This window comes from Cedecea sp. Ae19-4, from assembly GCF_059801165.1.
Genome location: NZ_JBCHWG010000003.1, coordinates 514993 through 570854, shown reverse-complemented (window position 1 = coordinate 570854; position 55862 = coordinate 514993). Strand labels below are relative to the sequence as shown.

General features: G+C 54.3%; 56 protein-coding genes and 1 riboswitch (1 of these 57 running past the window's edge). Of the genes, 30 read left to right on the top strand and 26 right to left on the bottom strand.

Annotated elements, in window-relative coordinates; genetic code table 11:
- The 3 genes from tauD to AAIE02_RS20595 all read left to right on the top strand — a co-directional run.
- On the top strand, positions 1-330 hold the final stretch of the coding sequence (tauD, locus tag AAIE02_RS20605; RefSeq protein ID WP_166995164.1) for a taurine dioxygenase. Its footprint begins 519 nt before the window's first position; the window shows 330 of its 849 coding nt (coding positions 520-849); its start codon lies off the left edge, out of view; it ends in the stop codon at positions 328-330.
- A 64-nt stretch (positions 331-394) separates the two neighbouring features.
- Positions 395-589 (top strand): type II toxin-antitoxin system HicA family toxin, encoded by a 195-nt coding sequence (locus AAIE02_RS20600; protein WP_336989463.1) that lies wholly within the window; start codon positions 395-397, stop codon positions 587-589.
- A 45-nt stretch (positions 590-634) separates the two neighbouring features.
- Positions 635-1042: a type II toxin-antitoxin system HicB family antitoxin gene (locus tag AAIE02_RS20595; protein WP_008460879.1), complete on the top strand. Its 408-nt coding sequence runs from the start codon at positions 635-637 to the stop codon at positions 1040-1042.
- A gap of 52 nt (positions 1043-1094) precedes the next feature.
- Here the strand turns inward: AAIE02_RS20595 and nepI are convergent, their stop codons facing one another.
- Positions 1095-2276, bottom strand: coding sequence for a purine ribonucleoside efflux pump NepI (gene nepI, locus AAIE02_RS20590; protein WP_498533153.1), 1182 nt, complete (start codon positions 2274-2276; stop codon positions 1095-1097).
- A gap of 588 nt (positions 2277-2864) precedes the next feature.
- Here nepI and fimA point away from each other — a divergent pair.
- The 6 genes from fimA to sfmF all read left to right on the top strand — a co-directional run bounded on the left by fimA (position 2865) and on the right by sfmF (position 8972).
- Positions 2865-3419, top strand: coding sequence for a type 1 fimbrial major subunit FimA (gene fimA, locus AAIE02_RS20585; RefSeq protein WP_008460883.1), 555 nt, complete (start codon positions 2865-2867; stop codon positions 3417-3419).
- Between the two features lie 78 nt (positions 3420-3497).
- On the top strand, positions 3498-4043 hold the full coding sequence (fimI, locus tag AAIE02_RS20580) for a type 1 fimbrial protein subunit FimI (protein WP_008460884.1): 546 nt from the start codon (positions 3498-3500) through the stop codon (positions 4041-4043).
- A gap of 44 nt (positions 4044-4087) precedes the next feature.
- On the top strand, positions 4088-4783 hold the full coding sequence (gene fimC / locus AAIE02_RS20575; RefSeq protein ID WP_008460886.1) for a type 1 fimbria chaperone FimC: 696 nt from the start codon (positions 4088-4090) through the stop codon (positions 4781-4783).
- Positions 4784-4814: 31 nt separating this feature from the next.
- Complete coding sequence (locus tag AAIE02_RS20570; protein ID WP_336982972.1) at positions 4815-7409, top strand: fimbrial biogenesis usher protein; 2595 nt, start codon at positions 4815-4817, stop codon at positions 7407-7409.
- A 27-nt stretch (positions 7410-7436) separates the two neighbouring features.
- Entirely contained in the window at positions 7437-8441 is a 1005-nt protein-coding gene (gene fimH / locus AAIE02_RS20565) for a type 1 fimbria D-mannose specific adhesin FimH (protein ID WP_166995169.1), read from the top strand.
- Between the two features lie 9 nt (positions 8442-8450).
- Positions 8451-8972 carry a fimbria assembly protein gene (gene sfmF, locus AAIE02_RS20560; protein WP_008460892.1) on the top strand — a complete coding sequence of 174 codons (522 nt, stop codon included), beginning with the start codon at positions 8451-8453 and terminating at the stop codon, positions 8970-8972.
- A 75-nt stretch (positions 8973-9047) separates the two neighbouring features.
- On the opposite strand, the gene fimZ is transcribed toward sfmF, so the two are convergent.
- The 4 genes from fimZ to fimW all read right to left on the bottom strand — a co-directional run bounded on the left by fimZ (position 9048) and on the right by fimW (position 12559).
- Positions 9048-9680, bottom strand: a complete 633-nt coding sequence (gene fimZ / locus AAIE02_RS20555) for a fimbria biosynthesis transcriptional regulator FimZ (protein ID WP_008460895.1) — start codon at positions 9678-9680, stop codon at positions 9048-9050.
- A 564-nt stretch (positions 9681-10244) separates the two neighbouring features.
- Positions 10245-10973, bottom strand: a complete 729-nt coding sequence (locus AAIE02_RS20550) for a DNA-binding response regulator (protein ID WP_157141443.1) — start codon at positions 10971-10973, stop codon at positions 10245-10247.
- 20 nt (positions 10974-10993) lie between these two features.
- Positions 10994-11704, bottom strand: a complete 711-nt coding sequence (locus AAIE02_RS20545; RefSeq protein ID WP_166878006.1) for an EAL domain-containing protein — start codon at positions 11702-11704, stop codon at positions 10994-10996.
- A gap of 252 nt (positions 11705-11956) precedes the next feature.
- Entirely contained in the window at positions 11957-12559 is a 603-nt protein-coding gene (gene fimW, locus AAIE02_RS20540; RefSeq protein WP_008460898.1) for a fimbria biosynthesis transcriptional regulator FimW, read from the bottom strand.
- 213 nt (positions 12560-12772) lie between these two features.
- Between fimW and tsr the strand changes: the two genes are divergently transcribed.
- The gene (gene tsr, locus AAIE02_RS20535; protein ID WP_166878008.1) at positions 12773-14437 is read left to right on the top strand and encodes a methyl-accepting chemotaxis protein; all 1665 of its coding nucleotides are present in this window, start codon (positions 12773-12775) and stop codon (positions 14435-14437) included.
- A 52-nt stretch (positions 14438-14489) separates the two neighbouring features.
- Here the strand turns inward: tsr and AAIE02_RS20530 are convergent, their stop codons facing one another.
- The gene (locus AAIE02_RS20530) at positions 14490-15425 is read right to left on the bottom strand and encodes a LysR family transcriptional regulator (RefSeq protein ID WP_498533152.1); all 936 of its coding nucleotides are present in this window, start codon (positions 15423-15425) and stop codon (positions 14490-14492) included.
- 178 nt (positions 15426-15603) lie between these two features.
- On the opposite strand from AAIE02_RS20530, the gene AAIE02_RS20525 reads away from it, so the two are divergent.
- Together AAIE02_RS20525 and AAIE02_RS20520 are read left to right on the top strand one after the other, a co-directional pair.
- Positions 15604-16938 (top strand): MFS transporter, encoded by a 1335-nt coding sequence (locus AAIE02_RS20525; protein WP_336818875.1) that lies wholly within the window; start codon positions 15604-15606, stop codon positions 16936-16938.
- A 15-nt stretch (positions 16939-16953) separates the two neighbouring features.
- Entirely contained in the window at positions 16954-18120 is a 1167-nt protein-coding gene (locus AAIE02_RS20520) for a M20 aminoacylase family protein (RefSeq protein WP_008460903.1), read from the top strand.
- A gap of 49 nt (positions 18121-18169) precedes the next feature.
- Here AAIE02_RS20520 and ubiK read toward each other — a convergent pair whose 3' ends face one another.
- Positions 18170-18430: a ubiquinone biosynthesis accessory factor UbiK gene (gene ubiK, locus AAIE02_RS20515; protein WP_008460905.1), complete on the bottom strand. Its 261-nt coding sequence runs from the start codon at positions 18428-18430 to the stop codon at positions 18170-18172.
- Positions 18431-18552: 122 nt separating this feature from the next.
- A riboswitch (FMN riboswitch) is annotated at positions 18553-18701 on the top strand.
- 94 nt (positions 18702-18795) lie between these two features.
- Between ubiK and ribB the strand changes: the two genes are divergently transcribed.
- Both ribB and ygiD read left to right on the top strand, forming a co-directional pair.
- A complete protein-coding gene (gene ribB / locus AAIE02_RS20510) occupies positions 18796-19449 on the top strand; it encodes a 3,4-dihydroxy-2-butanone-4-phosphate synthase (RefSeq protein WP_008460907.1) in 654 nt (217 codons plus the stop codon).
- 178 nt (positions 19450-19627) lie between these two features.
- Positions 19628-20416 (top strand): 4,5-DOPA-extradiol-dioxygenase, encoded by a 789-nt coding sequence (gene ygiD / locus AAIE02_RS20505; protein WP_008460909.1) that lies wholly within the window; start codon positions 19628-19630, stop codon positions 20414-20416.
- A gap of 35 nt (positions 20417-20451) precedes the next feature.
- Here ygiD and AAIE02_RS20500 read toward each other — a convergent pair whose 3' ends face one another.
- The 3 genes from AAIE02_RS20500 to tolC all read right to left on the bottom strand — a co-directional run bounded on the left by AAIE02_RS20500 (position 20452) and on the right by tolC (position 23950).
- Entirely contained in the window at positions 20452-21612 is a 1161-nt protein-coding gene (locus AAIE02_RS20500; protein WP_498533151.1) for a glutathionylspermidine synthase family protein, read from the bottom strand.
- 6 nt (positions 21613-21618) lie between these two features.
- Positions 21619-22296 carry a DUF1190 family protein gene (locus AAIE02_RS20495; protein WP_008460913.1) on the bottom strand — a complete coding sequence of 226 codons (678 nt, stop codon included), beginning with the start codon at positions 22294-22296 and terminating at the stop codon, positions 21619-21621.
- Positions 22297-22465: 169 nt separating this feature from the next.
- A complete protein-coding gene (gene tolC, locus AAIE02_RS20490) occupies positions 22466-23950 on the bottom strand; it encodes an outer membrane channel protein TolC (RefSeq protein ID WP_166995182.1) in 1485 nt (494 codons plus the stop codon).
- 212 nt (positions 23951-24162) lie between these two features.
- On the opposite strand from tolC, the gene nudF reads away from it, so the two are divergent.
- From nudF to parE, 5 genes are all read left to right on the top strand, one after another.
- Positions 24163-24795 (top strand): ADP-ribose diphosphatase, encoded by a 633-nt coding sequence (gene nudF / locus AAIE02_RS20485; RefSeq protein WP_498533150.1) that lies wholly within the window; start codon positions 24163-24165, stop codon positions 24793-24795.
- 2 nt (positions 24796-24797) lie between these two features.
- Positions 24798-25223, top strand: a complete 426-nt coding sequence (locus AAIE02_RS20480) for a DUF1249 family protein (protein ID WP_008460921.1) — start codon at positions 24798-24800, stop codon at positions 25221-25223.
- Between the two features lie 143 nt (positions 25224-25366).
- Complete coding sequence (gene cpdA / locus AAIE02_RS20475; RefSeq protein ID WP_336708667.1) at positions 25367-26194, top strand: 3',5'-cyclic-AMP phosphodiesterase; 828 nt, start codon at positions 25367-25369, stop codon at positions 26192-26194.
- Positions 26194-26769, top strand: a complete 576-nt coding sequence (gene yqiA / locus AAIE02_RS20470; RefSeq protein ID WP_498533149.1) for an esterase YqiA — start codon at positions 26194-26196, stop codon at positions 26767-26769. The genes cpdA and yqiA overlap by 1 nt, the downstream gene beginning before the upstream one ends.
- 45 nt (positions 26770-26814) lie before the next feature.
- The gene (gene parE / locus AAIE02_RS20465; RefSeq protein ID WP_008460924.1) at positions 26815-28707 is read left to right on the top strand and encodes a DNA topoisomerase IV subunit B; all 1893 of its coding nucleotides are present in this window, start codon (positions 26815-26817) and stop codon (positions 28705-28707) included.
- A gap of 65 nt (positions 28708-28772) precedes the next feature.
- Here the strand turns inward: parE and AAIE02_RS20460 are convergent, their stop codons facing one another.
- The 4 genes from AAIE02_RS20460 to qseB all read right to left on the bottom strand — a co-directional run bounded on the left by AAIE02_RS20460 (position 28773) and on the right by qseB (position 31836).
- On the bottom strand, positions 28773-29090 hold the full coding sequence (locus AAIE02_RS20460; RefSeq protein ID WP_008460925.1) for a putative quinol monooxygenase: 318 nt from the start codon (positions 29088-29090) through the stop codon (positions 28773-28775).
- Positions 29091-29120: 30 nt separating this feature from the next.
- Entirely contained in the window at positions 29121-29702 is a 582-nt protein-coding gene (locus tag AAIE02_RS20455) for an NAD(P)H-dependent oxidoreductase (protein ID WP_039297985.1), read from the bottom strand.
- 116 nt (positions 29703-29818) lie between these two features.
- Positions 29819-31180 carry a quorum sensing histidine kinase QseC gene (gene qseC, locus AAIE02_RS20450; RefSeq protein ID WP_498533148.1) on the bottom strand — a complete coding sequence of 454 codons (1362 nt, stop codon included), beginning with the start codon at positions 31178-31180 and terminating at the stop codon, positions 29819-29821.
- Complete coding sequence (qseB, locus tag AAIE02_RS20445) at positions 31174-31836, bottom strand: quorum sensing response regulator transcription factor QseB (protein ID WP_336708671.1); 663 nt, start codon at positions 31834-31836, stop codon at positions 31174-31176. The genes qseC and qseB overlap by 7 nt, the downstream gene beginning before the upstream one ends.
- A 192-nt stretch (positions 31837-32028) precedes the next feature.
- Here qseB and AAIE02_RS20440 point away from each other — a divergent pair, with 192 nt between their 5' ends.
- The 6 genes from AAIE02_RS20440 (at position 32029) to AAIE02_RS20415 (ending at position 40319) form a co-directional block, all read left to right on the top strand.
- A complete protein-coding gene (locus AAIE02_RS20440; RefSeq protein ID WP_166995190.1) occupies positions 32029-32430 on the top strand; it encodes a YgiW/YdeI family stress tolerance OB fold protein in 402 nt (133 codons plus the stop codon).
- A 147-nt stretch (positions 32431-32577) separates the two neighbouring features.
- Positions 32578-34848, top strand: a complete 2271-nt coding sequence (gene parC / locus AAIE02_RS20435; protein WP_336818880.1) for a DNA topoisomerase IV subunit A — start codon at positions 32578-32580, stop codon at positions 34846-34848.
- A gap of 90 nt (positions 34849-34938) precedes the next feature.
- The gene (locus AAIE02_RS20430) at positions 34939-35694 is read left to right on the top strand and encodes a 1-acylglycerol-3-phosphate O-acyltransferase (RefSeq protein WP_008460931.1); all 756 of its coding nucleotides are present in this window, start codon (positions 34939-34941) and stop codon (positions 35692-35694) included.
- 62 nt (positions 35695-35756) lie between these two features.
- Positions 35757-37169 (top strand): cell division protein FtsP, encoded by a 1413-nt coding sequence (gene ftsP / locus AAIE02_RS20425; protein ID WP_039297975.1) that lies wholly within the window; start codon positions 35757-35759, stop codon positions 37167-37169.
- A 202-nt stretch (positions 37170-37371) separates the two neighbouring features.
- Positions 37372-39540 (top strand): YgiQ family radical SAM protein, encoded by a 2169-nt coding sequence (locus AAIE02_RS20420; RefSeq protein WP_498533147.1) that lies wholly within the window; start codon positions 37372-37374, stop codon positions 39538-39540.
- Positions 39541-39656: 116 nt separating this feature from the next.
- Complete coding sequence (locus tag AAIE02_RS20415) at positions 39657-40319, top strand: HAD family hydrolase (RefSeq protein WP_498533146.1); 663 nt, start codon at positions 39657-39659, stop codon at positions 40317-40319.
- Positions 40320-40359: 40 nt separating this feature from the next.
- On the opposite strand, the gene phnE (AAIE02_RS20410) is transcribed toward AAIE02_RS20415, so the two are convergent.
- The 6 genes from phnE (AAIE02_RS20410) to yqhD form a co-directional block, all read right to left on the bottom strand.
- Positions 40360-41241 carry a phosphonate ABC transporter, permease protein PhnE gene (gene phnE, locus AAIE02_RS20410; RefSeq protein ID WP_498533145.1) on the bottom strand — a complete coding sequence of 294 codons (882 nt, stop codon included), beginning with the start codon at positions 41239-41241 and terminating at the stop codon, positions 40360-40362.
- Positions 41238-42107, bottom strand: a complete 870-nt coding sequence (phnE, locus tag AAIE02_RS20405) for a phosphonate ABC transporter, permease protein PhnE (RefSeq protein ID WP_498533144.1) — start codon at positions 42105-42107, stop codon at positions 41238-41240. Before phnE (AAIE02_RS20405) ends, phnE (AAIE02_RS20410) begins: the two co-directional genes overlap by 4 nt.
- A gap of 101 nt (positions 42108-42208) precedes the next feature.
- The gene (phnD, locus tag AAIE02_RS20400; protein WP_008460942.1) at positions 42209-43150 is read right to left on the bottom strand and encodes a phosphonate ABC transporter substrate-binding protein; all 942 of its coding nucleotides are present in this window, start codon (positions 43148-43150) and stop codon (positions 42209-42211) included.
- 35 nt (positions 43151-43185) lie between these two features.
- A complete protein-coding gene (gene phnC / locus AAIE02_RS20395; RefSeq protein ID WP_039287781.1) occupies positions 43186-44028 on the bottom strand; it encodes a phosphonate ABC transporter ATP-binding protein in 843 nt (280 codons plus the stop codon).
- 225 nt (positions 44029-44253) lie between these two features.
- A complete protein-coding gene (gene dkgA / locus AAIE02_RS20390) occupies positions 44254-45081 on the bottom strand; it encodes a 2,5-didehydrogluconate reductase DkgA (RefSeq protein ID WP_008460946.1) in 828 nt (275 codons plus the stop codon).
- A gap of 103 nt (positions 45082-45184) precedes the next feature.
- The gene (gene yqhD / locus AAIE02_RS20385; RefSeq protein WP_166995200.1) at positions 45185-46348 is read right to left on the bottom strand and encodes an alcohol dehydrogenase; all 1164 of its coding nucleotides are present in this window, start codon (positions 46346-46348) and stop codon (positions 45185-45187) included.
- Positions 46349-46535: 187 nt separating this feature from the next.
- Between yqhD and AAIE02_RS20380 the strand changes: the two genes are divergently transcribed.
- Complete coding sequence (locus AAIE02_RS20380; RefSeq protein ID WP_008460951.1) at positions 46536-47423, top strand: AraC family transcriptional regulator; 888 nt, start codon at positions 46536-46538, stop codon at positions 47421-47423.
- A 60-nt stretch (positions 47424-47483) separates the two neighbouring features.
- Here the strand turns inward: AAIE02_RS20380 and yghB are convergent, their stop codons facing one another.
- A complete protein-coding gene (yghB, locus tag AAIE02_RS20375; protein WP_008460953.1) occupies positions 47484-48143 on the bottom strand; it encodes a DedA family general envelope maintenance protein YghB in 660 nt (219 codons plus the stop codon).
- Between the two features lie 176 nt (positions 48144-48319).
- On the bottom strand, positions 48320-49507 hold the full coding sequence (metC, locus tag AAIE02_RS20370) for a cystathionine beta-lyase (RefSeq protein ID WP_498533143.1): 1188 nt from the start codon (positions 49505-49507) through the stop codon (positions 48320-48322).
- 256 nt (positions 49508-49763) lie between these two features.
- Here metC and exbB point away from each other — a divergent pair, with 256 nt between their 5' ends.
- Both exbB and exbD read left to right on the top strand, forming a co-directional pair.
- The gene (exbB, locus tag AAIE02_RS20365) at positions 49764-50498 is read left to right on the top strand and encodes a tol-pal system-associated acyl-CoA thioesterase (RefSeq protein WP_166995204.1); all 735 of its coding nucleotides are present in this window, start codon (positions 49764-49766) and stop codon (positions 50496-50498) included.
- Between the two features lie 6 nt (positions 50499-50504).
- Entirely contained in the window at positions 50505-50930 is a 426-nt protein-coding gene (exbD, locus tag AAIE02_RS20360) for a TonB system transport protein ExbD (protein WP_008460960.1), read from the top strand.
- A gap of 780 nt (positions 50931-51710) precedes the next feature.
- Here exbD and AAIE02_RS20355 read toward each other — a convergent pair.
- The gene (locus tag AAIE02_RS20355; RefSeq protein WP_008457003.1) at positions 51711-52094 is read right to left on the bottom strand and encodes a hypothetical protein; all 384 of its coding nucleotides are present in this window, start codon (positions 52092-52094) and stop codon (positions 51711-51713) included.
- A 4-nt stretch (positions 52095-52098) separates the two neighbouring features.
- Positions 52099-52500: a hypothetical protein gene (locus AAIE02_RS20350; RefSeq protein ID WP_008457005.1), complete on the bottom strand. Its 402-nt coding sequence runs from the start codon at positions 52498-52500 to the stop codon at positions 52099-52101.
- Positions 52501-52593: 93 nt separating this feature from the next.
- Here AAIE02_RS20350 and AAIE02_RS20345 point away from each other — a divergent pair, with 93 nt between their 5' ends.
- Together AAIE02_RS20345 and AAIE02_RS20340 are read left to right on the top strand one after the other, a co-directional pair.
- Complete coding sequence (locus tag AAIE02_RS20345) at positions 52594-53097, top strand: ESA_00282 family adhesion-associated protein (protein WP_008457007.1); 504 nt, start codon at positions 52594-52596, stop codon at positions 53095-53097.
- 86 nt (positions 53098-53183) lie between these two features.
- The gene (locus tag AAIE02_RS20340) at positions 53184-53681 is read left to right on the top strand and encodes a TIGR00645 family protein (RefSeq protein ID WP_008457009.1); all 498 of its coding nucleotides are present in this window, start codon (positions 53184-53186) and stop codon (positions 53679-53681) included.
- A gap of 33 nt (positions 53682-53714) precedes the next feature.
- Here AAIE02_RS20340 and mgrA read toward each other — a convergent pair whose 3' ends face one another.
- Entirely contained in the window at positions 53715-54755 is a 1041-nt protein-coding gene (gene mgrA / locus AAIE02_RS20335) for an L-glyceraldehyde 3-phosphate reductase (protein ID WP_498533142.1), read from the bottom strand.
- Positions 54756-54834: 79 nt separating this feature from the next.
- Positions 54835-55686 carry a MurR/RpiR family transcriptional regulator gene (locus AAIE02_RS20330; RefSeq protein WP_008457013.1) on the bottom strand — a complete coding sequence of 284 codons (852 nt, stop codon included), beginning with the start codon at positions 55684-55686 and terminating at the stop codon, positions 54835-54837.
- Between the last annotated feature and the right edge of the window lie 176 nt (positions 55687-55862).

Here is a 55862-nt window from a genome sequence, read left to right as displayed (position 1 = left end):
TGGCGCGAAGCCGTGGCGAAGAACCCGCCGCTGCGCCATCCTGTGATTCGCACGCATCCGGTCAGCGGGAAACAGGCGCTTTTCGTCAACGAAGGCTTTACCACGCGCATTGTTAACCTGACAGAAAAAGAGAGCGAGACGCTGCTGGGCTTCCTGTTTGCCCATATCACCAAACCAGAGTTCCAGGTACGCTGGCGCTGGCAGCAAAACGATATTGCCATCTGGGACAACCGCGTGACACAGCATTACGCCAACGCCGATTATCTCCCGGCTCGCCGTATCATGCACCGCGCGACAATCCTCGGGGATAAGCCTTTCTGGCGCGGCTGAGCATCCGAAGGTGTGATTGATATTTGCTCTTTTGGTGGTTATTATAACCACCAAATTTCACTTCATGGATGAAGGAATGACAAGCGCAGAGCTGATAAGGATGTTGAAAAAGTTGGGATGGCTACACGTGCGTACCAGAGGCAGCCACCACATTTTTGAAAAAGAAGGTGAGGCAAACCCTGTCGTGGTACCCCACCCAACCAAGGATTTGGCCCCGGGAACGTTGCATAAAATTCTTAAGCAACTGGGTGAGAAATGAATAAGTGGCGTGCCAACGAGTAGCGCTTTCAGGAGAGAGGAACGTATGAAATATCCTGTGTATTTGCACCAGGCCGAAAGTGGAAGCTGGTCAGGGTTTGTGCCGGATATTGAAGGCTGCTATTTCGCCGGAGACACCATCGATGAGGCTATCGATGACGCCCATGGCGCGATTAATGCTCATCTGGAATATCAAAGCGAGAAAGGCAGAGCGGTGCCTGTTGCTCTGACGATTAACGATCATAAAAATGATGAGAGTTGCCAGGGGGGCGTTTGGGGATTTGTTGATATCGATATTACCCGGTACGAAGGTAAATCGGTAAAATTGAATATTACGTTGCCACAATCCTTGCTGGCGAGAATCGATAGCTATGTCAGTGGTAATAGGGAGTACGCCAGCCGAAGTGGTTTTTTAGCAGAGCTGGCTCGCCGTGAATTAACTAAACGCCTGTAGCTTCTCATCACGAATATGGCCCGCCAGGTGCGGGCCTTGTTGTTTTTACAACTTAAGCCCGCACCTTCACCGTAACCAGCACCGCTGTCAGCAGCATCAGGCTGCCGGACAAGATAAGCGGGGCCAACAGGCCGAGGTTATCCAGCGCGAGGCCGCCTATTGCCGCCCCGCAGGTGTTGGCCAGTTGAATCACGGCCACCTGAATTGACCCGGCTTTTTCCGCCTGATCCGCCAGCGAGCGGGTGATCCACGTTGACCAGCCGACCGGCACGAGGGCAAAGGCCAGCCCCCAGACAATAGCAATCACCGATGCCACGGCTTTGTTCGCCCCCCACAGCACCAGTACCGCCGCGCTGATAGCGAGAATTAATGGCGCGCAGGCCAGGGCCAGCTTGAGCGATCGTTTCAGGATCGGGGCGGAAAGGGAGGTGCCGACGAAGCTGGCAATACCGAAGCTCAGCAGCACCAGCGTCAGACCGTCCACGTCAAAGCCCGCCAGGGTCATATAAACCGGGCGAATATAGGTAAAGAACGAGAACTGCCCGGCGAACGCCATGAAAATTGCCAGCATACCCGCCAGCACGCCCGGGCGTTTGAGCAGGCCAAACATGTTTTGCTTCTGGTGCGCCGCTTCCCCTGGCAGAGAAGGCAGCGCTTTCCAGACCCAGATAATACAGGCGACGCCCATCAGGGCGGCGGCGTTAAAGACGTTGCGCCAGCCGATGATCCCCCCGAGGAAGCTGCCCAGCGGGGCGGCAATCACTAGCGCAATCGAGACGGCTCCGAAGATAACGGACAGCGCCTTAGGCACCGTGCGCGCGGGCACAAGGCGCATGGTCAGCGAGGCCGACATTGCCCAGAACCCGCCCAATGCCAGCCCAAGACAGGCGCGACCAAGCAGCAGCAGAGAGAAGTTGCCCGCGAACGAAACCAGCAGGCAGGAGGCGGTGAGCAGCACGGCAAAAAGCAGCACCACGCGGCGGCGATCGGTCGATCCAATCAGGTTGGTGACAAACAGGCTGGCAAACATCGCCACAAAGGCGGTGACCGTGACCGACTGCCCGGCAAGGCCTTCGGAGATATTCAGTTCCTGCGCCATCGGCGTCAGCAGGCTAACCGGCAAAAACTCAACGGTAATCAGGCAGGCCACGCAAAACGCGATGGCAAAGACTGCCGACCAGTTGGGGCGTGTTACTGAGGTTGCCGGAATGGTATGGGGGGCGGTTTCATTCATCCTGAAGTCCTGGGTCAAAGTTTGGGGCAAGCCTTCCAGTGTATCACCGCTTGCGCAACGTCTTTAACCTTTTGGCAACTTCACTCGGTATTGCGCGGCAGGCGTTCAAGATCCCTTTATCTGAATCAAACAAAAAATAAACAAATTTAACAAAAAACGAACAATTTTCTGGGGCTAAGAGAATAATATAACCCCCTAAATTTACGAGGCTTTTATCTCTCCAGAATCATTTTCCCGAAAGGTTTACCTGGTCATTTCTTAGGCGTTATTAAGACTGAGCTTATGCAACATAAAGAATTGGTATCTATTACTTAAATAAAATTTAGCTTAATTTAGCCATACTTCGTAGCCCATCACGAATATATAAAAATTTCATCTTGAATTATTAAAGATAACTTTATACGGCACATTAAATAATGTGCTGGGGAAACGTTTGTCTTTAATTCTAATGAAACCACTGAGCATTCTAAGGAATTCCCACAGGATGTGGGGAATGCGTTATGCGGTCATTTAAGACCGATGATGATTCAAACGGAGTCATGAAGGATGCCTGACTCCGATGTGCGTTTTATATATGAAGGAATACCCATGAAATTAAGCAAAATCGCCTCTTCTCTGATCGCAACCGTTGCTCTGGTCAGCAGCGCCGCTAACGCAGCAGATCCTGTTACCGTTAATGGCGGGACCGTGCACTTCCAGGGCGAGCTGGTTAACGCCGCTTGTGCGGTAAGCACTCAGTCCGACGGCCAGATCGTTAAACTGGGCCAGTACCGTACCGCCGCTTTCACCAAAGTGGGCGATACCTCTTCCCAGATCCCATTCAACATCGTTCTGACCGATTGCGATAGCACCGTGGCGGCCACCGCTTCTGTGGCATTCACCGGCCAGACTGATGCGACCGACCCAACGCTGCTGGCGGTAAACTCCAGCGGGAACGCAACCACCGCGAAAGGCGTGGGTATCGAGATCCTGGATCGTACCTCTAAGACCCTGTCTCCGAACGGTTCTACCTTCTCTACCGCTCAGACTCTGAACGACGGTGAGAACACCATTCCGTTCACCGCTCGCTATAAAGCAACCGCTGCCACCGCGACTGCCGGTGCTGCGAACGCGGACGCAACTTTCGTTATGAAATACGAATAATCAGCCACGGCTGAGAGCACAGGGATGATTCAGCCTCACGGATGAGGCTTGTCCGACGCGAGTCCAGAGAGGACGATGATGATAAGGAAAATCCTGCTCCTGGCGATGCTGGCTGCGGTGAATCCCGTTCAGGCAAAGCGCATTGTGGTTATCCACGGTGGGGAAGTGCATATGCAGGGTGAGCTGGTTAACGGCGCCTGCGCCGTCGCACCTGAAAGTCAGGAAATGACGGTGCAAATGGGCCAGTACCCGAGCAACGTATTTAAAGATGTTGGCAGCTACGCGCCGCCCAGCATCCCTTTTACCCTTCGGCTGACGGACTGTCGCCCGGAGGTTTATGACCATGTGGGCATCGCGTTCCAGGGATCTACTCCTGCGGAAGATCCTCTGGTCTTTCTGGCCACGTCCAGCGTAAGTGGCAATGACGCCAGCAGCGGCATTGGCCTCGCATTATTCGACCAACAGCAGCAGCTGATTATTCCCAATAGCGAACCGGCGTCTTATTCGGAAATAACTACGCAGGAAATGAGTTTTCATTTTACTGCCCGTTATCGCGCGGTTTCTAAGCATATGTCGCCCGGAAATATTCGCTCTGACGTCTGGTTCACGCTGGTTTATCCCTGAACCTCTGCTTTTCCATTCTGGCTATTTTGATGGTACCTGTCGTGATGAACAAATTATATAAAGCCGCTTCGGCACTGATGCTCTCTTTAATGATGATGACTTTCAATGCGCAGGCTGCGGGCGGTATTGCCCTGGGCGCTACGCGCGTTATTTATCCGGCCGACGCGAAACAAACTTCGCTGGCCATCACCAACAGCGATCCGAAAGAGCGCTTCCTGGTGAACTCATGGATCGAGAACGATCTCGGCCAGAAAGAGAAAAGTTTTGTGGTTACGCCGCCGCTGTTTGTCAGTGAGCCAAAAAGCGAAAACACGCTGCGTATTATCTATGCCGGGCCTGCGTTACCGACGGATCGCGAGTCTATTTTCTGGATGAACGTGAAGGCCATTCCTTCCGTGGATAAAAACAGCGTTGAGGGAAAAAACGTCCTTCAACTGGCGGTGCTTTCCCGCATCAAACTGTTTGTACGCCCTAAAAATCTGCAGATGCAGCCGGAAGATGCGCTGAAAGAGATTCGCTTCGCGCGCAACGGTCAGTACCTGAAGATCAGTAACCCGTCGCCTTACTACGTTTCACTGGTCAACCTGAAAATGGGGAGTGAAAAACTGCCTAACACCATGGTGGCACCGAAAAATAGCGTGCAGGTTGCCGTACCGTCCGGCGTTCAGGGGGCGGTGAGCTTCCAGACTGTGAACGACTACGGCGCGGTGACTAAAGCACAAGCGGGTGTCATGCAGTAACGCCAGGCGGGCAAAGGGAAGCCGATAAATCATGAAGAGATCAGTCTCGCGTAAGGTGTTTACGCTAGCGCCGCTGGCGGCGACCATTGTGGCCTCATTTTGGCCCGCGTTCGCTGCCGCTGAGAGCTATTTCAACCCGGCATTTTTGTCGGACGATACCGCGGCGGTGGCGGATCTGTCTCGCTTCGAAAAAGGCAGCAGCCAGCCGCCGGGCGTTTATCGCGTGGACATCTGGCGCAACGATGAATTTGTTGCCACCGAAGACGTACATTTTACGGCGACGGAATCGAAAGTCCCTGCTTCTGAAGCCGTGAAGTCCGGCGGGCTGACGGCCTGCCTCGACGTCGACTGGCTCAAGCGGCTCGGGCTGAATATGCTGGCGTATCCTGAGCTGGCGAAATATAAGTCCGGGGAGTGCGTCCCCGTGACTACGGCCGTGCCAGGCGCTGAAATGAGCTATGACTTTTCGCGTCTGCGACTGGATATTAGCCTGCCACAGGCCTCTTTAATCAACAGCGCCCGCGGTTACATTCCCCCGGATCAGTGGGATGAAGGGATCCCGGCGGCGCTGCTGAACTACACCTTCACCGGCAACCGCGGCACTTACAACGACAGCTACTATCTGAACCTGCAAAGCGGCCTGAATCTGGGCCCGTGGCGCCTGCGCAATAACGGGGCCTGGAACTACACCAGCGGCGATGGCCACCACCAGAATCAATGGCAGAATATCAGTACCACGCTGCAGCGCACGATTATCCCGCTCAAGGGCGAGCTGGTCATGGGCGACAGCAACACCGGCAGCGATGTGTTCGACAGCCTCGGGTTTCGTGGGGCGCGCCTCTATTCTTCCGACAGCATGTACCCGGACAGCCTGCAGGGCTACGCGCCAACCGTGCGCGGGATTGCCCGCACCAACGCCAAGATTGTTGTCCGCCAGAACGGCTACGTGATTTATCAGAGCTATGTCTCTCCGGGCGCGTTTGCCATCAGCGACCTTAACCCGACCTCTTCAAGCGGTGACTTAGAGGTTACGGTAGAGGAGAAAGACGGCTCTGTACAGAAGTACACCGTGCCTTATTCCACCGTGCCGATGCTGCAGCGTGAAGGCCGGTTTAAATATGATGTGGTGATGGGGGATTTCCGCAGCGGGAATAACCAGCAGGATAAGCCGTTCTTTACTCAGGGTACGTTGATTGCCGGTCTGCCGAACGGCTACACCGCCTATGGTGGGACACAGCTGGCAGAACGCTATACCGCCGTTGCGTTAGGTGCCGGGAAAAACCTCGGTGACTGGGGGGCGATTTCGCTCGATCTTACTCATGCGCACAGCAAGCTGGCGGATGACAGCGATCATCAGGGGCAGTCGCTGCGCTTCCTGTACGCCAAATCCCTGAGCGGCTACGGAACTAACTTCCAGCTGCTGGGCTATCGCTACTCCACGCGCGGTTTTTACACTCTGGATGATGTGGCCTACCGGAATATGGAAGGCTACCAGTACGAGTGGCAAAACAATGACAGCAACCGGCAGGAGCTGGTGGCGACCAGCTATCACAACCTGCGCTACAACAAAAAGGGCCGATTTCAGGTCAATATCTCCCAGTCTCTGGGGGATTACGGCTCGGTCTATGTTTCCGGCAGCCAGCAAACTTACTGGGGAACCGATCAGGACAACACCTGGTACCAGCTGGGATACTCCAGCGGCTGGCGCGGGATCAGCTACTCGCTTTCCTGGTCGTGGAGTAAGTCGCTCGGCCTGGCAGACACCAACCGGATTGTCGCCTTCAACCTTTCGATTCCGTTTAGCACGCTGCTTGGGCACGGTTATTCGCGCGATACGGCGCTGGATCGTGCCTACGCCACGATGGCCACAAGCCGCAGCTCTGACGGCAAAAATAGCTGGCAATCCGGGGTCGGCGGCACGCTGCTGGAAGGTCGCAACCTGAACTACAGCGTGAGTCAGGGGCATACCAGCAATAACGGCTATTCCGGCAGCGCCACTGCCAACTGGCAGGCCACGTACGGCACGCTTGGCCTGGGCTACAACTATGACCGCAACCAGCATGACTTCAACTGGCAGGCTTCCGGCGGCGTGGTCGGCCATGCGGACGGGGTGACCTTCAGCCAGCCGCTGGGCGACACCAACGTGTTGATTAAAGCGCCGGGCGCTTCCGGCGTCAGCATTGAAAACCAGACCGGGGTGAAAACCGACTGGCGTGGCTATGCCGTTATGCCGTATGCCACGGTTTACCGCTACAACCGCGTAGCGCTCGACACCAACACAATGGACAACCACACCGACATTGAAAACAACGTCAGCAGCGTAGTGCCGACGGAGGGTGCCCTGGTCCGCGCCACCTTCGATGCCCGAATTGGCGTGCGCGCCATCCTCACCGTTAAACGCGGCGACCGCCCGGTGCCGTTTGGTTCCGTGGTGCGGGAAGAGCAAAGCGGTGTGACCAGCATGGCCGGTGACGACGGGCAGATTTACCTCAGCGGCCTGCCGCTGAAAGGCAAATTGCTGATCCAGTGGGGCGACGGGAAGGGTTCCCAGTGCCGCGCCAACTATTCCCTGCCGGAAGAGAGCCTGAAACAGGCTGTCGTCATGGCAACCGCCACCTGTTCATAGCGTGCGGAGAGATTCAGGAAGATGAAAATGAAACTGAGCAATGTTATCGCGGGTGGCTTGCTGCTGGCCTGCGCAGGTCCTGCTGCCGCAACGGTGTGCTACAACTCCAGCGGCACCGTCACCGATGTCTCTTATGACCTGTCGGACAAATTTAACAGCAGCAATAACAACGTTGGGCAAGTCGTTACCCTGGCGGAAAAAACGCAGTGGGTCGGGGTGAATGCCAAATGCCCGGCCGGCACGATCGGGAACACGACGATGCGAAGCTACAAGACGGAGCTGCCGGTTCAGGAAGTGGTGGGCAGTTATCAGTACCTGAAGATTAATGATTATCTTAACGGGGCGATGCAGATCACCGACAGCTATGCTGGTACGTTCTACCCGCCGCGCAATTATATTCAAATGGGGAGCCACCCGAACGTCTCTAAGCAGCAGCCTTTTGGCGTACAGGATTCGAAGCTGGTGTTTCGCCTTAAAGTCACCCGCCGTTTTATTAACATGGTGCCGATTCCACGCCAGACGATGTTCCGGGTCTACGTAACGACCACCTCTGCGGACCCGTTAGATACGGTCGTTTACACCATCAGCTACAGCGGCAAAGTTGAAGTCCCGCAGACCTGCGAAATCAACGCCGGGCAGGTGGTGGAGTTTGATTTTGGCAGCATCGGGGCATCGTTATTCAGCCAGGCCGGAGCCGGTAACCGCCCGCAAAGCGTGACGCCGCAAAGTAAAACGGTCGGCATCAAATGCACTAATATCGATGCCCAGGCTTACCTCACGCTGCGCCTTGAGGCTGAGAAAAGCAGCGGCAATATGATGATATCCGATAACAGCGATCTGGGCTTTATCGTGGCGAACGCCAGCGGTACGCCGCTGACGCCAAACAACCTTGGCAGCAAGATTAATTTCCAGCTTGATGATGCCGCTGCGGCCCGGGTGGGAATTCGCGCCTGGCCGGTCAGCGTGACGGGCGTTAAGCCGAAGGAAGGGCCGTTCACGGCTCGTGGCTATCTGCGCGTTGATTTCGACTAAGGGGACCTGATGAACAAGTTTATCCTGAGCGCGCTGGCGCTGGTCCCGATACTCTGCGTGCCCTCAGTGAAAGCGGCCTCGCCGCTGGGGGAAATCAACGTTGAGCTGCATGGAACAATCGTGGATTACACCTGTGTCGTGGAGACGGGCGGGGACAATAAGACGGTGAAGCTTGGCTCGTGGCCGACCAAACAGCTGCGCACCGCCGGGAGCACAACTCAGGCAATGCCGTTTAACCTGAAGCTAACCGGCTGCCCGCCGAGCGGTACCGCCTCTATCACCTTTAATGGCAAGAGTACCGGCACGGGACTGCTGGCGCTAAACGCTGCCAGTACGGCGAAAAATGTGGCCATTGAGCTACTGAATGAGGATAAGTCCCGATTGTTGTTGAATGATGCCAGTAAAACGATGCCGGTTGATGCCAACGGCGATGTGACGCTCAAGTTTTGGGCAAACTATATTGCCACGGCGGACAACGCGGATGCCGGGCTGGCCAATGCGGATGCGACGTTTCTGATTAACTACAATTAAAGCATCGTTAATGGTTCCAGAAAATAACCGGGAGGAGTCTTCCCGGTATTTCCGCTTCCGGTGCGTAATGGTCCTTTATAGCAGTTCATGCACCTTGGCATAGTCAATCAGCTCGACAATGGAAGTGAGTCCGAGTTTAGAGAATATATTAGCTTTATGTGCGCTAATGGTCTTGTTACTCAGTAATAGCTGTTCGGCAATCTCTTTATTCGACAGGCCGTTTGCCAAATAACGCAAGACTGTGATTTCGCGGTTGGATAACGGCATGTCGTCCATCGTTCCCCGGCGTGATTTATGGCTGCTGATAAAATGCAGCGTTTCCGAAGGGAAAAAGGAGTAGCCAGAAAGCAACATTTCAACCGCGTTAAATATATCTTCCTGTTCCTTACGTTTGCTCACAAATCCGTTGGCGCCGGCCTGAATAGCGCGCCCTGCGTAAAACGACTCTGATTTTGACGACAGGAAAAGGATTTTGGTTTTTTCCTGTAATCCTTTGATTCTTTTAAGTAATGTAAAGCCATCTGTGTTGGGGAGTTCAACATCAAGAATCACCAGATCGACTGGATTCGCGCGCATATAGTCGATAACTTCCCGACCATCATCTGTTTTTAAAACAACATTAATATCTTTATTTTTCTGGAGGAGAACTTCTATCGACATTCTGACAATAGGATGCTCGTCCATAATGATTACGGATGCCGGTTTCATTTTTTTTTGCCTCGATTGTTTGATAAAAACATCGCTTTGACACAGCGTCAATGGCAGCGAAAGTGATAAACAGTGAGTTGGCGGTTGCCGGTCTTTATGCGGGAACCTCCTTGTTTTTTTTAACTCTCTTCCTTTTTAAATTCGTTATTGTCGGCGGGAGAATGACTGCCTAAATAACTTCACATGTAATCCTTATAGATGCCATGGCAAATATAAATATGTGATGAGGTGATTATACAGCGCAGTTTTTGTGGGAAAAGTCTGATGTTCCTGGAATAAGTCTAAGTCAATACGAAATGCTGTGTAGTTAATTGACCTTTTTCTAAATTGAATTAACGAACCTAATTTTTTAGTTAAGGTGGGTTAAAAGACTTTTTATTGGAGAAAAAATGACATTTAGTTCTGAATGTTGTTATTTTGTTTTGGATCAAAAAGTGCTGAATGGCGTCATAGCGGAATAATTGCTTCCAGGAATAGTTGTAATTGTTAATTTTTTGTTTGTTTTTAACTCAATTTGAACATTGAAATTAAGTAAATTCTTAAAATATCTTATGCCTCAGTAGGTTAGTTCGATAGCCAATGTGCGCTATTTGCAACAGAAATTTCATGTAGAAGGTGCAGCAATTTACTGCGGTTATCGAGCGCCAGTCGGGTCAGCAAAACGTTGAAGCGATAAACGACGTAATGATAGGGTTTCTCAAGTAAAAGGGCGATTGATTTCAATGACTCTCCGCGGCTCAGCGCCAGTAAAATCGCCCACTCTCTGAGGGAAAAAACCTGCGTGTCGTAACTCGCCGCCAAATCTGGGGCGCCGGGGCTTAAAGCCTGTTTCAGTTTGTCCGGGGGGAGACGACGCTCGACAATCTTGCAGCCAACGGCCTGCTGAATAAATCGTGTGATTTCGGGCTTTCGCTGCGCGCTAAGCAGCATGATTTGGTGTTGCGGCGTGGTGATAATTTGTTGGCGAATGGCCTTCAAAACGTCAAGTGTGGGGATCTCCAGGCTGTCGAGGTCGACGATCAGTCGCGGCACGGGAGAGTGCACCTGATGCGCGATAACGTCATCCAGCGAAGAGAGCACGGGAATGTTAAGGCGATGGAAAAGAGTGCCGGTGATTGCGCTGCTGAGGAAATTGTCGGCAGAAACGAGGATGGCATCGGGCTTCTTTGGTTTTTGCCCCCCAATCAATTGCTGTTGAATATATTCGAGTCGATCAAAAAAAAGTGGCGCGGTGGAGTTGGCGGGGTTTAGAAGATAATCAGTCCTGGTACGACGGTGTTTATTTCGCCTCATAGCTGCGCACATAAGCCTGCTCACAATGACAAGGTATCAGAGAGCAGCCAGCGTTTATGCGGCCATAAATAGCCTTGCCCGAAGCTGGCACCTGACTGGCGAGCAAGCTCGAGATGATGTGTGTCTTCGATACCTTCGATGATAATGTGAGGTGAAATGTCCGCGCACCGTGCGACCAGGCGTTGAAGTGCCCTGGGATTTTTACCGAGCGTCCAGAATGCTTGCTTATCAATTTTTACTCCGCCGACATCAATGGCGTAGCGGTGGAAGCTTTCAATACAGCCCTCGGTAAGGTCATCCAGCCATACCGATATCCTTTGTTGCTGTAACAGCTTAATTCGCTCCCGCAGGCAAAGCTGATGCCGCCTGGAGCACGTATCAAAAAGTGGAGCATCCTGTATCTCAATTGTTATCCATGATTCACAAACATCAAGCAGCCGGGCGAATAGCCGCTCGTCAATCAGCGCCATAATGGGAAGGTTAAGGAAGAAGCTACCGGATGCCTGTCGGGACTTCAGCAGGTTGGCCTGACGGCAAAAAAGCGCCACGCTGTCGGCTGCCGACAGGTTTGCAAAAAAAACCTCGGAATCGCGTGATGGCGCGGCGAGCTGGCTGAGTACTTCGTGGCTAATAACGTGTCCGCTAAATAAATTAACAATCGGTTCCAGACGGAAACCGGAAATATGCTGGTCAACAGATAATAAATTGTTATCTCTGGAAATATTTATCATTATTTTGTCGCTAATTGTGACAGCTATAACTGAATTGCTGAGCAATCAATGCCCTGAGAGGAAGAGGTGGTGTGCTTTCAGCAAATTTGGAGATTTTTCTGAGCGTATTCTCTCAGCGCCTCGAATGAGTGAATACCGGGGATGGCTTATTCCAGGTTGCGAAAATTCGCAACCCTGAAGAGTGAGGGGCGCGTTTTTTTTATAATTAAGAGTAATTCCCTGGCATAATAAGAAAATACTTAATTAAATAATTCAATCCAGCAAGAACGGCAGATTGAGTTTGATATAATTCATGAGTTTATATTGGCTCTTGATATTAAGTTTTTTCATAATCGACAGTCGTTTATCCCGCGCAGTATTTTCATCAATATGCATAATAAAAGCCGCGTCAATCAGCGAGTAACCACAGGCCATTAGCTTCAGTAATTCACGCTCCTGCATGTTGAAATGCCGCGTTGTGCAGTAGTGGCAAATAGACGTAGGCACGGGCAGGGTGTTTTTTTTGCGCCGTTCTGGATCTATCCAGGGGGCCAGTTTGAGCCTGACATCTTCGACCTCATCCTCACGATAGATAGACGGCAGCATATACAGGCAGGGACGAAACATCAGGTTCTCCTGATCCTGCTTTTTACAGATGAGGATCACCCGCTGATGGCGCGTCGTCTGCGGTATTTTGTAGCAGTTGGCGGTTGACCAGTTGTCGTCTAGCGCGAAAAAAACCAGATCGGCGACGTCCTGGTGCGCCAACGGTAGGAAATGATAAGTCTCGCTAAACTGACGGCAGAGCTGCTGGATAATAATTTTAATGCCATTGGCAAAATGGCTATTTCTTTCACAGATAGCAACGGTAAGCATGCCTTCCTCCGGGCTGGTTGACTATTAAAAAAATGATAGTGAAAAAAACTCGGATTATGAATGTGTTACGACTTAACCCCGCAGGTGTGGAGGATGAATTATTGCCAGGCCATTTCCTGGGAGTAGCAGAAAAAACGGCAAAAAAACGCTTTGGGTAAAGTTTTCTGCTGTTACGCCGATGATTAAGACTTGTCTTACAGGGAATGAGAAGCAATGTTAAACCGTATCAAAATCGTTACAAGCTTACTGGTCGTCCTGGGGCTGTTTGGCATTTTGCAGATAGCTTCCGGCGGATTGTTCTTCAATGCGCTGAAGCAGGACAAAGAAAATTTCACCGTTCTACAAACCATTCGTCAGCAGCAGTCAACGCTGAACGGCAGCTGGGTCGCGCTGTTGCAGACCCGTAACACCCTGAACCGCGCCGGTATTCGCTACATGATGGATGCCAATAAAATTGGCAGCGGTGCAACCGTTGAAGAACTGATGGCGATTGCCAGCACTTCGCTGAAACAGGCTGAGGTTGAGTGGGCGGCTTATGAAGCTTTACCGCGCGATCCACGCCAAAGCGACGCGGCCGCACAAGAAATTAAGCGCAACTACGATATTTATCACGGTGCGCTGGCAGAGCTGATTCAACTGCTTGGCGCGGGGAAAATTAATGAATTCTTCGATCAGCCAACCCAGGGATATCAGGATGGCTTTGAGAAGCAATACGTTAACTATCTGCAGCAAAACGACCACCTTTATCAGGAAGCGGTCGACAGCAGCAACAGCTCCTACAGCATGGCGATTTGGATCCTGATTGGCGTCCTGATTGTGGTGCTGGTGGTGATCCTTGTGGTCTGGCAGGGGATCCGCACCACGCTTATCTCTCCGCTGAATCGCCTGATCGAAAGCATTCGCCACATCGCCAGCGGCGATCTGGTGCGCAAAATCGACGTGGAAGGCACCAACGAAATGGGGCAGCTGGCCGAGAACCTGCGCCATATGCAAAACGAGCTGGTGATTACCGTGGGTGAGGTCCGCAACGGCGCGAATGCCATTTATAGCGGCGCCAGCGAGATTTCCATCGGCAATAACGATCTCTCTTCTCGTACCGAACAACAGGCGGCTTCGCTTGAGGAAACGGCCGCGAGCATGGAGCAGCTGACTGCCACGGTTAAACAGAATGCTGAAAACGCCCGTCAGGCTAGCCAGCTGGCGCTAAGCGCCTCTGAAACCGCGCAGCGCGGCGGTAAAGTCGTGGACAATGTGGTGCATACCATGAGCGAAATTGCCGGCAGTTCGCAGAAGATTGCCGACATTATTAGCGTCATTGACGGCATCGCCTTCCAGACCAACATCCTGGCTCTTAACGCCGCCGTTGAAGCTGCCCGTGCGGGTGAGCAGGGACGTGGTTTTGCCGTGGTAGCCGGGGAAGTGCGTAATCTGGCGCAGCGTAGCGCGCAGGCCGCGAAAGAGATCAAAACCCTGATTGAGGATTCGGTTAGCAAGGTGGATACTGGCTCAACGCTGGTTGAAAGCGCCGGGGAAACCATGGGGGAAATCGTTAATGCGGTGACCCGCGTGACCGATATCATGGGCGAGATTGCCTCTGCTTCTGACGAGCAAAGCCGCGGGATCGATCAGGTTGGATTAGCGGTTGCAGAAATGGACCGTGTGACCCAGCAGAACGCCGCGCTGGTGGAAGAGTCTGCCGCCGCCGCCGCTGCGCTGGAAGAACAGGCCAGCAGGCTCACGCAGTCCGTTTCCGTATTCCGTATCGCTCAGGAACGCCAGGCCAAAGCCCAGGCCGCTGCGCCGAAGGCTGTTGTGACGACGGCTGCCCCGCGTAAAGCCGTGGCTGCTACGTCTGACGATAACTGGGAAACCTTCTGATTCGAGCTGTATAGGAACAACAAGGCGGGTAGCTCAATGCTGTCCGCCTTTTTTATATCCTCGCTACCATTTCCAGCGCGTCGCTGTCCTGAAGCCAGTCGCGCGAATTGATCCTCAGCATTTCCATAAAGGTCGTCCCTGCGGTGGACAGCCGCCCTATACTGGGGCAAACGATGCTCACGCTGGTTGCCGGCAGCACTTCTTTCAGCGCCAGTGGCCGAAGGTTTTTTTCATAGCCAGGAAAGCGAAGCCTGACCGAAGTCCACATGCTGACAATGGGCGCCTGTTCCATCATGCGCGCCATAATCCACGGCGAGGAGCAGTGCACAATCGTCGGCGGTAGCGGCAGGTTATAGCGGCGGAAGACCTGGCCCAGAATAGAGTGCTCTCCCGGCTCATCCCAGTCCAGCCAGGGAAATTGCATCAGGCTTTTCAGCGTGGTGGTGTGGGTGACGGGATGATGCTCGCCGGCAATAATGGTGTTGCTGAGGGCGTAGAGCGTTTCCTGGTAAAACGTGCCGATGGGCGTTCCGCTGGCACTGGTCATCACCGCCATATCCAGCCGCTGATTAGCGAGCGCATCCAGAATCTGGAGCGGCCTGCCTTCCATGGCGATTAACTTCACGCCGGGAAAGCGGCTCTGGTACTGGCTCATTGTGGTGCTAAAGGGACCGTAAGAGGCGGCGGAGGTAAATCCAATGCGCAGCTGACGCATGGCTTTTCCGAGCAGATTATCGATTTCATCCCGCGCCTGATGTAACGAGCGATCGATATCCCTGGCATGGCGCAACAGCACTTGCCCGTACTCATTTAGCGTCACCCCCCGTGATGAGCGTTGCAAAATTGGCATGCCGATTTCCGTCTCCAGCTCCTGAATGGTTTTGGAAATAGCGGGTTGAGTGAGATGCAGCGCCCGGGCAGCCTTGCCTATGCTGCCCTGTGCGGCAACTTCTAGTAATACATCTAATTGATTTATTTTGATTTTCATTTGTCACTCCGCCATCGGCTTTCGCCATAGTGCAAAAAATGCACTTTCAGGATACGAAGAATATAACCAAAGCCATAACTAATTTTTATGTTTGCGATGTTCTTTTTTTATGCAGATAGTCGAATCACCCTCAGAAGTCACAGCCCGACATGCAAAAAATAATGAGAAGGAAGTGAGCATGAAATCATCTGCAAGTACTGCCTCAGCGGCTAGCGGGTTGATCGCCGCGATGCCGCCTCAAAGCCGTCCTCTGGAAGAGCGAACCAGCGCTAAGTCTCTGGTGGCGGTAACATTGGGTAACGGATTAGAAATCTATGATTTTGCGGTTTATAGCTTCTTTTCAGTGATCATTGGCCACCTTTTTTTTCCCTCCAGTAATGACTATGTTTCGCTGCTGCTGGCGGTAGCGACCTTTGGCGTCGGTTTTGTGATGCGCCCATTGGGCAGCCTGGTGCTGGGTAACTATGCGGATAAGCATGGCCGCCGTTCCGGGATGACGTTGATCCTCGGACTGATGGCCCTTGGCGTGATGCTGGTGGCGTTTGCGCCGACTTACAGCCAGGTCGGAATACTGGGGCCCATCGTGTTGATTGCTGGCCGCCTGCTGCAAGGTTTTTCCGCCGGGGGCGAAATCGGCGCGGCAACCAGCTGGCTGATGGAGGCCGGAGATAAATCCCGGCGCGGGCAGCGGGTGAGCTGGCAGATGACCAGCCAGGGCGGCGCCGCGCTGTTTGGGGCGGCAATGGGAGCAGGATTGAGCCACTACCTCAGCGAAGAGGCCCTGTACGATTGGGGCTGGCGCGTGCCCTTTATTCTGGGTCTGGCGATCATGCCCATTGGGATGTACATCCGGCGCCATTTGCCGGAAACGCATCATACTGAAGCGACTCCCCAAAAGGAGAACTCGGCCAAAATCCTCTGGCGGGAGCATCGTCGGGCTCTGCTGTTGGGCATTTTGCTGATAATGAAAGGCACGACAACGTTCTACATCATCATTTATTACATGCCCGCATACATGGTGAACACGCTGCACATGCCGGCGGCGACCTCCTATTGGATAAGCCTGACGGCGGCGCTGATGACGCTCCTGATCCCTTTTTTCGCAGGAAAGTTGGCGGACAGGCTGCCCAGACGTAAGCCGATCATGACGTTCTGCTTTGCCGTTTCACTCTTGTTGGTTTGGCCGATCTTCGCGTCGATTTTGAACGGTATGCCGCTGTGGATCACTATTGCGTTAATCGCTGTCGATCAGGTGCTGGCGAATGTGTGCACGGTGGTACTGTTCCTGCTGCTGCTCGAAGCATTTCCGAAAACGGTTCGGGCCTCGGGCATCAGCATTGTGTATGCCGTTGGCGTCACCCTATTTGGCGGCTTTGCGCAATTTAACGTGACCTGGTTGCTTAAAGCGACGGGTCAGCCGATGACGCCGGCCTGGTATCTGATTTTTTGCTCTTTCGTTTCGCTGGCGGCGCTGCTTGTCTGGCGGGAACGGAAAACGCAACCTGACGCTTAATACAAGGAGCTACCTATGTTGATTAAAGAGATTCTGGATCGTGAAGAAGAGATGATCGCCCTTCGGCGTGATTTCCACCAAAACCCGGAACTGGGGTTTGAAGAGTTCCGCACCAGCGATCGTATTGCTGAACTGCTGACCGGCTGGGGTTATGAAGTACATCGCGGGTTAGGCGGCACCGGGGTGGTTGGGACACTAAAAGTGGGAAGCGGCAGTAAAAGATTGGGGATCCGCGCCGATATGGACGCGCTGCCGATGCAAGAGCAAACCGGGCTGCCCTGGGCAAGCCAGGTGGAAGGTAAGATGCATGCCTGCGGGCATGACGGCCACTGCGCCATTCTGCTTTCTGCGGCTCGCTACCTGGCGGAGAAGAAGCCTTTTAACGGGACGCTGCATCTGATCTTTCAGCCGTCGGAAGAAAAGATCGGCGGTGCTAAGCGGATGATCGACGACGGTCTGTTCAGGCTGTTCCCGTGCGACGCGGTGTTTGGGCTGCATAATTTCCCCCTGATCCCCGCCGGTCAGTGGGTGACGAAGCCGGGGGCGCTAATGGCCTCTTCTGACAGCCTGACCATCACGCTGGAAGGTAAAGGTGGGCATGGCTCGATGCCGGAGCACTGTATCGATCCTACGATTGCCGGAGCCTCTATTGTGATGGCGCTGCAAACTATTGTCTCTCGCAATATCGACCCGCAGGATGCGGCGGTGGTGACCGTGGGCAGCCTGCAGAGCGGCACAACGCACAACATTATTCCGCACACAGCCGTGCTGAAGCTGAACATGCGTGCCTTTAAAAAAGAGGTTCGTGAGGCGCTCAAACAACGGGTTGAAACCCTCGTCCACGCTCAGGCGGAAAGTTTTGGCCTGAAGGCCTGTATAGAGGTGGATTTTGGCTATCCGGTGACGATAAATAACGAAGCACAGACGGCATTCGCGCTTCAGGTTGCCCGGGATACGTTCGGCGCGGATAACGTCGCGGATCCTCAGCAGGTGAAGAGCATGATGGGCAGCGAGGATTTCTCTTTTATGCTGGAAGAGGTGCCGGGGTGTTATCTCTGGCTGGGTACGGCGACGGGGAAAGACGACTATTCAGTGCATCATCCTCTGTATCAGTTTAACGATGCCTGTATTTCGGTGGGGGCTACATATTGGGTTCGGTTGAGTGAGGCATTTTTACGCTGAGAATTTCCCCCTGACGCTTTCCTTTGCGGGAGCGTCAGGGGGCGGAGCGTTACTCGGCGTCTTTCGGGGCTTCGCGGTTTTCCAGTTCGGTCAGTCGCTGCTCCAGCAGAGCCAGTTTTTCGCGGGTGCGCAGCAGGACCTGAGTTTGCACGTCAAACTCCTCGCGGCTCACAAGGTCAAGGCGGGTTAACTGAGACTGCAGGATCTGGCGTACTTTCTTCTCCACATCATCCCCGAACTCACGAATCCCTTTCGGCATTGACTCATGGACCTGGCGGGCGATTTGTTCAATTTTTTTCGGGTCAATCATAGCGGCTTCCATTATCTGGCGAGTAATAGGGCTAATTGTAATGCCTGATTGCCAGGGGATAAACTGGAAATGTTGCCTGTGTAATCGTTGCCCACAAAAATGATTAGCGCTATAGTGAACCTGCTTATTCTCAGGGCGGGGCGAAACTCCCCACCGGCGGTAAATCAGCGAACGCTGAAAGCCCGCGAGCGCTTCAGGCTTTGCCTGAAGGTCAGCAGATCCGGTGTAATTCCGGGGCCGACGGTTAAAGTCCGGATGGGAGAGAGTAACGATCACGTCAGGCCCTGGCCTGCCCGCGTTATTTTTTTAGCTCCTAAGACTGCCCTGATTCTGGTAACCATAATATTAATGAGGTTTTTATTACCATGAATCAGACGCTACTTTCTGCATTTGGCACCCCGACTGAGCGCGTTGAGCGTGCTCTTGATGCGCTTCGCGAAGGCCGTGGCGCTATGGTTCTCGACGATGAAAATCGTGAGAACGAAGGCGATATGATCTTCCCGGCTGAAACCATGACCGTGGAGCAAATGGCGCTGACCATTCGCCACGGGAGCGGCATTGTTTGCCTGTGCCTGACCGACGAACGCCGTAAACAGCTCGATCTGCCGATGATGGTCGAAAACAACACCAGCGCTTTCGGCACCGGGTTTACCGTGACCATCGAAGCCGCTCACGGCGTGACAACCGGCGTTTCCGCAGCCGACCGTCTGACCACCGTTCGTGCAGCTATTGCCGACGGCGCTAAGCCGAGCGACCTGCACCGCCCTGGTCACGTTTTCCCGCTGCGTGCGCAGCCGGGCGGCGTGTTAACTCGCGGCGGCCACACCGAAGCCACTATCGACCTCGTTTCCCTGGCCGGTTTCAAACCTGCAGGTGTGCTGTGTGAACTGACCAACGACGACGGCACCATGGCGCGTGCGCCGGAGTGCATCGAGTTTGCACGCAAACATAATATGGCGGTTGTGACCATCGAAGATTTGGTGGAATATCGCCAGGCGCAAGCGCGTAAAGCCAGCTAAAAAAGTAAAGCCCGGTCAGCGCGATCGGGCTTTTGTTATTCACTCCCGCCTCGCTGTTTTCGTCTTTTCAGACCTGTTCAAAATTTCTGATGATCATCATCATGCTTATCTGAGTTCTTCCCACAAAAATTGGGCGTAATCTGTGTGTATTGAATCTTAGCCATTTAAGGACACCATCATGACAAGCCCACGTATGCCCGCGCTGTTCCTTGGCCACGGTAGCCCGATGAACGTGCTGGAAGATAACCGCTATACCCGCGCCTGGGCTCAGCTCGGCGAAACGCTGCCGCGGCCAAAAGCGATTGTGGTGGTGTCGGCCCACTGGTTCACCCGTGGAACGGGCGTGACCGCGATGGAAGCACCGAAGACGATTCACGACTTTGGTGGTTTTCCTCAGGCGCTGTATGACACGCATTACCCGGCACCTGGCTCGCCTGAGCTGGCGCAGCAGCTGGTTGAATTATTGGCACCAACGCCGGTGGCGTTAGATAAAGAGGCATGGGGCTTTGACCACGGCTCGTGGGGAGTGCTGATCAAGATGTACCCTAACGCGGATATCCCGATGGTGCAGCTGAGCATTGACAGCACGAAGCCGGCAGCTTGGCATCTGGAGACTGGCCGCAAACTGGCCACGCTACGTGACCAGGGCATTATGCTGGTGGCGAGCGGTAACGTGGTGCATAACCTGAGAACTGCGCGCTGGCACGGTGAAAATACACCTTACCCCTGGGCTGAGTCGTTTAACGACTATGTTAAAGCCAACCTGACCTGGAAGGGGCCTGCGGAGGAGCATCCGCTGGTGAACTATCTCAGTCATGAAGGCGGTTCACTGTCTAACCCGACGGCGGAGCATTTCCTGCCGCTGCTTTATGTCCTGGGCGCGTGGGACGGCAAAGAGCCGGTGACGATTCCGGTCGACGGCATAGAGATGGGATCGCTGAGTATGCTGTCGGTTGTGGTAGGATAAACAGAAAAGCGCCCAATGGGCGCTTTTTTAATGCTCTATTCCACAAAGATATGTGGATAGAAACGGGAAAGATCCTGCGTAATAAGCTCGCGATCCTCACGAATCCCGATCCCTGCAGGCTGATCGTTAATAAGCCAGCTGCCAATCAGCGTATAGCTGTCGCCGAATTTTGGTAGCGGGTAGAACTGCTGGACGATCATGCCTTCTTCGCCGTACGGCCCGTCAACGCGCGCGATCTCCTGGCCATTCTCGATGATCTTCACGTTGGCGCCTTCGCGGGAGAAGATTGGCTTCACGACGTATTTTTCCATCGGCGGGAAGTTGTCCTCGGCGAAATAAGCCGGCAGCAGGTTAGGGTGGCCCGGGAACATCTCCCACAGCATCGGCAGCAGGGCTTTGTTGGAGATAATGCTTTTCCAGGCTGGCTCCAGCCAGCGCACGCCGGCATCTTCCAGCTTGGTGGAGAACATCTCGCGGAGCATGAATTCCCACGGGTAGAGCTTGAACAGGTTGCTGATAACCTGATCCTGCAGGTCGGTAAACTGACCTTTTTCGCCGAGGCCAATTTCCTCGATAAACAGGAACTCACTGGCGACGTCAGATTCGGCGGCGCAGTCCTGCAGATACTGCACGGTGCCGCGATCTTCTACCGTGTCCTGACAGCAGGCAAAGTGCAGCAGATTGAAACCATACTGTTGCTTGAGTTCGGCGAAACGTTCGATCAGCTTTTCCTGCAGGCTGTTGAACTGGTCTGCGCCTTCGGGCAGATTGCCCGCAGCCACCTGATCTTCAAGCCAGATCCACTGGAAGAAAGCAGCTTCATACAGCGACGTTGGCGTATCGGCATTGTTTTCCAGCAGCTTGGGTTCACCCACGGCATCCCACGCCAGATCCAGGCGGGAATAAAGGGAGGGCTGCTGGCTGCGCCATGATTGGCGAACAAATTCCCAGGTGTGTTTCGGAATGCGGAAACGGGCCATGAGCTCGTCGCTGGCCACCACTTTTTCCACAACCTGCAGACACATTTGATGCAGCTCGGCGGTGACCTCTTCCAGGCGTTCAACCTGAGCCAGCGTGAGCTTGTAATAGGCGTCTTCACACCAGTACGGCTCCCCGTACATGGTGTGAAAATTGAAGCCGTATTCCGTGGCTTTTTCGCGCCAGTCCGGGCGTTCAACGAGAGAAACTCTTTCCATGATTTATCAGCCGCCCATCGAACGGCTGCTGCCGGAGGTGGCGCTGCTGCGCTGCATGGTGGATTGCTTGGCCACTGACTCACCAAAGCCGCCGCGAGTCACCGTTGAGGTGGTCGCAGGTTTTGGTGCCATCGCGCTTTTCGGGACGGTTGTCGTCCGGCCTGGGGTGGCCGCGCCGTAGCTTTTACCGCTGGCATCGGCGTACTTGCCGTAAGCCGGGCTGGCCGGGTTTTTTGAGGTAAACAGCGGCTGCTGCGCAAAGCCCGCGCCGCCGCCCATCAGACGGCCCATCATGTAGCCCGCCATCAGCGGCATCCAGAAGCTGCCGCTTTGCTGCGGTTGAGCCTGAGCCTGGCTTTCGCCGGCAAGGCTTGCCTGAGCAGGGGCTGGCTGGCACTGGCCTTCGCCAAACTCGGCCACGCAGGCTTCACGGGAAGCGTACTTCGGTGCCGTGCGCTCGGCTTCTTTCAGAGCGTTATTATAGGCGGTGGTACATTCCGCGCTTTTGCTCGGGTTTGCCTGCGAGCAGTCGTCCGCGTTTTGGTACATTGAGACGGTTTCGTCGCTTTGTTCACAGCCGGCCAGCATAAAGACGGCGGTGACCGCCAACGCCACCGGCGTTAAATGGCGTGCGTTCCAGCTTTTGCGGAACGATGAATGATTTATATTTTTTGTCCGTTTCATTTAATCAGTCCTGAGCCCAGTAGGTTTGGTGCTAAGGATAGGGGATGAGCGGTTGAAATTGAAGCGATGTTGGCCTGTTGGCAGGAGATCTTTACGTTGCCTTACGTTCAAACGCGAGACAGAAAAAAAGGGGCGTAAAAATACGCCCCTTTCGTTGGCATTCCGGCGATTAATTAGCGAATGGGTTCGCTTTTTTCCCGCTGGTGGCCGCAGCCGGAGTGGCATGAGTTGCCTTAGTGGAAGCCGTCGCTGGCGCGGTGTTGTAACCGTCAGCGCGGGCATCCTGCTCTGGGGTTTCCGGCGCAACACTGTCCGCAGAGGTTGAAACCGGTTTGCCCAGCGTATTGTTCAGCGCAATCAGATCTTGCTCGTTCAACGTACCCAACGCTGATTTAATATTCAGCTGGTTAATCAGGTAGTTATAACGTGCGCTGGAGAGTTGCTGTTTGGCGTTATACAGCGTGGTGGTCGCATCCAGCACGTCAACGATAGTACGGGTACCCACCGAGTAACCGGCTTCCATCGCATCCAGGGAGCTTTGCGCAGACACCACGGCCTGTTTGTAAGCGTTGATGGTGCTGATAGAGGCGTTCACGTTATTAAAGGAAGAACGCACGGTCTGTACCACGCTGCGGTGCGCGCTTTCCAGCTGCTCGCTGGCACCCACAAAGTTGTACTGAGCCTGTTTAACCTGAGAGTTAACCTGGCCACCCTGGTACAGCGGCAGGGAGAAGCTCAGGCCAACCTGGTTCTGCCCTTTATAGCTGTTGTCATACTGCGAATTGCCGGAAGTTTTAGAACCATTGTAGCTGCTGTTAGTGACGCCGCTGGATGCGTTCAGGCTCAGCGTCGGCAGATGACCATCTTCAGCCAGGCGAATTTGTTCGCGCGCCAGATCCTGGCTCAGACGAGCCTGAAGCAGGCTAAGGTTGCGTTTTTCAGCATCTTTTAGCAGGTTGTTGACCGCATCTGGCTTGGTGGTTTTGAAACCGTCTACGTTCAGAGAAGCCAGGCTCAGATAGTCGTTCCCGGTGACCTGACGCAGTGATTCCACCGCGTTGTCCAGGTTATTACGGGCGGTGACTTCGTTCGCCAGCACGGTGTCGTACTGCGCGCGGGCGTTCTGCACGTCAGTGATGGCGACCAGGCCTACGTTAAAGCGCTGAGTCGTTTGATCCAACTGGCGGTAAATGGCCTGTTTCTGCGCTTCAGTATAGGAAAGCGCGTCAATGGCGCTCAGCACGTTGAAATAGGCTGTGGCCGTGTTCAGGATCAGAGACTGCTGATCGGTCTGGAAGCTGACGTCCTGAATCCCTGCGGTTTTTTCCTGCAGGCTCAGTGCGCGCCATTTCGACATATCAAAAATGGTTTGCGTCAGCTGTAACGTTGCGCTGGTCGTGTTGGAGTTAATACCGTTAGAGTCGCGGAAACCGTTACCGTAGGTGTAATCTGCACCCAGGCCCAGCTGTGGCAGTAATGGGCTGCGTGCTTCATTAATTTTTTCGAATGCGGCGTCACGGTCAGCAGCGGATTTACGCAGGTCCGGGTTGCTGGTGCGCGCCTGTTGATAAACCTGCAGCAGGTTTTCTGCCTGGCTCATGGCGCTGAAACCCGTTAGGCTCAGACCGATAAGAATGGGGAGCAGTTTCTTCATTTGCATTCCTTGTTGTGAAGCAGAATTATTTTGTTTAACGCCGACAGGAGTCAAAGATGATCGCCGATTCTACAGATTCCGTCAGCCGGGCAGGTTGGCGTAAAGTGCCATCTACCTTAATTTTCACCAATCTACCACATCAAAATTGAAAGGGCAGTTACGCAGGGTTGAAATCGCCCGGCCAGCGCCCATTTGTCATCAGGACATCATCTATGAACAAGTCAGAAAAGCTAGCGGCTACTTTCGCCAAAAAGGATGTAGAAATTATTGCACGGGAAACGCTTTATCGTGGCTTTTTTTCACTCGATCTTTATCGTTTTCGTCATCGTTTATTCAACGGCGAAATGAGTGGCGAAGTCAGGCGCGAAATTTTTGAACGCGGTCACGCTGCGGTACTGCTACCCTATGACCCTGCGCGTGATGAAGTCGTGCTGATAGAGCAGATTCGTATCGCGGCCTGGGACACCAGCGAAACCCCATGGCTGTTAGAAATGATCGCCGGCATGATTGAAGAGGGCGAAAGCGTAGAAGATGTTGCGCGTCGTGAAGCCGTAGAAGAAGCTGGCCTTGCTGTGGGCCGAACCAAACCGGTTCTGAGCTATTTAGCCAGCCCCGGCGGCACCAGCGAAAGGTTGTCTATTTTAGTCGGCGAAGTGGATGCCACTCAGGCCAAAGGTATTCATGGCCTGGTGGAAGAAAACGAAGATATTCGTGTTCATGTGGTGAGCCGGGAGCAGGCTTACCAGTGTGTCGAAGAGGGGAGCATCGACAACGCGGCAACGGTCATCGCTTTGCAATGGCTGCAGCTGCATTATGAGCAACTAAGAAAAGAGTGGAATCACTGATTATGAAGCGCTATACCCCTGACTTCCCCGAAATGATGCGTTTGTGCGAAACCAACTTCGCGCAGCTGCGCCGCCTGCTGCCGAAAAATGATGCGGCGGGCGAAACGGTAACCTATCAGGTTAATAGCGCCAGATATCGATTAACTATTTCAGAATCAACACGTTATACCACCCTGGTGGAAATAGAACAAACGCACCCCTCGGTGAGTTACTGGAGCCTGCCGTCAATGTCGGTCAGGCTGTATCACGACGCGATGGTCGCGGAAGTGTGTTCAAGCCAGCAGATCTTTCGCTTCAAAGCGCGATATGATTATCCGAATAAAAAGTTGCATCAACGCGACGAAAAGCATCAAATTAACCAGTTTCTTGCTGATTGGCTGCGCTACTGTTTAGCGCATGGAGCAATGGCCGTGCCTGTGTATACCTAGTTTTTTTAGGGTTGAGGACGGTTAACGGCACAACGCCCTGAATAAATGGATGATATTGATACCCTGAATGAATCGAGCTGCCGCCTGGATATCAGCAGCTTAAATGTGGTGGGTAGTGAGTGCGTGAAACCTAAGGACACCATTTGGAAAGCCTGTTAACCCTTCCTGTGGCCGATGGAGGCCGAATCAGGATATTGCAAATAACCGATACCCATTTGTTCGCTGGAAAGAACGAAACGCTGCTCGGGATTAATACCTGGAAGAGCTATCAGGCGGTCTTGACCGCTATTCTGGCCGAACAGCGTGCCTGCGACTTACTGGTGGCAACCGGGGATTTGGCCCAGGATCACAGCGTGGAGGCTTATCAGCATTTTGCTGAAGGAGTCTCCAGCATTTCTGCGCCTTGCGTTTGGCTGCCGGGTAACCACGATTTTCAACCTGCAATGTTTAACGCTCTGCAGGAAGCGGGTATTTCTCCGGCCAAGCGCGTTTATATCGGCGATCGCTGGCAAATCTTGCTGCTGGACAGCCAGGTCTTTGGCGTTCCCCACGGTGAACTGAGCGACTATCAGCTGGAATGGCTTGAGCGTCAGCTGGCTGCGGCTCCAGAGCGCCACACCCTACTTTTGCTGCATCATCATCCTCTTCCTGCCGGCTGCAGCTGGCTGGATCAGCACAGCCTGCGCAATGCTGCCGCACTGGATGCCGTGCTTAAGCCCTGGCCGCAGGTGAAAACGCTGCTTTGTGGGCACATTCATCAGGAACTGGATCTCGACTGGAACGGTCGCAGAATGCTGGCCACGCCTTCGACATGCGTCCAGTTCAAACCTCACTGCGCCAATTTCACGCTCGACACCATTGAGCCGGGGTGGCGCTGGCTCGATCTTTATCCTGACGGCAGCCTGACGACGGAAGTTTGCCGTCTGCAAAGCGGTAAATTCAGCCCTGATACGGCTTCTGAGGGTTATTAATGCCTGCGTTACTGTATCTGCACGGGTTTAATAGCTCTCCGGCCTCCGCAAAAGCGACCCGTTTTAAGGCGTGGTTGGCTCAGCATCATCCTGAAATTGAGATGATTGTGCCTCAGTTACCGCCTTATCCGGCAGAGGCTTCCGAGCTGCTAGAGTCGCTGGTGCTCAAACGTGGAGGAGAGCCACTGGGCATTGTGGGGTCTTCCCTCGGCGGTTATTACGCGACCTGGCTTTCGCAGTGCTTTACGCTGCCTGCGGTGGTGGTTAACCCGGCGGTTCGCCCTTTTGAGCTGCTTGTGGGTTACCTTGGTAAAAACGAGAACCCCTACACCGGGCAGCAATATGTGCTAGAGTCACGCCATATTTACGATCTGAAAGTCATGCAGATTGACCCGTTGGAAGCGCCAGACCTGATTTGGCTGCTGCAACAAACGGGCGATGAGGTGCTTGATTACCGCCAGGCCGTAGCCTACTACGCGCTCTGCCGCCAGACGGTGAAACCCGGTGGCAATCATGCCTTCACGGGCTTCGAAGATTATTTCACACAGATTGTCGACTTCCTCGGCTTGTGCTGAGGCCTGACGGCCGATTTCCTGTTTCGCTATCTGAATGAATAAACCATGACGCAATCCTATAATGCCGATGATATAGAGGTACTCACCGGGCTTGAGCCTGTTCGCCGCCGCCCGGGGATGTACACTGACACCACTCGTCCTAACCATTTAGGACAGGAAGTCATTGATAACAGCGTGGATGAGGCGCTGGCAGGTCACGCTAAGCGCGTGGATGTCATCCTGCACGCCGACCAGTCGCTGGAAGTCATTGATGACGGGCGCGGGATGCCTGTTGATATCCATTCCGAAGAGAAGGTCCCGGCCATTGAGCTGATCCTTTGCCGTCTGCATGCGGGCGGTAAATTCTCGAATAAAAACTACCAATTTTCCGGCGGCCTCCACGGCGTAGGGATCTCTGTGGTTAACGCCCTTTCCAAACGCGTTGAAGTGACCGTCCGCCGCGACGCTCAGGTATACAGCATCGCTTTTGAAAACGGCGAGAAGGTACAGGATCTGGAGGTGATTGGCACCTGCGGGAAGCGCAATACCGGGACCAGCGTGCATTTTTGGCCGGATGAAAGCTTCTTCGACAGCCCGCGCTTTTCCGTTTCACGCCTCAGCCATCTGCTGAAAGCGAAAGCGGTACTGTGCCCGGGGGTTGAGATTACCTTTACCGATAAGGTGAATAATACCGAGCAGCGCTGGTGCTACCAGGACGGCCTGAACGACTATCTGTGCGAAGCCGTAAATGGCCTGATTACCCTCCCGGAAGCACCGTTTATCGGCAATTTTTCGGGCGACACCGAAGCCGTTGACTGGGCGCTGCTCTGGTTGCCGGAAGGCGGTGAGCTGCTGACGGAAAGCTACGTAAACCTGATCCCAACCATGCAGGGCGGTACTCATGTTAACGGCCTGCGTCAGGGGCTGCTCGATGCCATGCGTGAGTTCTGCGAATACCGCAACATTCTGCCGCGTGGCGTGAAGCTCTCTGCGGAAGATATTTGGGAACGCTGCGCCTATGTGCTGTCGGTCAAAATGCAGGATCCTCAGTTTGCTGGCCAGACGAAAGAACGTCTCTCGTCACGCCAGTGTGCGGCCTTTGTCTCCGGCGTAGTGAAGGATGCTTTCAGCCTGTGGCTGAACCAGAACGTACAGGCGGCAGAACAGCTGGCAGAGCTGGCTATTTCCAGCGCTCAGCGCCGTATGCGCGCCGCGAAGAAAGTTGTGCGTAAAAAGCTGACCAGCGGGCCAGCGCTGCCGGGTAAGCTGGCAGACTGTACTGCGCAGGATTTAAGCCGGACCGAACTATTCCTGGTGGAAGGGGACTCGGCGGGCGGCTCCGCGAAACAGGCTCGCGATCGCGAATATCAGGCGATCATGCCGCTGAAAGGGAAGATCCTGAACACATGGGAAGTTTCTTCTGACGAAGTACTGGCCTCGCAGGAAGTGCACGATATTTCTGTGGCGATCGGTATTGATCCAGACAGTGAAGATCTGAGCCAGTTGCGCTATGGCAAGGTCTGTATCCTTGCGGATGCGGACTCCGATGGTCTGCACATTGCCACGCTGCTGTGCGCGCTCTTTGTGCGCCACTTCCGGGCACTGGTGAAAGGTGGTCACGTTTACGTGGCGATGCCGCCGCTCTACCGCATCGATCTGGGTAAAGAGGTTTATTACGCGTTGGATGAAGAAGAAAAAGCCGGCGTGCTGGAACAGCTTAAGCGCAAGAAAGGCAAGCCAAACGTGCAGCGCTTTAAAGGGCTGGGCGAGATGAACCCGCTTCAGCTTCGCGAGACCACGCTTGATCCGAATACGCGCCGTCTGGTTCAACTGACCATCAGCGATGAAGACGACCAGCGCACGCTGGCGACAATGGATATGCTGTTGGCCAAAAAGCGTTCGGAAGATCGCCGCAACTGGCTGCAGGAAAAAGGCGACATGGCCGATATCGAGGGCTAAACGTTTTTCTCCAAAACGTAAAAGGGATGGCTCAGGCCATCCCTTTTTGCATTCTCAGACGCCAGTTACTTCACGGCTTCTTCGAGAATGCGGATATGCACTTCCAGCACGTCGTCTTTCACGCGGGCGCTATGTTCTTTCATGTGGGCCGTCTCAAGATGGGCTTCGAGATGCGCAACGCTTTCCCATTTTTCCAGCATGAAGATGGAGTCCGGGGCGGTAGTCTGGAACGCGACCTGGGCGTTATGATCGACCAGCGGCGCGTAGCCGTGGCAGCCTTCTTCCTTCAGCACGGTTGGAATAATTTTCTCAAACGCTGCAATTACCGCCTGGCGATGGTGTGACCCAGGGCGTGTACGAATTTCTGCAATCACTGTCAGCATGACTAACTCCTTATGTTATCCGGCAAACAGTTAAGCAAAAATACCAGCCAGATGCTTGCGATATTCTGCTACATAATGTGGCACATCAGGTGCCTTGATGACGTCATTAGCGATAAAGGTTGGCAGCCCTTCCATGCCCAGAAACTGGTTAGCCTTGTGGAATGGAAGATAAACGCCGTCTACGCCAACGCCATGGAAAAACTGATCTTTTTCGGTGAAAGCTTCTAAAGGTGCGTTCCAGGTCAGGGACATCATGTAGGTTTTGCCCTGAATCAGGCCGCCGGAACCATATTTTTTAGAGGCGTCTGAACGGGTACGGCCGTCGCTGGCATACAGCGAACCGTGGCCTTCGGTGAACACATCGTCAATGTACTTTTTGACCGTCCACGGGGCGCCCATCCACCAGCCCGGCATCTGCCAGATGATGCTGTCTGCCCAAAGGAATTTCTCAACTTCCGCTTTAACGTCATATTCGCTGTCTGCGCGGGTGACCTGGACATCATGCCCGAGGTCGCGCAAATAGCTTTCCGCGACTTCGGTCATGGTGTCATTAAGCTGGCCGTTGGAATGACCGAATTTTTTACCGCCGTTGATAATCAGGATGTTGCTCATTGTTAGCCCTTAAATAATTACGTTGGCCAATCATTATAATGAGAACCTTACTGTGAAAAAATGACCAGGATGTGCAAAGACTTTTGCTGCACGAGCAATAATCCGGCTGAAATTTCTCAGTTCCAACGGATGCAAACCCTAAAACCGCCGCTTTCTGCGTTGCCGAAAGTTGCCCGCATACCGTGCAACGCCGCAATTCGACTAACGATTGACAACCCCAGCCCGCTGCCGGTTTTTAGCTGCCCTGGTGGGCGGAAGAAGCGTTCCCCCAAAGAGGCAAGATATTCAGGGTTCACGCCCGGTCCATTGTCGATAACCTCAAGCTCATTCTCCTTAAGTACGACGTTCACAACGCTGCCTGCAGGGCTGTAGCGGACGGCGTTATCAATGATATTGCGCAACATCAACCCAAGCAGAAGTGGCTGAACGAGCTGGGTTACTGGTTTTTCCGGCATCTGCAGGTGGATATCAATATGCTCTCGCTGGGCCGCGTGCCAGGCTTCCATCACGCTTTCCTGAAGCAGAGTCTGCAGTGACACGTCCTGGACATCATTCAGTTCAGCCAGAGAGTCCAGCCGGGAAAGCGTCAGCAGCTGTTCAACAAGACGGGAGGCTCGGTCAATGCCCTGATGAAGCTGGTTCAGCGCTTGCTCTCTGACTTGGGCATCATCTTCCGCCAGTTGAGCCACCTCTGCCTGTACCTTCAGGGCCGCAAGCGGGGTTCGGAGTTCGTGGGCGGCATCGGACGTAAAGCGCCTTTCACGCTGCATAAATGCTTCTGTACGCTCAAAGAGCTGATTTAAGGCATCCACAAGGGGCCTGACTTCCAGCGGGAGAGGCTGAGTCTCGAGTCTGCTGTTGTCACCGGGGGGGCGACGCTGTAGTTTTTGCGCCAGTTTTCGCAGCGGTGCCAGCTCTCTGCTGACTAACCCAATCAGCAGGACCAGCATCAGCGGCAGTGCTATTAACCAGGGCGTGAGCTGAGCGGACACGATATCCAGAGCCATATCGTTCCTGTAGTCCCACTCCTGACCGACCACGATACGATAACGACCATCAGGCGTTGTCAGCCAGACCAGACGCCAGAGATCGTCATCATCATCGAGTTGCCCATCAGTAAATCCGTCCCTATGCCATGAATAGATCAGTCCTTTACCGCTGTCACCGTCATTGAGCACAAGCCTGCCCTCAGCGGTAAAAATGGCGAAGGCTAATGTGTCATCATCGAGCTTACCGCGATGTTTTTTCAGAATGTTTTTACTGCGAGGAAGCTGTGGCTCGGCGCTGTTTGCGCCATCGAAATCCAGCACGCTTAGCCGCTTAGCAAAAAGCAGTTGTTGGGTATCGAAGAGCTTGTTGAGCGATTTACGGGCTTCATACCAAGCGGCGGCACTGGCAAAGGCTGCTGCTGCAAGGGTCAGCACTATAAAGCCTACGGTCAGGCGTGTGCGTAAGCTTTTGGTCAACGTTCTTAGCATGCATCACCTAACGTATAGCCGATGCCGTGTACGGTGCGAATAAAACCGCTGCCCAGCTTTTTACGGAGATGATGGATGTGAACTTCAAGGGCGTTGCGCGAGACTTCATCGTCCCAGCTATAGATTTTTTCCTCGATCAGTGTACGTGGCAGAACACGCCCGACATTACGCATAAGCAACTCGAGTAAAGCGAATTCCTTAGGCTTTAGCTGTAGGGGCTCGCCGTTGAGAGATACCGTATGGTTTTCCGGAGAAAGTACGACATTTCCGTGGGTAATCTCTGGCTGCGCGTGGCCGTGCGCCCGGCGGATGAGTACCTGCAACCGCACTGCCACTTCTGTCAGGGCGAATGGTTTGCAAAGGTAGTCGTCCGCACCCAGCTGTAATCCTTCAATGCGCTCTTCCAGCGAGTCTCTGGCAGTCAGGATTAGTACGGGCTGACTGTGCCCCTCTTTACGCCAGGCGCGCAGAATATCCAGGCCATCCATGCCCGGGAGACTGAGATCCAACACTACGGCGTCGTAGGGGGCCAGGCCAAGTGCGGCTTGCCCCTTTGGCCCATCGCTAAACCAGTCAACTGCAAACCCCATTTTGATTAATCCGGCTTTAATGCCGTCACCAATTAGTGGGTCATCCTCAATAAGTAACAGGCGCATGGCGCACTCCTTGTTGCTGCCGTTAAGACGAGCAGTAAATACCTGTCGTCTTTGTGTGTACAGAAGAAAAGCCTGCTCCTTCGGCAAAGACCGCAAATTTGTAATAAAAAAACACTTCCTGCCGAGGGGTTAAGATCTCGTTAAGATTTGGGCGCTTTACTAGGGGCTAAGAAACGAAAGGAGAATTACATTATGAAAAAGACAGCCGCTTTATTTGCCATTATCGCTTTAACTTCAGCCCCTCTATTTGCTGCTCAGACCGGCGGGTTTGTTGACCCTAATGCCTCGGTACAAACTCAGCCTATACAGCAGGGCGGCTTTGTGGGCCCAACGGGGAGTAAAACCACGGTAAAACAGGCCAAAACGTTATCTGATGACACTTGGGTGACGCTGACCGGTAAAATTGAGCAGCGCATTGGTGGTGAAGATTATATTTTCCGCGATGCAACCGACAGTATCAACGTAGACATTGACCATAAGCGTTGGAACGGCCAAACGGTCACTCCTCAGGACACCGTGGAAATTCAGGGTAAAGTGGATAAAGACTGGAACTCGATAGAAATCGACGTAAAGCAAATTAACAAACTGAAGTAACGCTGAAAATGCGGCTTGCCCATATGGGCTGCCGCTTCGTATAAAGCTATTCATCGCTATGACTCAACAGGCCAGATAAGGTACTATCGGCGGCAATTACGCCGATTGTGGCCACAATCGGTTCGTCAGTTTGAGGATGAATGAGCAATGAGTGATTTGACTCATGATGGTGCTGAGCGTCTTGCGCTGCACGAATTCACGGAAAATGCGTATCTCAACTATTCCATGTACGTCATCATGGACCGCGCCCTGCCGTTTATTGGCGACGGGCTCAAGCCGGTTCAGCGTCGAATCGTATATGCGATGTCGGAGCTGGGGCTAAACGCCAGCGCAAAATTCAAAAAGTCAGCCCGTACCGTGGGTGATGTGCTGGGTAAATACCATCCGCACGGCGACAGCGCCTGTTATGAAGCGATGGTGCTGATGGCGCAGCCGTTCTCTTACCGCTATCCGCTGGTGGACGGGCAGGGGAACTGGGGCGCGCCGGACGATCCTAAGTCCTTTGCTGCCATGCGTTATACCGAATCCCGCCTGTCGAAGTACGCGGAGCTGCTGCTCAGTGAGCTCGGGCAGGGAACGGTAGACTACATCCCGAACTTTGACGGAACGCTGCAGGAGCCAAAAATGCTGCCTGCGCGTTTACCGAACATCCTGCTTAACGGGACAACCGGCATTGCGGTAGGGATGGCAACAGACATTCCTCCGCATAACCTGCGTGAAGTCGCCCAGGCCGCCATAACACTGATTGACCAGCCAAAAACGACGCTGGACAGCTTGCTGGATATCGTCCACGGTCCGGATTATCCGACCGAAGCGGAAATCATCACGCCGCGCGAAGATATTCGCAAAATCTACCAGAACGGGCGCGGCTCCATCCGCATGCGTGCGGTGTGGCGCAAAGAAGACGGCGACGTTGTGATTACCGCGCTGCCTCATCAGGTATCAGGCGCTCGCGTGCTGGAGCAGATTGCCAGCCAGATGCGTGCGAAAAAGCTGCCAATGGTTGAAGACCTGCGCGACGAGTCGGATCATGAAAACCCGACCCGGCTGGTGATTGTGCCTCGTTCCAATCGCGTAGACGTTGAGCAGGTAATGAACCATCTGTTCGCGACCACCGATTTGGAAAAAAGCTATCGCGTTAACCTGAATATGATTGGCCTTGACGGTCGCCCGGCGGTGAAAAACCTGCTGGAGATCCTCAGCGAATGGCTGGTCTACCGTCGTGACACGGTGCGCCGCCGCCTGAACTACCGTCTGGAAAAAGTCCTTAAACGCCTGCATATCCTCGAAGGTTTGCTGGTAGCGTTCCTCAATATCGACGAAGTGATTCATATCATTCGTACCGAGGATGAGCCGAAGCCGGTGCTGATGTCTCGTTTTGATATCAGCGAAACGCAGGCCGAAGCTATCCTTGAGCTGAAGCTGCGTCACCTCGCCAAACTGGAAGAGATGAAGATCCGCGGCGAGCAGAACGAGCTGGAAAAAGAACGCGATCAGCTGCAGGGTATTCTCGCTTCAGAGCGCAAAATGAACACGCTGCTGAAAAAAGAGCTGCAGTCAGATGCCGATACCTACGGGGACGACCGTCGCTCTCCGCTGCATGAGCGCGGTGAAGCGAAGGCGATGAGCGAGCATGACATGGTGCCGTCTGAACCGGTGACGATTGTGCTGTCGCAAATGGGCTGGGTGCGCAGCGCCAAAGGCCACGATATTGACGCGCCGGGCCTGAGCTATAAAGCCGGTGACAGCTACCTTGGCTCAGCCAAAGGTAAGAGTAATCAACCGGTGGCGTTCATTGACTCCACCGGGCGAAGCTACGCGCTGGATCCTATCACGCTGCCGTCAGCACGTGGTCAGGGTGAGCCTCTGACCGGTAAGCTGACGCCACCGCCGGGTGCGACGGTTGACTATGTGCTGATGGCCGCAGACGATCAGAAGCTGCTGATGGCTTCGGACGCAGGCTATGGCTTCGTCTGTACCTTTAACGACGTTGTTTCACGCAACCGCGCAGGTAAAACGCTGATTTCCCTTCCGGATAACGCCCGCGTCCTCCCTCCGCTGGAAATTCACAGCGCAGACGACATGCTGTTGGCGATCACCGCCGCCGGGCGCATGCTGATGTTCCCGGTGAGTGACCTGCCGGAACTGTCGAAAGGCAAGGGTAATAAAATTATCTCTATCCCGGCAGCCGAAGCGGCGAAAGGTGAAGATAAGCTGGCACATCTGTTTATCCTGCCGCCGCAGAGTACGCTGACGCTGCACGTCGGGAAGCGTAAAATTAAGCTGCGCCCTGAAGAGCTGCAGAAAATTACCGGTGAGCGAGGCCGCCGCGGGACGCTGATGCGTGGCCTGCAGCGTATCGACCGCGTGGACGTCGATTCCCCAATGCGGGCTGGAGCTGGAGACAGCGAAGAATAATCCGGGGTACGGCGGCAGCGTTGCCGCCGTCCGGTGTGTTTTACGCTAAAGCCGATATACTTATCAACGGCTTCGGCTCATGAGGTAGTTATGCTAGCGATTGTACGTTTTATTATTGTCGTTATTTACTGCATCCTGGTATGCATCTTTGGTTCAATTTATTGTCTGTTTAGCCCGCGTAATCCGCGCCATGTGGCAACTTTTGGGCACCTTTTCGGGCGTCTGGCGCCAGTATTCGGTCTCAAGGTTGAAACCCGCTTACCTGCCGGGGCAGAAAACCATCCCACCGCGATTTACATCGGTAACCATCAAAACAACTACGATATGGTGACGGCTTCGAGTATCGTGCAGCCGCCGACGGTGACGGTTGGGAAAAAAAGCCTGGTGTGGATCCCGTTTTTTGGCCAGCTTTACTGGCTGACGGGCAACCTGTTGATTGACCGGGATAACCGGGCAAAAGCCCACGGTACTATCTCCCAGGTTGTCGAGCAGATTCGCAAACGTAATGTTTCTATCTGGATGTTCCCGGAAGGGACCCGCAGCCGTGGTCGGGGCCTGCTGCCGTTTAAAACCGGGGCGTTTCATGCCGCGATTGCCGCGGGCGTGCCGATTATTCCGGTGTGCGTTTCCAATACCAGTAATAAAATTAAGCTAAACCGTTGGAACAACGGGTTGGTCATCGTCGAAATGCTGCCGCCAATTGATACCAGTGCTTATGGGAAAGATCAGGTCCGTAAGCTGGCCACTGACTGTCGTGAACTGATGATGGCCAAAATCGACGAACTCAATCAAGAAGTTGCCGCGCGTGAAGCCGCCGGCAAAGTTGAAAAGAATCAGGCGAGTTAAATGCCGCCTTTGGCGGTACGGTTTGTATCGCCTTTCGTTATTCAGTTTTACATGGAGCAATTATGTCACTCAGTCGGCGTCAGTTTATTCAGGCATCCGGAGTTGCGCTTTGTGCCGGCTCGGTGCCGCTGAGGGCAAACGCGGCAGGGCAGCAGCAGCCTTTACCTGTTCCCCCTCTGCTTGAATCTCGTCGCGGCCAGCCCTTATTCCTGACGCTGCAGCGCGCTCACTGGTCATTTACCGGCGGCGCGAAGGCACCCGTTTGGGGCTTTAACGGACGCTATATGGGGCCAACCATTCGCGTCTGGAGCGGGGATGACGTGAAGATGATCTACAGCAACCGTCTGCAGGAAAATGTTGCGATGACGATTGCTGGCCTGCAGGTGCCGGGTCCGCTGATTGGCGGGGCCGCACGTATGATGTCGCCGAACGTAGACTGGGCGCCCGTTTTACCCATTCGCCAGCGAGCCGCTACGCTTTGGTATCACGCCAACACGCCGAATCGCACCGCAAGGCAGGTTTACAACGGCCTCGCGGGGATGTGGTTAATTGAGGATGAAGTCAGCAAATCTCTGCCAATCCCTAACCATTACGGCGTGGATGACTTCCCGATTATCATCCAGGACAAGCGACTCGACAACTTCGGTGCGCCAGAGTATCAGGAGCCAGGTAGCGGCGGTTTTGTTGGCGATACGCTGCTGGTGAACGGGGTGCAAAGCCCGTACGTGGAAGTGTCCCGTGGTTGGGTGCGTCTGCGTTTGTTGAACGCCTCAAACTCGCGTCGCTACCAGCTGCAAATGAGCGATGGTCGCTCCATCGCGGTGATTTCCAGCGATCAGGGATTCCTGCCGGCACCCGTTTCGGTCAAGCAGCTGTCGCTGGCCCCGGGAGAGCGGCGAGAAATTCTTATCGACATGACCGAAGGCAAAGAGGTCTCGATTACCGCCGGTGAAGCGGCGGGGATCATGGATCGCATTCGTGGTTTCTTTGAGCCGTCGAGCATTTTGATTTCCACGCTGGTGTTAACGCTGCGTCCTACCGGGCTGTTGCCGCTGGTGACCGACACGCTGCCAATGCGCCTTCTGCCGGAAGAGATTATCGGCGGTAACCCAACGCGCAGCCGTGAAATCACCCTCGGTGACGATCCTGGCATTAACGGCCAGCTGTGGGATATGAAGCGGATTGATATTCAGACTCAGCAGGGCACCTGGGAACGCTGGACGGTGCGCGCTGATACGCCGCAGTCTTTCCACATTGAGGGCGTTAGTTTCCTGGTGCGCAACGTCAACGGGGCTTCGCCGTTCGGGGAAGATCGCGGCTGGAAGGATACCGTGTGGATAGACGGGCAGGTTGAGCTGCTGGTCTACTTTGGGCAGCCTTCCTGGGAGCATTTCCCGTTCCTCTACTCCAGCCAGACGCTGGAGCTTGCCGATCGCGGCTCCATCGGTCAGCTATTGGTTCAGCCCGCACCCTAGTTTTTACCCTCACCCTAACCCTCTCCCTACAAGGGAGAAGGGACAGCATGGGACTCACGCAGAGTCTTTTTCCCCTCGCCCCTTTGGGGAGAGGGCCGGGGTGAGGGGCGTGAAACACCGAATAACCCTTCAAAGATTATTGCTAATAGGCGTATAATCGCCGCCCTTTTGTTCATTTCTACATCATCTCTTCGGAAATATTATGAGCGTCAAAAGCCTGATCCAGCCGGAACGCGAACTCTTTTCATGGCCTCAATACTGGGCCGCCTGTTTTGGTCCGGCACCGTTTTTACCCATGTCTCGAGCGGAGATGGACGAACTCGGCTGGGACAGCTGCGACATCATTCTGGTCACCGGCGATGCCTACGTGGATCACCCCAGCTTTGGGATGGCCATCTGTGGCCGTATGTTAGAGGCGCAGGGTTTCCGTGTCGGTATCATTGCTCAGCCGGACTGGTCTTCTAAACAGGACTTTATGCGCCTCGGCAAGCCGAACCTGTTCTTTGGCGTGACCGCCGGGAACATGGATTCGATGATTAACCGCTACACGGCGGACCGCAAGCTGCGCCACGACGATGCCTACACGCCGGATAACGTGGCAGGCAAGCGCCCCGATCGTGCTTCTCTGGTTTACACCCAGCGCTGCAAAGAAGCGTGGCGTGATGTGCCGGTGATCCTCGGCGGCATCGAGGCCAGCCTGCGCCGTACCGCGCATTATGATTACTGGTCTGATACCGTGCGCCGCTCGATTTTGGTTGATGCCAAAGCCGATATGCTGATCTTCGGCAATGGTGAACGTCCGCTGGTGGAAGTGGCGCATCGTCTGGCTAACGGAGAAGGGATCGCTGACATTTGCGACGTGCGTAATACCGCCATCATGCGCAAAGAAGCGATGCCCGGCTGGGCAGGCGTCGATTCCACCCGGCTTGATACGCCAGGAAAAATCGACCCCATTCCGCATCCTTACGGGGACGATCTCCCCTGTGCCGACGGCAATAAACCGAAGGACAAGAAGGCGGATGAAACCAAAGCGGTAACCGTGCAGCCGCCGCGACCAAAGCCGTGGGAAAAGACCTATGTTCTGCTGCCGTCCTTTGAGAAGGTGAAGGCCGATAAGGTGATGTATGCCCACGCTTCGCGGATCCTGCATCATGAAACTAACCCCGGTTGCGCCCGAGCGCTGATGCAAAAGCACGGCGATCGCTATATCTGGATCAACCCTCCGGCAATCCCGCTTTCTACCGAAGAGATGGATAGCGTGTTCGCACTCCCCTACCAGCGTGTGCCTCATCCTTCCTACGGCAAGGCCCGCATTCCGGCCTATGAGATGATCCGCTTCTCGGTGAACATTATGCGCGGCTGCTTCGGCGGCTGCTCTTTCTGCTCCATCACCGAGCATGAAGGCCGCATTATTCAGAGCCGATCCGAAGATTCCATCATCAGCGAAATCGAAGCGATGCGCGACAGCGTGCCGGGCTTTACCGGCGTGGTGTCCGATCTCGGTGGCCCAACGGCCAATATGTATATGCTGCGCTGCAAGTCGCCGCGCGCGGAGCAAACCTGCCGTCGCCTGTCGTGCGTTTACCCGGAAATTTGCCAGCATATGGACACCAACCATCAGCCGACCATCGATCTCTACCGCAGTGCCCGCGATCTGCAGGGCGTGAAGAAGATCTTGATTGCCTCCGGCATACGTTACGATCTGGCGGTTGCCGATCCGCGTTACATCAAAGAGCTGGCCACTTACCACGTGGGCGGTTATCTCAAAATTGCCCCAGAGCATACCGAAGAAGGGCCGCTGTCGAAGATGATGAAGCCGGGGATGGGCAGCTATCATCGCTTTAAAGAGCTGTTCGATACCTATTCGAAGCAGGCTGGCAAAGAGCAGTATCTGATCCCATACTTTATCTCCGCGCACCCTGGGACGCGTGATGAGGACATGGTGAACCTGGCGCTGTGGCTGAAGCAGCACCGGTTCCGCCTCGATCAGGTTCAGAATTTCTATCCGTCGCCGCTGGCTAACTCCACCACCATGTATTACACGGGCAAAAATCCGCTGAGTAAGGTGAACTACAAAAGCGAGGATATCGTTGTGCCTCGCGGTGACCGCCAGCGCCGCCTTCATAAAGCTCTGCTGCGCTATCACGACCCGGCTAACTGGACGCTGATCCGTGAGGCGCTGGAGGCGATGGGGAAAAAGCACCTGATTGGCGGCAGACGTGAATGCCTGGTGCCTGCCCCGACCCTGGAAGAGATGCGTGAGGCCCGCAGGCATGCTCGTCACGCCCGCCCGGCGCTGACGAAACATACCCCGCTTGCGCACCAGCGCCGTCCGGCAGCAGCAGGAAAGAGGAAGCCGCATGTGAAGTAACGCGTGCTTTCATGCCGCTGTCATTTTTTTCTGCGACAAAGAGAAGTGGGAATCCCTGCCCGTCGGGTCTGGTGCTAAGCTGCCCGGCGGCCTCTTTGCTGAAATGAGAAATGAACATGTCTAACCCGCTGTACGTTTTTGACCTCGACCACACCCTGATTGACGCCGATTGCAGCACTCTCTGGAGCCGCTTCCTTTCTCGCGAAGGGCTGATCAAAGACCCTGATTATCTGGCCAAAGAGCACAAGCTGATGCTCGACTACCAGCGTGGCGAAATGAACATTCACGAATACGTTGGCGTCACGCTGGCCCCGCTGGCCGGCATGACAGTTGCCGATGTCGATACGCTGGTGGCTCGCTGCGTAGAAAATGATGTACTGCCGCTGGTTTACCCGGAGGCGAAGCGCCTGATTGAGCAATTACACGCTCAGGGCCAGCAGATGATGATCATCTCTGCGTCGGTCAGCCTGCTGGTGAAGGCCATTGCGCCGCGGCTGGGCATTGAACACGCCATCGGTATCGACCTGGTGACCGGCAATAACGCCTACACCAGCGTGATAAGCGGCGTGCCGAGCTATCAGGCAGGTAAAATTACCCGTCTGAAGGAGTGGCTGACGGTGAACCCCGAATACAGCGGAGAACTGACGTTTTATACCGACTCTATTAACGACCTACCGCTCTGCCTTGAGGCCGACAAAGTGCTGATGGTAAATCCTTGCCAGAAGCTTGCGGCGCAGGGCGCTCGCTACGGCTGGCAAACGCTGAACTGGTCTTTATAGCGGAACCGGGGCATGGCGAAAACCGTGCCCCGTTTAGGCGTTATTGCGGAGAATACAGCGGCACCGGCTTCCCGGTGATATAGCGGCGGCGCAGCCAGGCAGAAATAGCATCCATCGCCATTACCACGCAGACCAGAATCAGGGTGATAAACATCACCACGTCCCAGTTCCACAGCCGCATGTTCTCGGCATAAACCAGGCCGACACCGCCCGCGCCGACAAAACCCAGCACCGCCGCTGAACGGGTGTTGGACTCAATCTGATACAGGCTGAGGGAGAGAAACGCCGGGAATGACTGGGTGAAGATCCCGAAGCGGTGCTTCTGAATGCCTGCCGCGCCCACGGCGGTTAATCCCCGGCTCGGAGAGCGTTCTACCGCTTCGTGCCCCTCGGCATACAGCCTGCCCAGTAAGCCGGTATCCTGCATGATGATTGCCAGTACGCCAGCCAGCGGGCCAAGCCCCACGGCGCGCACAAATATTAGCCCCCAGATTGCCATATCCACGCCGCGCAGCAGGTCGAACAGGCGGCGAACCAGCAGCGCAATGACCCTTGCCACCGGGCCCTGCATGATATTGCGGGCGGCAAAGAACGACAGCAGCAGCGCCAGCACAGTGGCGGTTAGCGTCCCGGCAAAGACAATGGCGAGTGTAATAGCGATTTGCGAGAAGTAATAGGCGAACGGCCAGTTAACAAAGTCATGCCAGACAAACATGCGCAGGAAATAGCGCCCGAGCTGAGCGATGCCGGTCAGGATTTGCCCGGAGTCGATGCCGAAAGTGAAGAAAAACCAGACGTAGTAGCCGAGGATGGCGGCGGCCATCAGGCCGATGTGACGCAGATAGCGTCCCTGCATCCGGTAAAGTTCGCGGTGCTGCTCGCGGCTTTTAGCGATATCCGGTGTTGCCTGTGAAATGCTCATTTTTTCCCCTCCAGAACCCAGCGGCGCAGCCTGCCGGACAGGACATCGAGGATGGAAACCACCACGATAATCAGCAGCAGCGTGATGCTGACCTGGTCGTAGCGGTCGAGTTTAATGTTGGTCATCAGCTCCTGGCCGATCCCGCCTGCGCCAACGAGGCCGAGAATGGTGGAGGAACGGAAGTTAATTTCAAAGCGCATAAAGCTGTAGGACAGGAAGATCGGTTTCACCTGCGGCCACAGAGCGAAGCGCACGCGCTGAAGTGGCGTGGCACCGCAGGCCACCAGGCCGCGCACAGGTTTGTCGGACGCGCTTTCGATGGCTTCGTAAAACAGCTTGGTCAGGCTGCCAATGGTGTGCAGGGCCAGCGCCAGAAACCCCGGAATAGCGCCAATACCAAAGGCCATCACGAACATCACCGCCCATGCCAGCTCCGGCATGGTTCTCAGGAAGGCAACTGAAGCACGAACGCCGAAGCGCACCGTGGGCGGTGTCCAGGTATTACCGGCGGCCAAAAATGCCAGCACAGCGGCAATGCAGGTCGAAATCAGCGTCGACGCCAGCGCCAGCTGCAGCGTTTCCCAAATCAGCGGCAGCTGAATCGGCAGGCGGTATCCCCAGTAGGCCAGAGAGCCTTTGGTGTGGACGTCGGCCAGCAGAACCGGGAGGTGCAGCGTCGGCAGGGTTTCGAACATGTAGTCGAGGAAGTTTGGCAGCGATTGCCAGATGGTAGTCAGGCTGAACTCTGCGATATGACCGGCGGTAAGATACAGGCCTACCAGCAGCAGGGACCAAATCAGGGTGTCGCGCTTCTGGCGCATTCTGACCTGGTGATAGTAACGCTCAAATTCCGTATTCAACATCATCACTTATTATCCGGTTTGTTTCCGGTGACGGGTTGCCCCGTCCTGATAAAAAAGCACCCAGGCAGGCTGCCGGGGTGCGATTTTTATGCGGTGGGCGTCAATTAGCGAGCGCTAACCAGCTCACGCTTCATGTCGATGATCTGCTGGAAGTCAGCCACTGACGCCGGGCCGATGTGCTGGGTGCCGCCCATTGCCTTCACGAAGCAGCCGTGATCTTCTTTATCCAGTTTTTTCACCGCATCCACCACTTTGGCCTTGAAGTCAGCTGGCAGCTTGTTGCTGACCAGGATTGGGCCGTTAGGGATAAGCGGGGAAGTCCAGATGATGCGGATCTGCTTCATCAGGTCAGGGTGATCCATACGGATCAGGCGGTTAAACGCCCCGGCGGTGTAGCCGTCGTTATAGTCGCCAACCATGGAAGCCCAGGTCACTGCGCCAGCAAACTGGCCGTTCAGCACGCCCAGGATGTCCTGTTCGTGGCCGCCGGAGAAGGTGACGCTGGAGAAGAAGTTGTTGTATTTGTTGTCCGCGGTGCCGCCGAGTTTCTGTTTGAACTCGTGGTTCGGGATCAGATAGCCAGAGGTGGAGTCCGGATCCGCGAAGCCGAAGGATTTGCCTTTCAGATCTTCGATGGTTTTGTACGGACTGTCGGCTTTCACGATCACTACGGAGTGGTAGCCGCGGGACTGGTCCTTATCGTCAACCGCGATGCCGACGATATCCACCGCTTTCGGGTCGTTCATGTACACCGAAGCGTAGGAAGAAGGAGACATGCTCAGCACCAGGTCGACTTTACCGCCGATCAGGCCCTGAATAACGCCAGAGTAGTCAGAAGAGTTACGCAGTTTAGTGTCGACATTCAGTTCTTTATCCATGAACTGCTTCACACACTGGTTATCACCAATTTGCTGGGTCGCATTCTGCCCGCCGAGGATCCCGAGGTTCAGTTCGCGCGGCTGGTCAGCAGCCATAGCGTGGCCTGCAATCACAAGGCCAGTAATCACTGCGGATAAACGTAATGCGCCAGTCAGTTGCTTTTTCATTATCATTGCCTGTGTTGTATCAATTGGAGAGAGAATTAATGCACTTGATTGATTTCATCGCCGTACAAGAGATGCAGCACGTCGTCCGTTAACATCGACGGATGACCGTCAAACACGATATTTCCTTTTGCAACCCCGATAACGCGGGTGCAGTACTCTTTCACCAGCTCGATGGAATGCAGGTTCACCATCACGCTGATGCCTTGCTCACACACTTCACGCAGCACTTTCATGATGCGTTGGGTATTTTTCGGGTCGAGTGAAGCCACCGGCTCATCGGCCAGCAGAATGCTTGGGTTTTGCATCAGCGCGCGGCAAATAGCGACGCGCTGCATCTGGCCGCCGGAAAGGTTCTCGGCGCGCTGCAGGGCGTGGGGCAGCATGTTCATCCACTCCAGAAGCGAAATAGCGCGGGCGCGGTCTGCTTCAGGGAAAACCTTAAACAAGGATTTCAGCGTGGAGGTCTGGCTCAGGCGACCCAGCAGGACGTTAGTCAGCACGTCCAGTCTTGGCACCAGGCAGAAGTCCTGGAAGATCATGCCGCATTCGGTGCGCCACTGGTTCAGGGCGCGACCGCTGAGTTTAGACACATCGTGCGGCATCCCGACTTCCGGAAAGCTGAGGATCTCGCCCGACGTGGCAGAATGCGTACCGTTAAGAATATGCAGCAGCGTAGATTTACCTGCGCCTGAACGGCCAATCACGCCCACCAGTTCACCGGCATGCAGGTCGAAGTTAATGTCGTGCAGCACGGTCTGGTGTGCGTTATAGGCCTTACTCAGACTCTTAACGCTCAGGACTTTACGCCCCGGCGCGGGCGCAAACTGCGGCAGCGACTCCAGGTCAGAGTTGGTAACTACGGCAAGGGATCTGTTCATAACCATTCCAAATGAGTTAGCGAAGCTGGCCCTATTTATCGTGGTGTTGTGTGACTTTTTGATTACGGCTAAAAGAACAAATAATGAACGCCGTGAAAATTCACGCGACGATCAAACAGATGTGTTACACGTAGAAAGCGCTGGGGCAGGGGGTGTGCGGGAAATAAAAAACCACCCTGCGGGTGAAGGCGAAGGTGGTTTTGGGGACGAAAAGAGAAGCCGGATTTAGCCGACAAACACGTCCGGGTCTGGCCCAAGGCGTTTGCCGCTGTCGAGCTTCGCGATTTCAGCCAGCTCTTCTTTGTCCAGGCGGAAGTCGAACACGTCAAAGTTTTCAGCAATACGGGCAGGCGTGACCGATTTAGGGATAACCACCAGCCCGCTATCGAGGTGCCAGCGAATCACCACCTGAGCCGGGGTTTTGCCGTATTTGTCCGCTAAATCACGAATGATTTTCTGATCAAACACGCCTTCACCGCCCTGGGCCAGCGGGCTCCAGGACTCGGTCTGGATTTTGTGGGTCGCGTTCCAGGCGTGGAGCTGGCGCTGTTGCAGCAGAGGGTGCAGCTCAATCTGGTTGATCACCGGGCTAACGCCGGTTTCGTCGATCAGCCGCTGGAGATGATTAAGATTGAAGTTACACACCCCAATACTCTTCGCCAGTCCCTCTTTTTGCAGCTCAATCAGCCCTTTCCAGGCTTCGAGATAATGATCTTTACTCGGCACCGGCCAGTGCAGCAGGTAGAGATCGACATAATCAAGCTGCAGTTTTTCAAGGCTGTCTTCCAGCGCCTGGCGGGGCCGCTGCTGGTCGCTGTTCCAGAGCTTGGTGGTAATAAACAGATCGTCACGCGCAATGCCTGCGCTTTTCAGCGCGGCACCTACGCCGTCCTCGTTTTTGTAGGCGGCGGCGGTATCAATGGAGCGGTATCCCACTTCCAGGGCTTTCTCAATGGCCGTTCTGACCTGGTCGTTGCTGGCCTGCCAGACACCGAGCCCAAGCTGCGGCATTACGTTGCCATCCTGGAGCTTGATTAAGGTTGGATGAGTCATGCGTACCTCCTTAATAGTGCGAAAAACACCGGGCAAGCCCGGTGTAAGTTTTGTATTAAGTCTAGTCGAAACTCAGGCGATCAAATCGCTAACCTGGATTCTCTTAGCGCGCGGCTTCGTAAATGCGGCGGCTAACGTCCAGCGTAATGTCCTGATGTTCGCCCAGCTTAGTCATGCCTTTTTCTTCCAGTTTCACCAGCAGAGCAGGGATGGAGCTGCCGTCCAGGCCGTAGGCGGACAGGCGAGTCGCGGTGCCCATTTTCTCGAAGAAATTGCGGGTTGCTTCGATGGCCGCATCAATACGCTCTTCTTCGCTGCCGGAGGTGATGTTCCAGACGCGTTCTGCGTATTGCAGCAGTTTGGCGTGCTTCTCGTTACGCTTTTCATTCATCAGCGAAGGCAGAACCACCGCCAGCGTTTGAGCGTGATCCAGGCCGTGCATCGCGGTCAGTTCGTGGCCCAGCATGTGGGTCGCCCAGTCCTGCGGCACGCCAGCCCCGATCAGGCCGTTCAGCGCCATTGTTGCAGCCCACATCACGTTCGCACGCACGTCATAGTTTTCAGGATCTTTCAGCGCTTTCGGGCCGTCTTCGATCAGCGTCAGCAGAATGCCTTCCGCAAAACGATCCTGCACTTTGGCGTTGACCGGGTAGGTCAGGTACTGCTCGATGGTGTGAACAAAGGCATCCACCACGCCGTTAGCAACCTGTTTAGGCGGCAGGGTGTAGGTGTAAACCGGATCCAGAACCGCAAAGACAGGCTGCACGAAGTCAGACATGAACGCCTGTTTGTCGCCGGTAGAGCGGCGGGAAACCACTGCGCCTTTGTTAGATTCGGAGCCGGTGGCCGGCAGCGTCAGCACGGAACCCATTGGGATCGCACTTTTCACGTCGCTACCGCGGGTCAGCAGAATGTTCCACGGATCGATATCCTGCGGATAGTGCGCCGCAGCGGCGATAAATTTAGTGCCGTCGAGCACGGAGCCACCGCCGACTGCCAGCAGGAAAGTCACGTTTTCTTTACGCGCAATCTCTACGGCTTTCATCAGCGTTTCGTAAGACGGGTTAGGTTCGATGCCGCCAAACTCCAGCACGTCGAGGCCTTTCAGCGCGTCTTTAACCTGGTCCAGTACGCCAGTTTTAATCACGCTGCCGCCGCCGTAGGTAATCAGTACGCGAGCGTCTGCTGGGATCTGGTCACGCAGTTCTGCCAGGGAGCCTTTACCAAACAGGATGCGGGTTGGGGTATGAAGATTGAAGTTATTCATGATGGGTTTCCCGTTCGTTAGATGAGTCACATTGCTAAATCTGATGGTGTCTATTGTGGTCCGCCACGCTGCCTCTCTCAATGCATATTCCTGCCTTTATCTTGCCTGTTTCTCCAAATGACTGGAGAAATCGCAGAATCCATCGCACACTGTAAGCCGGATAAAAAGCGCCGTGGAGACGTAAGAAATGAACCGCCAGGCTATCTGCCAGCAGCTGACGGATAAAATCAATCAGCTGATTTTAAAAGAAAAGAGTGATGTATTTTTTGATGGCGTACGGCTGATGTACGGCACCAAGCCGATGGCGCGTACCCCGGTCATGTACGAGCCGGGCATTGTTTTTCTCTTTTCGGGTCATAAAACAGGTTATCTTAATGACCGCGTATTCCGCTATGACGCCAATGAATACCTGCTGCTGACGGTGCCTTTACCCTTCGAGTGCGAAACTTTTGCGACGGCAGACGTACCGCTCGCCGGGATGCGTGTGAAAGTGGATATCCAGCAACTGCAGGATTTGCTGATGGACATCGGAGAAGACGATCTCTTCCGTCCGCAGTCCTGTACCGACGGGATAAATTCTGCCGAACTGTCGGAAGAAATTCTTTGCGCTGCAGAGCGGTTGCTGGATGTATTAGAGAGGCCTCTCGATGCCCGAGTCCTGGGCAAGCAGATTATCCGTGAGATCCTTTATCACGTTTTGACGGGCCCAAGCGGCGGGGCGCTACTGGCGCTGGTAAGCCGCCAGACGCATTTTAGCCTGATCAGCCGCGTGCTGCGCCGGATTGAAAACCAGTACACCGAAAACTTGTCGGTGGACCAGCTGGCAGCCGAGGCTAACATGAGCGTTTCTGCGTTTCATCACAACTTCAAGTCGGTGACCAGCACGTCGCCGCTGCAATACCTGAAAACTTACCGTCTGCATAAGGCAAGAATGTTAATGCTGCATGACGGTATGAAGGCAAGCGCGGCGGCTATCCGCGTGGGCTACGAGAGCGCGTCTCAGTTTAGCCGGGAGTTTAAACGCTATTTTGGCGTGACGCCGGGGGAAGATATGGCGCGGATGCGGGTTATTTAATGAGGCAAAAGCGAAGAGCGAATAAGTCGGGCTTATCCGCTCTTTCTTCATCAAGCAGGGTTACGCGGCGCTAACCTTTTTTTTCAGCACCACAAACACCGTGCCGACCAGGCCCACAATCAACAGAGCAACCGGCAAAATCATCAGGAAGGTCATCACCTGATCTTCATGGCGCTTAACAAAGGGGATCATGCTGAGCGCGTAGCCCAGGCTAATCACAACGCCGACCCACAGCAGTCCGCTTAGCCAGTTAAAGAACTGAAAACGGCGGTTGCTGAGGCCTGAAATCCCCGCCATGGTAGGCAGCAGAGTACGAACAAAGGCCAGGAAGCGGCCCGCGAGCAGCGCCAGTAAACCGTGGCGGTCAAACATTTGCGTGGCGCGCTGGTGGTACTGGGTTGGCAGCTGTTTCAGCCAGCCTTTAACCGTGCGGGTATTGCCGAGCCAGCGCCCTTGTAAATAGCTAAGCCAGCAGCCCAGACTGGCTGCGATGGTTAAAATCACCAGCGTCGGTACAAAGCCCATCACGCCTTTGGCGATCAGCGCTCCCGCGAGCAGCAACAGGCTATCGCCCGGCAAAAATGAAGCAGGAAGTAGCCCATTTTCCAGGAACAGCGTCGCAAACATAACGCAATAGACAATGCCAATCACATGGGGGTCGGCCAGCGCGGCAAAATCGTGATGCCAAAGCGCCTCGACAATATTTTGTATAACAGCCATAGGTATTCCTGTGGAACCGCTTATTGAGTTCGCCCCGAGTATTACACCCGCAACTTAGGCTCACCTTAATTTCTACACATTGTACTGCTAAAATCTTCTCGACACCTTGATCCCAGGCTCAACAAAATCCCGATAATGGCAAAAAACTGTTCCACGATTACCGATAAACGGATTTTTTAGGCAATACGCTGGAAACCCGCTTCCAGATCCACCATCAGATCGTCCACGTTTTCCAGGCCAATATGAAGGCGAACCAGGGTGCCGCTAAAGTCGACGCCGCCTGCCGGGCGGATCTCCGCCAGCTCATCGGGCTGATTAGCGAGAATAAGCGATTCATAGCCGCCCCAGGAATAGGCCATGCTGAAATACTCGAAATGATTGAGGTACTGTTCATACTCTTCATCACTCAGCCGCTTTTTCAGCACAAATGAGAACAGCCCGCTGCTGCCCGTAAAGTCACGTTTCCAGTATTCATGCCCTTTGCTGCCGGGCAGCGCTGGATGATTCACGCGCTCAACCTGCGGATGCTGTGCCAGCCATTCGGCGACTTTTAAGCTGCTTTCTTGATGCTGACGCAGGCGAACACCCAGGGTCCGAATACCGCGGCTGGTCATATACGCGGTGTCTGCATCCAGCATTTGCCCCATCAGATAGGCATTCTCGCGCAGCTGATCCCAGCATCGGGCATTGGATACCGCGGTGCCAACCATCGCATCCGAATGGCCAATTAAATATTTGGTTCCCGCCTGAATGGAGATGTCGATGCCGAACTCCAGCGCTTTAAACAGCACGCCAGCCGCCCAGGTATTGTCGATCATGATGATAGCGTCGGGGGCAACGCGCCTTACCGCTGCGACAATCACCGGAATATCGTGGACTTCCATCGTAATGGAACCGGGGGATTCCAGAAAAACGACTTTGGTATTCGGCTGAATCAGGCTGGCAATATCGGCACCAATCTCCGGCGCGAACCAGCCAGTGCTAACCCCAAGCTTTGAGAGAATTTTGGTACAGAAATCCTGCGTTGGTTCATAGGCCGTTTCGGTCACCAGAACGTGATCGCCCTGTTCAACAAAGGCCAGAATTGTATTAGCCACCGCGGCGGCGCCGCAGGGAAAGAGGGCACAGCCCGCGCCGCCCTCAAGTTCACACATCGCTTCCTGCAACGAGAAATGGGTCAGCGTGCCGCGACGGCCATAGAACAGCTCGCCCTTAGCGCGGTTAGCGGTGGCCTGCTTTTTGGCCTCAACGCTTTCAAAGACGAGGGAGGAGGCGCGCTGAATCACGCTGTTAACCGAACCCTGAGTAAACTTCTTGCTGCGCCCGGCGTTGACCAGCGCCGTTTCGATGTGTTTTTCCGCCATTTCCGCTTCCCCGTCTAACCATCTGGATGTCTGGACGTAAATTAACACAGAATGGGCAAAGGGCATCATGGCGTTTTCTCAGGTTGGCGAAAAAAGTCATCATTTCGCCAGGTGGGCGCTTTTCCTGCGTAAGCGCAAGGAATGCTTCAACAATTTCCGGCAGTCTGCAAATACTAATGAGAACGACTATCAATTCGATAGTTTTTTGATATATTAGTCTCAGTTTTGACATTTATTTCTCGCTGGAGCGTAAGACGTGACGAGTAATCTGATGCAGACGGATCTGTCCGTTTGGGGCATGTATCAACATGCTGACATCGTAGTGAAGATCGTGATGATTGGCCTGATTCTGGCCTCTGTTGTCACCTGGGCCATCTTTTTCAGTAAGAGCGTGGAGCTGATCACCCAGAAACGTCGCCTCAAGCGAGAGCAGCAGCAGCTGGCTAACGTGCGCTCCCTGAACGAAGCGAGCAGTGTGGCAGAAGCCTTTGACAGTAAAAGCCTGAGCACGCTGTTAATCAACGAAGCCCAGAACGAACTGGAACTTTCAGCCGGCGTGGAAGATAACGAAGGCATTAAAGATCGTACCGGCTTCCGCCTTGAGCGCCGCGTGGCCGCCGTTGGGCGTCACATGGGGCGCGGTAACGGCTTCCTGGCCACCATCGGTGCGATTTCACCGTTCGTCGGCCTGTTCGGTACCGTTTGGGGCATCATGAACAGCTTCATCGGTATCGCTCAATCCCAGACCACTAACCTGGCGGTCGTTGCCCCGGGCATCGCAGAAGCGCTGCTGGCGACGGCAATCGGCCTGGTTGCTGCCATCCCGGCGGTGGTTATCTATAACATCTTCGCGCGTATGATCGGCAGCTACAAAGCCAGCCTCAGCGACGTTGCCGCGCAGGTTCTGCTGCTGCAAAGCCGCGATCTGGACCTGGATGGTACCGCTCAGCCGCGTCCGGTGCGTAATACCCAGCAACTGCGAGTAGGTTAATGCCCCATGGCAATGCGTCTGAACGAAAACCTCGATGACAATGGTGAAATGCACGAAATCAACGTTACGCCGTTTATCGACGTGATGTTGGTGCTGCTGATCATCTTCATGGTGGCGGCGCCGCTGGCAACGGTGGACGTGAAGGTTAACCTTCCGGCCTCCAGCAGTGAACCACAGCCACGCCCTGAGAAGCCGGTTTATCTGTCGGTAAAAGCCGATCATTCGATGTTTATCGGTAATGACCCGGTAACCAAAGAGTCGATGGTCAATGCGCTGATTGCCGCAACCGAAGGGAAAAAAGACACCACCATTTTCTTCCGCGCGGACAAAACGGTGGACTACGAAACGCTGATGGACGTGATGGATACGCTGCACCAGGCAGGGTATTTGAAGATTGGCCTGGTCGGCCAGGAAGTCACGAAAGCGAAGTAAGTGGGCATGACCCTCATCACGGCCCTCTTCCTCTTGGGAGAGGGTGAAAACAACTCAAGTTTATTCTCTCCGTAGTTGTTACGTTCACCCGTAAATCTGTTTCCCCTGCGCGTTCAGAGCACGGTGAACGTGTCCGGGGGATAACGCCATCCCCCGAACAGCCCCGGCGCCCGGCGAGCTCATCGCCGCTGAAGCGGTAAACCCACCGGCTATCACCCAAACATTCGGGGTCGTTCGCGATTCGTTCCTGACGATCGCTCTCTTTCGCTGTTCCCGACAGATCAACCCCGCCTGAGTTGGGTCATCACCGGGGGCGATGAGAGCCGGGGACAAGGGCGTGGCGGTGTGACTTGCAGCGACTGTTGCGTTCAGCGTTGCTTTGAGCTTAAAGCGAGGCTCGGTTCCGGCTTAAATCGCCTCCGTTTTCTCTCCGACTGGCCAGGGTCCGGACGCCGGGAGCGGCCGGAGGCTGAGAGCGTCGGGAGCGCATCTCAGCTGACCCAGGACTGGGAGATAAAACGGAGGTCTGCCGCTTCAGCGGTCGATTTATTTGGCCGGGAGTCCGGGGTATCGGGGGAGTGACGGTGACTCCACCGAGTCGTTCACAAGTTTGGGGGCTGCATATAAAGCTGTGCTTGAGGTGAACGGAACCTTAGCTGAACCTTCATATAGCTTATTTGTGACTAACAGACAGCCAAAGAGAGAAATCGTTAAATTTTATTACTCTTTATATTCCCTCGCCCCACTGGGGAGAGGGCCTGGGAAAGGGGCAAACCCCACTCACAGCGTAGAACTTTTCCACGTCTTCTCTGCAAGACCACGGGTCATCGACAGCGTCTGGGCTTCCTGCTCCTTCAGGCGCTGATAATGCCCTTCCAGCCGCTTAAGAATCTGCTCTTTAAGCTTCGGATGATGGCTGAGGATCTCTTCCAGCACCGCCCCATACACCTCTTCTTTGGCGCGCCACGGGAAGATTTCACGGCGGTTCATCCACTTCAGATCGATAAGCGCCGAAGTAATATCCGTAACTTCCTGCGTATTACGGGTGATATTTTCATTCTTAAGGCGAACCAGAATCGCTATATTTTTACTTAACGTAAATTCATGGTCTTTATTTTCATCAGCGCTAATTAACAAGGGCTGTTTTTTTAGAGGTTCTGCCATAGCACTACTCCTCAATTGAATAGCATAATGGCCAGGGTTTTTCTTGGGTCATTTGATTAACCCAAATTTCCTGCTCCTTGCTACCCACCCAGGCGGTTTTGTCTTCGATAAGCATCTGCAAATCGGCGGCACTAATAAGTTCTTTTTCAACCAGTTCGCCTATCAGGGCATGTAACGCCTCTATCCTAACCGCGCACAGCAGCCGCTCTTTAATATGACGGTCGGTTTCTTCAAGCAGGCGGTTCTTGGCCTGCCCGGCATAATGACTGCCGCTCAGGATGTTTTTTTCCAGCGTTAAAATCTTGTCCTGAACGACTTCCGACGTGGTACTATTTTCAGCTTCTGCAGGGAGCGTTGACGGTGCAACAACGGGATAGCGCCGTGGTAAGAAGTGTTCAGGCAGCATCGAATGTGATCCTTTGAAATCGGTTCAATATTCAGGTTCAGAGATTCGCGATATGATGCCTCAATTCAAAAATAAAAAAAACAGGAGTTTCTTATGCACAGCATATTTTATTCTATTGTCACCATTTTGATTTTGTTGTGTGCTGTATTGGTTATGCTCAAGGAGTTTAGCGCTTCAAATAATAAGAAAAATCGTGCGGCGGGTGAAATACAACCCATCACCACCAGCGAAGAGCGGGAAGATTATTTTGGCATGCTGATGTCTAAAATTACGCCCAGCTATTATTGGCGTATTAACAGTGAGTATATTGATTTTACTCACGCCACAATTAAAAAAATGCGTATCGATGAACTGACTTCCCAGCCGGTTTTATTTAGCGCCCAGCGCCGCTGCAGTGATTTAAATTCGGCGGTGTATAAATATTATGACAATATTAAAAAACGCTGTGCCGAAGGTGAGCAGGTGCCATTGTCAGATATTGAAGTGCTGAACCTGCGCCAGTGTTTTAACGAGTTTAGCCGCGACGCTTATCCTGCACTGGTCGCGTTGGTATGGCCACAGTATCAGCGCCCGGAGATCGACCTGAACAGCGTGTGAGCCCTGTAATCCTGCGTCCGGGGCTCACGCTTAAACGCCGGAATTCGCTATAATGACGCCCTTTTGCTATTTCCAGACAGGACATTATGGAACGTTTTATTGAGAATGCGATGTACGCCTCGCGCTGGCTTCTGGCCCCGGTTTACTTCGGGTTATCTCTGGCCCTGCTTGCGCTGACGGTGAAGTTTTTCCAGGAGATCATTCACGTTCTCCCGAATATCTTCTCGATTGCGGAGGCTGACTTAATTTTGACCCTGCTCTCGCTGGTGGATATGGCGCTGGTCGGCGGCCTGCTGGTGATGGTGATGTTTTCCGGCTATGAGAACTTTGTCTCGACGCTGGATATTTACGAAGGCAAAGAGAAACTAAGCTGGCTGGGGAAAATGGACTCTGGCTCGCTGAAGAATAAAGTCGCAGCATCCATCGTGGCCATCTCTTCCATCCATCTGCTGCGTATTTTTATGGACGCTAAAAACGTGCCGGACAACAAGCTGATGTGGTACGTGATCATCCACCTGACGTTTGTGCTGTCGGCGTTTGTGATGGGCTATCTCGACAAGCTTTCCCGCAGCGGGAAATATTAAAAACTAAGCCCCTGTTTACAGGGGCTTTGGCTTTTATTTGTCGGAGGATGCCTGCCACAGATTTAGCTCGCCATCGGCGACGTGGCGGTCAATTCGCTCCAGCTCTTCTGCGGTAAAGTGCAGATTATCCAGCGCTTTCACATTCTCTTTCAGCTGTTCTGCCCGGCTGGCACCGATCAACACTGAGGTGACGCGCTCATCTTTCAGCAGCCAGCTCAGCGCCATCTGTGCCATTGTCTGGCCACGCTCCAGCGCCATCTCGTTGAGTAAGCGCAGGCTGCTGAGATTCGCCTCGGTCAGCATCTTTTCATTCAGCCCACGAATTTTATTGCCTTCCACCTGCATCCTTGAGCCTTCCGGGATGCCGTTCAGGTATTTGCCGGTCAGCAGGCCCTGGGCGAGCGGGGTAAAGGCGATACAGCCGCTACCGTTGTGCTGCAGCGTGTCCAGCAGGCCGCTTTTATCGACCCAGCGGTTTAACAGGTTGTAGGAGGGCTGGTGAATAAGCAGCGGAATTTTCCATTCTCGCAGCAGATCGGCCATTTTTTGTGTTCTTTCGGCGGAGTAAGAGGAGATCCCGACGTAAAGCGCTTTGCCGCTTTGCACCGCATGTGCCAGGGCGCTGGCCGTTTCTTCCATCGGCGTTCTCTCATCCACGCGATGGGAATAGAAGATATCGACGTACTCCAGCCCCATGCGCTTCAGGCTCTGATCCAAACTTGCCAGCAGGTACTTACGTGAGCCGCCGGATCCATAAGGGCCTGGCCACATGTCATACCCCGCTTTGGTGGCAATAATCAGCTCATCGCGGTAGCTGCCAAAATCCTGCTTCAGCAGGCGGCCAAAGTTTTCTTCCGCCGAGCCCGGAGGCGGCCCGTAGTTATTCGCCAGATCGAAATGCGTAATACCCAGATCGAACGCGGTGCGCAGCAGATCGCGCTGGGACTCCAGCGGACTCACGCCGCCAAAACTGTGCCATAAGCCGAGAGAAAGCGCGGGCAACTGCAGGCCGCTCTGGCCGCAGAAGCGATACTGCATAGATTGATAACGCGACGGGCTGGCTTCGTAGGGCATGGTGTCTCCTTAGGGTAAGAGTTATTTTTGAAACGTTGTTTCCATCTTAACCCTGCGGAGACATTCGGCAATCCGAAAATCAGGCCTCCGGCGAGAGCGCGCTGTGGGGCGTGCCCTGATAATACGCGAGCGCCACCATCAGCGACTGCACCAGGCAAAGCGTGGCGGACTGCGAGCGGAAGGCGTCTACCTGCGCCTCTTTCACCACAAAACAGAGATCGCTAAACGTGGCGAATGGGCTAATTTGGCTGTCCGTGATCACTATCTGCCGAGCGCCCGCCTGGGCGGCAATTTCACTCACCATCAGCGTCTCTTCGGCATACGGGGAGAAGCTTATCGACACCACAATATCTTTCGCTTTCACCCGGTTAACCTGCTCACGCAGCATGCCGCCAAGCCCGTCCAGCAGCACGGCGCGGCAATCCAGATGGCTCAGAGCGTAGGTCAGATAAGCCGCCACGCTAAAGGAGCGGCGCAGGCCGACAACGTAGATCGTGTCTGCTTCGGCCAGCAATTCCACGGCACGCTGCAGCATTTCCGGTTCGGTACGGGCGGCCAGCTGCTGCAGGGCCTGAGCATTTGAGCGGGCAAACTCCTGCAAAATATCCAGCGGGGTTTCCGGCACGGCTTCGCTGCCCAGCTCACGGAACAGCCTCGCCCGATCGGTATAGCTGGCCGTCTCTTCCACCAGATTCATGCGAAACAGCTGTTTCATTTCGTTGAACCCGCTGAAATCAAAGGCATTGGCAAAGCGGATAAGCGTTGAGGGCGGCACCTCCGCCCGTTCGGCAATGGCGGCCACGGTATCAAATGCCACGCTATTGGTGTTATCCAGCACGTAGCGGGAAACCTGCTGCAGCCTTTTGCTCAGGCTGTCGTAGCGGTCGCGGATCTGCTGCTGGAGTTCGCTCAGGGTTGTCGCGGTGGTCAATTTGCCATCCTCAAAAGTATTCGCTGAAACGTATTTAAGCGTAGTACTGGCAAAAATGAAACAGATGCACCAAAACTGGCGGGGGCTGAAACGACACTGACGTCTCAGTCTTTGCACCTCATTCTGCGGGTTAACATAAAAACGAAGTGTTGATCACAATAATCAACATTTATTTT

What these genes read in the sequence shown, in the direction of transcription:
- AAIE02_RS20600 (WP_336989463.1), top strand. Translation starts at nt 395, where the DNA reads ATGGATGAAGGAATGACAAGCGCAGAGCTGATAAGGATGTTGAAAAAG.
- AAIE02_RS20595 (WP_008460879.1), top strand. Translation starts at nt 635, where the DNA reads ATGAAATATCCTGTGTATTTGCACCAGGCCGAAAGTGGAAGCTGGTCA.
- nepI (WP_498533153.1), bottom strand. Translation starts at nt 2,276, where the DNA reads ATGAATGAAACCGCCCCCCATACCATTCCGGCAACCTCAGTAACACGC.
- fimA (WP_008460883.1), top strand. Translation starts at nt 2,865, where the DNA reads ATGAAATTAAGCAAAATCGCCTCTTCTCTGATCGCAACCGTTGCTCTG.
- fimI (WP_008460884.1), top strand. Translation starts at nt 3,498, where the DNA reads ATGATAAGGAAAATCCTGCTCCTGGCGATGCTGGCTGCGGTGAATCCC.
- fimC (WP_008460886.1), top strand. Translation starts at nt 4,088, where the DNA reads ATGAACAAATTATATAAAGCCGCTTCGGCACTGATGCTCTCTTTAATG.
- AAIE02_RS20570 (WP_336982972.1), top strand. Translation starts at nt 4,815, where the DNA reads ATGAAGAGATCAGTCTCGCGTAAGGTGTTTACGCTAGCGCCGCTGGCG.
- fimH (WP_166995169.1), top strand. Translation starts at nt 7,437, where the DNA reads ATGAAACTGAGCAATGTTATCGCGGGTGGCTTGCTGCTGGCCTGCGCA.
- sfmF (WP_008460892.1), top strand. Translation starts at nt 8,451, where the DNA reads ATGAACAAGTTTATCCTGAGCGCGCTGGCGCTGGTCCCGATACTCTGC.
- fimZ (WP_008460895.1), bottom strand. Translation starts at nt 9,680, where the DNA reads ATGAAACCGGCATCCGTAATCATTATGGACGAGCATCCTATTGTCAGA.
- AAIE02_RS20550 (WP_157141443.1), bottom strand. Translation starts at nt 10,973, where the DNA reads ATGAGGCGAAATAAACACCGTCGTACCAGGACTGATTATCTTCTAAAC.
- AAIE02_RS20545 (WP_166878006.1), bottom strand. Translation starts at nt 11,704, where the DNA reads ATGATAAATATTTCCAGAGATAACAATTTATTATCTGTTGACCAGCAT.
- fimW (WP_008460898.1), bottom strand. Translation starts at nt 12,559, where the DNA reads ATGCTTACCGTTGCTATCTGTGAAAGAAATAGCCATTTTGCCAATGGC.
- tsr (WP_166878008.1), top strand. Translation starts at nt 12,773, where the DNA reads ATGTTAAACCGTATCAAAATCGTTACAAGCTTACTGGTCGTCCTGGGG.
- AAIE02_RS20530 (WP_498533152.1), bottom strand. Translation starts at nt 15,425, where the DNA reads ATGAAAATCAAAATAAATCAATTAGATGTATTACTAGAAGTTGCCGCA.
- AAIE02_RS20525 (WP_336818875.1), top strand. Translation starts at nt 15,604, where the DNA reads ATGAAATCATCTGCAAGTACTGCCTCAGCGGCTAGCGGGTTGATCGCC.
- AAIE02_RS20520 (WP_008460903.1), top strand. Translation starts at nt 16,954, where the DNA reads ATGTTGATTAAAGAGATTCTGGATCGTGAAGAAGAGATGATCGCCCTT.
- ubiK (WP_008460905.1), bottom strand. Translation starts at nt 18,430, where the DNA reads ATGATTGACCCGAAAAAAATTGAACAAATCGCCCGCCAGGTCCATGAG.
- ribB (WP_008460907.1), top strand. Translation starts at nt 18,796, where the DNA reads ATGAATCAGACGCTACTTTCTGCATTTGGCACCCCGACTGAGCGCGTT.
- ygiD (WP_008460909.1), top strand. Translation starts at nt 19,628, where the DNA reads ATGACAAGCCCACGTATGCCCGCGCTGTTCCTTGGCCACGGTAGCCCG.
- AAIE02_RS20500 (WP_498533151.1), bottom strand. Translation starts at nt 21,612, where the DNA reads ATGGAAAGAGTTTCTCTCGTTGAACGCCCGGACTGGCGCGAAAAAGCC.
- AAIE02_RS20495 (WP_008460913.1), bottom strand. Translation starts at nt 22,296, where the DNA reads ATGAAACGGACAAAAAATATAAATCATTCATCGTTCCGCAAAAGCTGG.
- tolC (WP_166995182.1), bottom strand. Translation starts at nt 23,950, where the DNA reads ATGAAGAAACTGCTCCCCATTCTTATCGGTCTGAGCCTAACGGGTTTC.
- nudF (WP_498533150.1), top strand. Translation starts at nt 24,163, where the DNA reads ATGAACAAGTCAGAAAAGCTAGCGGCTACTTTCGCCAAAAAGGATGTA.
- AAIE02_RS20480 (WP_008460921.1), top strand. Translation starts at nt 24,798, where the DNA reads ATGAAGCGCTATACCCCTGACTTCCCCGAAATGATGCGTTTGTGCGAA.
- yqiA (WP_498533149.1), top strand. Translation starts at nt 26,194, where the DNA reads ATGCCTGCGTTACTGTATCTGCACGGGTTTAATAGCTCTCCGGCCTCC.
- parE (WP_008460924.1), top strand. Translation starts at nt 26,815, where the DNA reads ATGACGCAATCCTATAATGCCGATGATATAGAGGTACTCACCGGGCTT.
- AAIE02_RS20460 (WP_008460925.1), bottom strand. Translation starts at nt 29,090, where the DNA reads ATGCTGACAGTGATTGCAGAAATTCGTACACGCCCTGGGTCACACCAT.
- AAIE02_RS20455 (WP_039297985.1), bottom strand. Translation starts at nt 29,702, where the DNA reads ATGAGCAACATCCTGATTATCAACGGCGGTAAAAAATTCGGTCATTCC.
- qseC (WP_498533148.1), bottom strand. Translation starts at nt 31,180, where the DNA reads ATGCTAAGAACGTTGACCAAAAGCTTACGCACACGCCTGACCGTAGGC.
- qseB (WP_336708671.1), bottom strand. Translation starts at nt 31,836, where the DNA reads ATGCGCCTGTTACTTATTGAGGATGACCCACTAATTGGTGACGGCATT.
- AAIE02_RS20440 (WP_166995190.1), top strand. Translation starts at nt 32,029, where the DNA reads ATGAAAAAGACAGCCGCTTTATTTGCCATTATCGCTTTAACTTCAGCC.
- parC (WP_336818880.1), top strand. Translation starts at nt 32,578, where the DNA reads ATGAGTGATTTGACTCATGATGGTGCTGAGCGTCTTGCGCTGCACGAA.
- AAIE02_RS20430 (WP_008460931.1), top strand. Translation starts at nt 34,939, where the DNA reads ATGCTAGCGATTGTACGTTTTATTATTGTCGTTATTTACTGCATCCTG.
- ftsP (WP_039297975.1), top strand. Translation starts at nt 35,757, where the DNA reads ATGTCACTCAGTCGGCGTCAGTTTATTCAGGCATCCGGAGTTGCGCTT.
- AAIE02_RS20420 (WP_498533147.1), top strand. Translation starts at nt 37,372, where the DNA reads ATGAGCGTCAAAAGCCTGATCCAGCCGGAACGCGAACTCTTTTCATGG.
- AAIE02_RS20415 (WP_498533146.1), top strand. Translation starts at nt 39,657, where the DNA reads ATGTCTAACCCGCTGTACGTTTTTGACCTCGACCACACCCTGATTGAC.
- phnE (WP_498533145.1), bottom strand. Translation starts at nt 41,241, where the DNA reads ATGAGCATTTCACAGGCAACACCGGATATCGCTAAAAGCCGCGAGCAG.
- phnE (WP_498533144.1), bottom strand. Translation starts at nt 42,107, where the DNA reads ATGATGTTGAATACGGAATTTGAGCGTTACTATCACCAGGTCAGAATG.
- phnD (WP_008460942.1), bottom strand. Translation starts at nt 43,150, where the DNA reads ATGAAAAAGCAACTGACTGGCGCATTACGTTTATCCGCAGTGATTACT.
- phnC (WP_039287781.1), bottom strand. Translation starts at nt 44,028, where the DNA reads ATGAACAGATCCCTTGCCGTAGTTACCAACTCTGACCTGGAGTCGCTG.
- dkgA (WP_008460946.1), bottom strand. Translation starts at nt 45,081, where the DNA reads ATGACTCATCCAACCTTAATCAAGCTCCAGGATGGCAACGTAATGCCG.
- yqhD (WP_166995200.1), bottom strand. Translation starts at nt 46,348, where the DNA reads ATGAATAACTTCAATCTTCATACCCCAACCCGCATCCTGTTTGGTAAA.
- AAIE02_RS20380 (WP_008460951.1), top strand. Translation starts at nt 46,536, where the DNA reads ATGAACCGCCAGGCTATCTGCCAGCAGCTGACGGATAAAATCAATCAG.
- yghB (WP_008460953.1), bottom strand. Translation starts at nt 48,143, where the DNA reads ATGGCTGTTATACAAAATATTGTCGAGGCGCTTTGGCATCACGATTTT.
- metC (WP_498533143.1), bottom strand. Translation starts at nt 49,507, where the DNA reads ATGGCGGAAAAACACATCGAAACGGCGCTGGTCAACGCCGGGCGCAGC.
- exbD (WP_008460960.1), top strand. Translation starts at nt 50,505, where the DNA reads ATGGCAATGCGTCTGAACGAAAACCTCGATGACAATGGTGAAATGCAC.
- AAIE02_RS20355 (WP_008457003.1), bottom strand. Translation starts at nt 52,094, where the DNA reads ATGGCAGAACCTCTAAAAAAACAGCCCTTGTTAATTAGCGCTGATGAA.
- AAIE02_RS20350 (WP_008457005.1), bottom strand. Translation starts at nt 52,500, where the DNA reads ATGCTGCCTGAACACTTCTTACCACGGCGCTATCCCGTTGTTGCACCG.
- AAIE02_RS20345 (WP_008457007.1), top strand. Translation starts at nt 52,594, where the DNA reads ATGCACAGCATATTTTATTCTATTGTCACCATTTTGATTTTGTTGTGT.
- AAIE02_RS20340 (WP_008457009.1), top strand. Translation starts at nt 53,184, where the DNA reads ATGGAACGTTTTATTGAGAATGCGATGTACGCCTCGCGCTGGCTTCTG.
- mgrA (WP_498533142.1), bottom strand. Translation starts at nt 54,755, where the DNA reads ATGCCCTACGAAGCCAGCCCGTCGCGTTATCAATCTATGCAGTATCGC.